This window comes from Paenibacillus antri, assembly GCF_005765165.1.
Taxonomy (GTDB): Bacteria; Bacillota; Bacilli; order Paenibacillales; family YIM-B00363; genus Paenibacillus_AE; species Paenibacillus_AE antri.
In genome coordinates this window covers 1-57,671 of the sequence record NZ_VCIW01000025.1, presented here as the reverse complement: position 1 = coordinate 57,671, position 57,671 = coordinate 1, and the positions used below count along the sequence as shown (strand labels likewise).

Here is a 57,671-nt window from a genome sequence, read left to right as displayed (position 1 = left end):
ATCCGACGATATCGTATAGCGCCGAACGCGTCCGAACGGGCAGCAATGCGCCCGCGTGTACAAGGAACGAGAGCCCGACACGAAGAGGAGCGACGCGCCCGATCGATCCGCGAACGCGATGACTTCGTCTAAGATGCGAGAGGCGAGGCCTTGTCCCCGAGACGCCGGATCGGTGCAGACGGAGCCGATCGAGAACGCCTGAACCCGCGCTTCGCCGACGCGAACGACCCACGGGACGAGACCGAAAAAGGAGACGAGCTTGTCCCCGTCGAACGCACCGTACGATACGCTCCGGATCGCGTTCGAGAAAATATAAGGGAAGGCGTCGGCCATCGAGGATTGGCCCGGTTCCCGGAAGATCCGGTCGGAGAGGGCAGCCGCGTCCGAAAGCTCCCTCCCCCGCAGCATGCGAATATGCATTGCGTTCATCGTCTCCTTGCTAAATATTCTATGTATACGGGAAGCGCCGTCCGGACAACGGCGCGGCGGTTTCCCAATATATTACTTCTTCGTTCCCTTCCGGTTGTCCTGCTTCGCGTAGGCCATAATTCGCCGGTACATGGATCGATCTTTGAGCTTCAGGAACAGGCCGTTATACGGGGTGAAATTCGCTTCGATAATCCACACCCCGCCCTTATCGTCCAAGCCGACGTCCAGTCCGCAAATGCGAACCGGGTAATATCGTTCCAGTTGTTCCGCGGCGGCCACCGCCAAGGCGTCGATGCGCCGCTCCGTCTCGGTCATGGACGCGCCGCGAATATTGGAGCGCCGAAACGCGTCGGGATACGAAATCACCTTCCCGCCGCTGCGCCGGACGTTCGTGATGAGGAAGCCGGCGCCCGCGACCTTCGCCAGCTTGCCGGTTACGACCCACGGCGAGCCTTTCTTCCGCTGGACCATTACGCGAAGATCGAACGGCTTGCCGTTCACGGTCGCCAGCGGGATTCTCTGCTGCACGATGTGGCTTCTCCCCTTGGACAGTTTTCGTAGATATGCATAGGCGGAATCCGTCCCGTCGAACGTCTTCCGAGATTTGCCGCTGCGAACCTCATACCCTCTGTCTCCTTCGGCCGAGACGGATACGACCCCATCCCCGCCCCAGGCGCCGACCGGCTTCACGATGACATGGCGGTGCCGATCCAGCATGGAACGGAACGCCTCGCGTCCGAGCCTGCGCGTCTCCGGCAAACTCGGCGCAAGCGCAGCGGACTTCATCATCGCCCTATGCTTCCAGTATTTGCTACGGCTGTAACGCATCCCAATTCACTTCCCCCGATTCGTCGTACAACGGGTGCTCGACGCATGCGGTGATGCGATTGTTCCGATCCACGAAGACGACCCGCGGCACGAGCCGCTCTACCTCTTTCTCGTCGAACAATCCCAAGCTTAAAATAATGACCATATCGCCGGGTTGAAACAGATGGGCGGGCGGTCCGTTCAAACAAATTTTCCCCGTCCGTTCTCCTCCCGGAAGCGCGTACGTCTTCCAGCGGGTCGCGTTGCGCAGGCTCGTCACTTGAACCATTTCGTACGGCGTAATTTTCGCCGCTTTCATTAATGCGGCATCGATCGTAATGCTGCCGACGTAATCGAGGTTCGCCTCCGTCACTGTCGCCCGATGAATTTTCCCCTTACACATTAACCGTAACATCGCTAGCTCCCTTCCGACGCGCGTTCGTCGCTTACCCACATACCTCAACCTATGATTCGGCGCCGGGACGGACTTGGGCGGAACGGCAAATTGTTTCCCCGTATCGTCAGACACCCTGCCCCATCGCCGCGGATTCTCATAATCTACCGTACGACGGGAAGAAGAATGGGAGGATGACATGGATTTCTGGTTTCGATGTTGCGTCTGCTCGGCGCAAACCCCGTTCGGGCTGCGGGAGACGAAATGCGCATGCGGCGGAACGCTGCTAGTGGAATACGATCTGGAACGAGCGGCCCGCGACATGACGAAGGCCGCCTTGCGTGCGCGGCCCGCTTCGATGTGGAGGTACGCGGAGTTGTTGCCGGTATCGAACCCGGAGTTCATCGTGTCGCTCGGCGAAGGCTGGACGCCGCTCCTTCGTCTGGACGCGGCGGAGCGGGCGCTGCCGCTCGGGAAGCTGTGGGTGAAGCGCGAGGAGCAAAACCCGACCGGCAGCTTCAAAGCGAGAGGGATGTCCGTAGCGCTGTCGGTCGCCCGCGAACACGGCGTCCGCAAGGTCGCCGTCAATTCCAACGGCAACGCGGCATCCGCCCTCGCCGCGTATGCCGCCCGCGCGGGAATGGAAGCTTACGCGTTCCTGCCGAAGGATTGTCCTTGGATGATCGCGGAGGAATGCGTCCATTACGGCGCGCGCACGACGCTGGTGGACGGTTTCATTCACGATGCCGGGAAGATTATTCTGGACGGGAAGGCGGAGCAAGGCTGGCATCACGTCGGCACGCTTCGAGAGCCGGGTCGGGCGGAAGGCAAGAAGACGATGGGACTCGAGCTCGCCGAACAGTTGGGCTGGAAGCTGCCCGACGTCATCGTCTATCCGACCGGGGGCGGTTCCGGCATCATCGGAATGTGGAGCGCCTTCCGGCAATTGCGGGAGCTCGGGTGGATCGACGGGAAGCTGCCGCGGATCGTCGCCGTGCAAGAGACCGGATGCGCCCCGATCGTGCGCGCGATGTCCGGGCGGAGCGGCCCGGAAGCGGCCGTCGATTCTACGCCGACGGGAATGCGCGTGCCGAACCCGCCGGACGGGCAATTGCTCGTGCGGATCCTGCGGGAGACGGGCGGAACGGCCGTCGAGGTCAGCGCGGACGACATCCGCTCCGCTCAAACCGTCATGGGCAAACTCGGGGTGTCGTCTTCCCCGGAGGGCGCAGCCACGTGGGCGGGCCTCGCCGTTTTGCTCGACCGCGGCTGGATCGGTCCCGACGAAGAAGTCGTGTTGTTCAACACGTCGCACGCGATGAAATATTGGCCGAAGGACGGACGGTCGTTGCCCGAAGTCCGATCGTACGAGGATTGGAAAAAAATACAGCCATGACGAAGCCGTCATGGCTGTTGTTCTGCTTGGCTTATTTCAAGGAATAAATCCAATAGTAAAATTCGTTCCACGCCCGCGTCTCGCCGGCCTGCACGTACTCCAGACGAATCGTAATCTCGCTCTTCCCCGACGTGTAAGCGGCCGGAACGTCGAACTCGTCCTCCAGCCACCGCTTGTACGGATTACGATCCGCCGCGTACCAGCTGCGCTCCGTCACGAGCGCGCCGTCGACATAGACGTTCGCCTTCTGCCGGCCGGTCATCTGGTCGGATCTTCTGCGGAGTCTGACCCCGGCATTTTCCGGATGAACGGTCGCCACGAACTCGCTCCAGCCTTCGATCTCGTGGCCCGTATCGCGGATCGACCGGTGATCGTCGTCGCCTTCGTAATACGATTCCAACGTATAATACCCTCGGCTCCCCGACGTTCGATACGAATGAATACCTTCGGACGCCGGATCGCCGATATCGAGTTCGTCGGTGAGCGTCAAACCCGGCTCGTCGACGCCGTAATAAAACAACGCCCCCGAATGCCGGATGTACTGGTTATTGAATTCGCCGGCTTCGATGCCGAAGACGAGCTCGGATTGGAACGGATACCAGTCGCCGCTGCACAACCGGACCATGGACCACGGATTGTCCGGAAGGCCGTCGTACGCGCTCGACGGATTCATCTCCGGCGGCGTCGGGAACCCCCAACCGTAGCACACCCAGCTCTCCGAACCGTCGCTCTCCACCTGCGGCGTCGCGATGCCGTCGATGTGGACGCGCACGTCGCCTTCGCAGCTGATCAGCCCCGGCTTGCGCGTCACCCCGGTCACATGCCCCGCCACGAGATGACCGCGACCGGCAATCCGCCCGATGACGCTGTCCGCCCCATGCGTCGCCTTCGCGCGGTAATACGGCGTCGAACGGAAGTAACCCGTCCGTCCTTCTTCGTACAGCGCATTCCTCGCCGTCGTCGTGCGCGTCTCCCAACGGGCGAACGTTACGGGCTCGCCGCCCTTATTGACGAGTTCGATACGCGCGCTTCGCCAATACGGCATCGGGAAATAATGGTAGAACGTCCCGTCCGGCCGGCGCCCGTGCGACAGCACCCCGACGGGGTGTATCCCAAGCTCGTTCGCGAAAAAGACCCCGATCGGACATTCCACGTCCGCATCCGCATGTTCGTCCCATGTCGCCCGAATCCATACATTCATAAGGTCATCCGGCTTGGCGTGCGCCAGCTCCGCGACGATCGCCTCCACGCTGCCCGGCCCCCGCTCCTCGAGCACGGTCGTCGACTCGCCGGGGCGCAACTCGAGCCGTTCCACCGCGTGCGCGTCGGACGGCGCCGTCGGCTTCGGGTCCGAGCCGACGTTCCGCCACATGTCCAACAGGCGATCGTACGATTCCGTCCCTGTGAACGTGCGGACTTCGTCGGCCGTGTCGTACGCATGGTACACGATATGGCCCCAGCCTCCGTCTCCCTTGTTCGGCCCCTTCAATCGGAGGTCCGTCGTCACCCTGCACGACTTCGCGAACGGCATCGGCACGAAGCTGCGCACGACGCGGATCGGCCCTCGGCCGTTGTCCTCCGGTCCGAGATAGGCGTCCGCGAGCGGCGCGACGAACGGAGCCTTGCTCCCGAACTCCGAAGGCTTGATTTCGAAACGAGGCGCCTCCTCGCCGTCGAAATAAAACCGGAACGTCGGCTCCCGGCTTTCCGGATATCGGTGCTGCACGAAGTTGTAAATGCAGCCCGGACCGTCTACGTCGAAGATGACCCACTCGTCGCGTTCCCGGTACAGCCACCAGTCCCAATCCGCGTTACGCCCTTGCTTGTCGATGCTGCCTTCGTAACGCACCTGCACGCCGTCGCGCAGCACCGGCAGCAGGTCGAACCGTTCCATATTCGTGATCCCTCTAGGCACGGCGACACCCTCCCAAAATAGAAGCGAATGACTTTCTACAAACGATAACCTTTTTATATCGTTTGTTATTATACATTAGCCCTTTGGAGGAATGTCAAGCATTAATCGATATCATTCAACAATCTTACGTCTTTACCTTCGACACGCCTAACGCTAGGTGATCCCACAATATCGACTCGACCTTTTCCGCCTTGGTTTCATCGCAGTCGACCACGAGAATCACCTCGGCATGCTTTCCTTTCAAGAGGCGTTGCTTCGCTTTGATCACTTTAATATAGAAGAGCTTGATGCCCAATCCTATGACGAACCCTGCCGCGCCGCCGATCAAGCCCCAATAGATAGGCCCCCAAGCCAGCACGAAGCCGATGCTGGCGCCGATGACGGAGAAAGCCGTCGCCAGCGCCATGCCGAGATCGATCAACGACACTCCGTCCGATCGATGCAGCGTGTCTACGAGCGTCCGCTCCTCCGTCCGATTGGCGAGCGGGACCGCAAAGATCCGATCCTTGGGAATCCCGAACTTCTCCAGCGACGAGATTGCCAATTCCAAGTACATAGAGTGTTCGAATGTAGAAAACACTTGCATCATTTTCCTAACCCGCTCCTTTGCCTACCCTAAAACTCGGTCGTTGGTACTGACGCTGCAAATATTTCTTCTGTTCGCTGTCGAACAGCTTGTTATTCTCCACCGTATTCACATACGCGTCATAGACGGAGAAGCCCATGACCGACGGAAGAAATAACAGCCACTCCGGCTTCAGAACGGCCGTCGCTTGTTCGACTTGCCCTAAAAACAAGTGACTAACCCCTTCGAGCGCGTGCGAAAGATACAGGAAAGCTACAAACCATATGATGACGAAAGCGGCCGTCGCGACCCTATGAATGTATAACTGCCCCAAGCCGGGCATCACGAGCGACCACAAAACGGACATTTTCGGATTTCGCTTGTCCAAATAATTGATCTCGAGAGGCCCTATCGCGAAAGAGTTAAACTCGTGATTTTCCCGTTCCGCCAAGAGGTACACTTTATTTAAATCCACAGTGGTGCGATAACTGTCCCATATTCCGAAAATGTAAACGGGAATATACGCCAATAACCAGCGCGTGTTCAATACGTCCTTCGCCAAATCGAGCTGCCCTTGGAACGAATACACCATGGCCAAATTTACGTTGGCATTGATATTGACGAGGACTTCCCAAACAAACAATAAATACCCGCGGACGTATTTGGACAACAAAAGATGTCCGAAACCGGGGAAGGCCGCCGACCACCAAGCGACGATCCAGGGGTTTCGCAGATGCAGCTGCGTGGTGCCCAACCCGCTTACGTATGCTTTGAAACGCCTTGCGCTATTGTCGTTCGCGAAGTTTCGCATGGGTTCTCCCTCTGTTCCTCCTTCGGTAGTGCCGGACCGCTCCCTCGCCGATAGCGATTTCATCTCATGCCGCATAGGATACCCGGAAAGATTTAGATTTATTGGATACTCCTGAACGAAAAAGGCCGCCTCCCGGCATGAACCGGAAAGCGGCCTTTGGATTGACTTAGCGATTGGCGGTCAAGATCTCCTACTTTTCCTGCTTCTCCTTCTTCAGCTTCAAGTCGTGCTCCGCGAGCGGAACGTCGACCTGGACGTTCGTCCCGCGATTTTGCTTGATCTCGTTCCCCAACACCGTGATGCGCTCGCCCGCCTCGATCTTCAGCCCGTTCGTATTGCGGCGAATGACGTTCCCGGTCAGCGTCACGTCGACCGGGTCGCCGGCGCCCGCGCCGGTTCCCGCGTTCACGTCGCCGGGATCGCGCGCCAGCAGAATGCCCCAGAAGCCGGGCGCCTCGTTGCCGACGATCACATTGTCTTTGACGATCGTGCCGGGGCCGTTCAGGATTTTGATCCCGGCGGCATTTTCGTAATCCTTCGTGCCCGTAATCAGGTTCGCTTCGATCCGCGTCCCCGGCGAGCCCATGTAAACAAGGATCCCGTCGCGCGTATTGACGACGCTGTTGTGGTGAAGGTAGTTGCCCGGTCCGGAGGCGTCATGATTACTAAGCGGCGGCGTGCCGCCCGTGTTGCCGACCCCGATGCCCCCGCGCGGGACGTTCTCCACGCGGTTGTACGCGACCTCGTTCAAGTATTCGTCTTCGCCGTGCAGGTCGATCGCGTCGAGCTGCGTGTTCAGGAACGTATTGAACGCGACGAGGTTGTTATGCGCGTAATACTGAACCACGACGCCGTGGCGGAGATACGGGCCTTCGAACCGGTTATGCTCGATCAAGACATGGCGCGTATCGGTAGGGAGCCCGAGCGTGTCGACCTTCGGCGTGCCCTGCACCGAAATACCGTATCCGGCGCCGCCTCCGCCTACGTCGGTCGCCTTCCGGAACGTACTGTGACGCACTGTGACGTCGTGACTCTTGGCGATGCGAATGCCCATGCGTTGGAAATGCTCGATCGTCACCCGCTCGATCGTGATGTTGTAAGAGCCTTGATCGCCCGATTGATCGATATAGATGCCGTTGCCGAAGCCGCCGATGCCGGGATTTTGCGAGGTCGGATCCGTTGTATAGCCGCCGTCGTATCGCGCGGTAATCGTCAAGTCGGAAATATAGATGTTATTTTTGTTGAACGCCTTGATCGCTCGGCTGTTGCCCGGCTCGTTCAAATACGACTTCAGCACGGTCCCCGCCTCCGACTCGCCGCGAAGGTTGACGCCGTTCTTCAGCTGGAAGTTCGTCTGGCTGTCGCCCGGCATCGTGCTGATCAGGTTGTACGTTCCGTTCGGGAAGTACACCTCGTCGCCGCTGTCCGCCGCCGCGATCGCCGCGAGGATGGCCGGCGTATCGTCGTTCCCGTTATCCGCGGGGTCGGCGCCGAAATCCGCGACGACGTTCAGCGTCGCGCCCGTCACCGGGTTCGGCGTATGTACCGCGTACGGCGTGCCGTCCGGATTCGTCAATCCCGGCAACGCATAAGGCTCGGCCGGCGGCAGCTCCGGCTCGATGTACGGCGCTTCGACGACCGGCGTCTCCCCGTCCGGATGCGGTGGGTACGCTTGAAACTCCGTAATGCTGTTCCAGCCCCGCGAGTTTAAGTTGTCCGAGTTGTTGCCGTGCCCCACGAACCGGAGATATCGCGTCGTCAGCTCGGAAGCGTGAAGATCGAACGCTTCGATCTGCTGCGAAGCCCCGGAGCTCGCGACATTCGCCGCGACGTCGGTCCAGACCGCGCCGTCGTTCGACGCTTGCAGCGTAAAGAACGACTGCCTGGAATCGCCGCTATAGAACGCGATTCCGACGTATCCGACCGGCTTCGGCTCGCCGAGGTCGAACGTAATGTACTGATCTTGCTCGGCGGTGTTTTGGGCCGACCAGCGAGTGTAGCGGTTGTTGTCCACCGCGTTCGGGGCGATGTTGCCGTCGTCCGCGCTGGACGTGACGTTCGGCGGCGGAATGTCGTAAGGATCGACGACGAAGTCGACCGATTCGACTTTCTGCGGCAGCAGCGTCGGCGCGCGCGGCACGGCCTCCCCGCGTTCGTTCGCGAACGTTCCGGTCTTGTACGAATTATAGATTTGCACGTTGCCGTTCGAGGTTCCGACGACGGCGATCGTCGCTTCCCCGTCGGCGCCGAGCGTCTCAAGGAAGCTCGTTACGTCGATGAGCGATTCGGTGTCGACGCCCTCGATCGTCGTCGCGGTCCCGAGGAACACCGCGGTATCGTCGATCGGCGGCGCGTTATTCCACGTCAGAAGCGGCGACTCCGAAAGGACGAGCGCGCCGTGCTGCAGCTCGTCGGCCGTCCAGCCGTCGTCGGCGAGGCCGTACACTTGGAACGTCAGCGTGCCTTGCGAAGCGTTCGACTTGCCCTTCAAGCTGAAATAGACGCGGTTCGCGTCGTCCGGGACGCGTTCGGCATCCACCCGGAACTTAAAATAGCCGGTGCGCGCCGCCGTATCGTTCGTCTTAATGTTGTATGCGCCGTCCCCGCCTCCGCTGTGCGCCTTCGGCAGATGCGTGTCGGGATTCGCCTGCTCCGCGACGGCGTTCGCCAGGGCGTAGACGGCGGGATAAGCGGTTACCTGCTCCGCGGCTCGGGCGTCGTGCCAGGACAAGCCGGTCGGCAGCGCCAGGGCGACGGCGATAGCGATGCGAATGATGCGTTTCATGAATGTCCCTCCTTAGAATCGGAAAATGAGTTCCTATTCATTGTAGGAGAACGGTTTCGCCCTGCATTGTAATTCCTTTATATCGGATTGTGTTTTTCCCGTTTCCGCAAGAAACTCCCTTGATCTCCTGAGCGGAGAAAAGGGAGTTTCGTGGCGCGAAGCGGCGATGTCTTCGTTAACCCATGAGGCCGATCACTTCCGCATGGCTCGGCATCGCCGGAATGCCGCCGCGCCTCGTCGTCGCGAGCGCCCCCGCCGCATTCCCGAAAGCCGCGATTCGTCGAAGACGGTCCGCGCTCAGCTCGCCGATCGGGGACTCCGCTTCGAGCAGGCCGAACAGCGCGCCGCCGAGGAACGCGTCCCCCGCGCCCGTCGTATCGACCGGCTTCACCGGATACGACGGGACGAAGCCGCGGCGGTCCCCGGCCCGGAAGAAGCAGCCGCTCGCGCCTCTCGTAACGAAAATCAGCGCCGAGGAGAACATCTCGTACAACAGGCTTGAGCCGGACTCCGGATCGGCCGTGCCCGTAAGGAACGCCAGCTCCTCCTCCGACACCTTCACGACGTCCGCGAGCCGCATCGCTTCCAGCATCGCCGCTCGGGCGGCGTCCAAGCTCGGCCATAACGGCGGCCGCAAATTCGGGTCGAACGAGACGAGGGCGCCGCCCGAGCGAGCGAATCGAATCGCCTTCAGGGTCGCGCTTCTCGAAGGCTCGTGCGTCATCGAGATCGATCCGAAATGAACGATGTTCGCATTCGCGATCATATCGAATTCGATCTCGTCCTCCCGCAGCGTCATATCGGCGCCCGGCTTGCGATAAAAGACGAAGGATCGTTCCCCATGCTCGTCCAGCTCGACGAAGGCCAGCGTCGTATGCTCGGTTTCGGAGAACGCCACCCCGCGGGACGATACGCCGTGCCGTTCAAGCACGCCCGCGAGATATTCGCCGAACCGGTCTCGTCCGACCTTCCCGATGAACCCCGTCCGCTTCCCCAGCTTCGCCAATGCGGCCAGCACGTTGGCCGGCGCGCCTCCCGCGTTCTTCTGGAAGCACGCCTCTTCAGCGGCGCCGTACGGCGTAAAGTCGATTAACAGCTCCCCCAACGCGACGACGTCGTATTCCATACATTTCCCTCCTTAGCCCCAGCATCCGATCGGCGAATCGGCGCCGGAACGCGGCTCCGCCGTGCGCCGCGCTCCGCGAGGCCGCAGTGGCCGCATTTCGCTACCAAATCGACTGTAGGCGGTACAACGACAGCGACGCGATGCGAACGCCGCCGTTCTTCGCGTACGCGCGCAGCCCGCGGCTCGACGGGGCCGGGAAGACGAGATCCGTCATCGCGAGCTCGCCGTCGTTCGCGAACGCCTCGATCGACGACCAATCCACGAACACCCGCAGCTTGACCCGGCCGTCGCGAGGAGACAGCGCAGCATCGTGACGACACGGAAAATGTTCATGAAACGCAGTCGCGCCGGACCGCCTGCGGTCGATGAACACGCTGCCGTTCGCGGCGTCGTATCCGATCAGCGTCTCTTCCCCTTCGCCGCAGCGGACGGCGAAACCGAATTCGCTCGCGTCCCGCAGCTCGAACTCCGCTTCGATCTCGAATCGGTCGAGGGCGAATCCTTCGAACGGATTCGCCGCCGTCGGATCGAGCCATCCGCCTTCTAGCCGCAGCGCCGCTTCGCGGAGCGCGCCCAGCTCCCGCACCGGCGTCTGTACGAGCGTCAAGCGCCCTTCCGCTTCGCGCAGCGCGAGCTCGCGCGGCAGCGTCATCGCGCCGCGCCATTCTTCGGTCGGCGTCCGGTCGGCGTACATCCAGTTGCTCATCCAGCCGACGAACAACCGCCGCCCGTCCGTCTCGGGCACGTCCGACCATGTGACGCCTGCATAATTGTCGCGGCCGTGGTCGAGCCAGGACACCGACTCGGGAGGCGCGTCGTTCGCGAACCGTTCTCCGTCGAAGGAACCGACGAAATATTGCGTTCGGGAGCCTTCCGGGCGGTCCGCCTTCGCGCCGATGCTGACGATCAGCACCCACTTCTTCCGCGTCTCGTCCCCGTTCACGGGCAGCTCGAACAAGTCCGGGCATTCCCATACGCCGTCGTGCGAGCCCTCGTTCGCGCCGAATTCGCTGCCGAACGTCCAATCGATCATGTTCGGCGAGTGATAGATCATGATCCGATCGCCGGCCGCGAGCACCATGCCCCACCGGTCTCTCGCCTCGTCGCGGAACACCTTCGGGTCGCGAAAGTCGGCGAAGCGCCGATCCGTAAGCACCGGGTTGCCCGCATACATCGTCCAGGTCCGGCCCTTATCCGCGCTGTACGCAAGGCTCTGCCGCTGCGAAACGGCGCCGTCCGCATCCGTCGCATGATGAGTGAACATCGCGACGAGTCCCGAACCGCCGCCGAAGAAGCCAGTCGTGTCCCGCCGATCTACGACCGCGCTGCCGGAGAAGATCGCGCCGTGCCGGTCGGGCATCAATGCGATCGGATGATGCTCCCAGCGGACCAAGTCGGCGCTCGCCGCATGCCCCCAATGCATCGGCCCCCAGACCGTGCCGTGCGGGTGGTATTGATAAAACAGGTGGTACTCCCCTTCGTAAAACACCATGCCGTTCGGATCGTTCATCCAGGCGGTCGGCGGCGAGTAATGGAACTGCGGCCGGTAGGTTTCTTTGAATGCCGTAGTCGTCGTCATGGCTCAGCTCCCCCTCGTCGGTTGATGGATGTCTGGAAAGGCGGGGGTCATCTCCCATATGTCCACGCTGACGCGATCGATCGGTCCGTCGGCCCATAACCTTACCCCGGTCGCGTCGCTCCGGGACGGATAGGCGCGCGTCGTCAGACTGGCCCGCCCGTTGGCGTAGCATTCGATCAACGATCGGTCGACGTAAACGAGAAGCTCCAACGTCTCCCCCTCCAGCGAGAAGCCGCCGCCTTGAACGCCGCCGATGCGCTCCGCGGGGTCGAGCGTCGATCGCTCTCGATCGACCTCGAGCCGCTCCCCCAGCCGATCGCAGCGGAGCAGCGTCTCTTCCTCCCCGTTCGGGGAGCGTCGAACGCCGATGCCGTATCGATTCGCGCGGGCGTCCTCGAACGCGATTCGGATTTCCAACGCGTCCCCCCGGACGCCGGCCAAAAGGGCATTCACAGCGTCCAATGAACCTTGCGCCTCCATCAGCTTCCTGCCTCGCAGTTCCCTGAGCTCCTCGATCGGCTCGAAGCCGAGCCGTCCGTCCGGACGCAGCGTCAACGACACCGGCAGCCCCGCCCCGTGGGACCAGCCGCAGTCGTAATCGATATGCGGCGTGCGCTCCCCTTGGGCGATCGTGAACAGCAGCGCACGTCCCGTTACCGGGTCCGTCATGCCGCTCGGCCCCGTAAAGTGGAAATCGCCCACGTCCATCAAGCCCGGCTCCTCGTGGTCGGGAACGAACCGGCAAGCGTCTCGATTCCATTCGCCGATCCAGTAATTGACCTCGACCTTGGCGCCTTCGCCCCACGGGCAAATGAGCAAGACGTGCTTCCCCGACGGCCGGTAACCGCCGCCCTCTTCCCGAATCGGCAGCGGCAGCAGCACCGGCAGCTCCCACATGACGCCGAGATACGGAAACTTCGCGTAATCGCTGACGAACAACTCCCCGCGGTACGTCCAATCCAGCAGGTCGCCCGCCGATGTGTAGACGAAGGCCGTCCCGCCGCTCGCGTCTCCGGCGCCCCCGCCGACCAACATATACCACGTTCCGTCTTCCTCCCACACGAACGGGTCTCGGAATTCGCCGTACAAGCCTTGGTCCTCGCGCTGCTCGACGACGGGCGTCGGATGCTTCGTCCAACGCGTCAGATCGCGGTCGCCATCCTCTGGATAGGCGCTCCTCGCCAGCGCGACGGACTGCGTCGGGAAGCGAGAGAAGTCGCCGGCCGTATAGAACAGCGTCGGGACGCCTTTCGCGTCGAGACAGGCGCCGCCCGACCAGATGCCGTCCGGGTCGAGACCCGCCTCGGGCGACAGCGCGGGCGGCAAATCCCGCCAGCGCGCCAGGTCCTCGCTCACCCAATGTCCCCAGTGGATATGGTTCCAGAAAGGCCCTTGCGGATTGTATTGATAGAACAGATGATATTTCCCTTGGAAATAGAGCGGCGCATGCGGCTCGTTCATCCAATGGGCCGGCGCCGTCAAATGATAGACCGGCCGATGCCGGTCGTTCGCCCGCTGCCCGCGGAACCGAACGAGGTCCTCCGGTGGAAGCGCCGGAACCGCGCCGCCATGCGCCGTCAGCCCATGCCGATAGGCGGTCGCGATTTCCGCCGCGGACAACGCGCGGTCGTAAAGCGCGAGTTCATCCAACCATCCGTCGTAATGATTGAGGGAGAACGCCTCCGCCAGAATTACGGCCTTGTTGTTGCGGCCGATCAACAAGTCGCCGACGTACGGCGTAATGGCGGACGCATGCTCCACCTCGCGGCGGGCGACCTCTTCGCCGTTCAAATACAACTTCATCGTCCCGGCGGAGGCGTCGTAGGTCGCCGCGACGAACGACCACGCGTTCGTCGGAATCGGCCGATCGACGCACCACGCCTCGTGCCATGCTCCGCCGCACCCGAGCTGCAGCGACCAACGGCCGTCGCGGCACAACCCGAAGGCGTATCCTTCGGCCGCCTCCCGGTCATGCTGATTGACGATCGGCGCGAGGCGATCCTCCTCGCAGCGGCCGTACGTTCTTGGCGCCGCCCAGGCTAGGATCGTTAACGCGTCCCCGGGCGGGCGGATCGCCGATGCGCTTCTGCGGATATACGTCGAATACCCGTCGAACGACAAGCACGCTCCGACGACGCCCTCGCGGCGCATCGGCTCGACCGGCGCTTGATACTTGCCCGCTCGCAATGCGTACGCGATATCGTCCCGAACGCCGCCGGCGCGATCCTCCGCGTCGAAGCCCGATCGCTCGTCGAAGGGCCAGTAAGCGATGAGCCCCTCTTTTTCTATACCGTATGGCAACGCTTTTCACTCCCGAATCCCGATTTTCTCTATTTCTGCGCTTCGAGGTACCGATCGTACCCGGCCTGGTGAACGGCGAGCAGCTCGTCGATCCCCATTTTCTTCAGCGTCGCTTGGAAATGTTCCCATTCCTGCTCCACGCCGCCTTCCAGCAGCCACTTCGCTCTCGTCTTGTTTACGTAAGCGGAGATGTCCGGCTTGAGGCGTTCGATCGTCTGCAGCTCTTCGTCCAGGAAGAACACGTTCGGGAACCGCTCGTCTTCCATCTGCGGCACGTAGATGTCCGCGCTGTCCTTGATTCGCTGCGCCGCCCGGGGCTCGACGTAATCCACGATGTCCAGATGTTCGTATAAGAGAAGGCCGATGCCGTTCGTGACCGCGGAGCTTTGACGGAATTCGCCCGGATTTTCCACCGTTCTCGGCACGAGCTTGCCGTTCGCGTCCTGATCGTACCAGACGCCGATCGGCCCGAAGCGCGCCTGCGCCGCCGTCTTCGGCTCATAGAACGAATCCAGCCACGCGGCGGTCACTTCCGGATGCTCGTTGTTCTTCGTAATCGTCACGCCGTCGCGTCCGAAGCCGCCGCCGTTGTTCCACTTCACGACCATGCCTTCGAACGGAGGCACGAGCACCCAATGCTCCCCGCGCTCCGGGCCGACGACGTCGTTCTTATCCCACCAAATGAGAGAGCCGATCGTCTCGTCTTCCGTCTTGCCGCGGGCGAAATACGTGTCGTAATCGTGCGTGAACGCATCCAGATCGACGAGCCCTTCCGCGAACCATTGATGAAGGTACACCGCCGCTTTCTTGTAGCCTTCTTGCTGCGGCGCGAACTGCACCTTGCCGTCGACGACGTTCAGATGGTCGATATACGTCGGGTTGTTCGGTCGATACGTCTTATCCGGCACGCCGAAGGCGCCGAACAGGACGCCGATGTCGCCGGTCCAGAAATTATCGATATAGGTGAGCGGAATTTCATCCGCTTTGCCGTTGCCGTTCGGATCCTGCGTCTTGAACGCGCGGAGCGCTTCGGTATATTCGTCGATCGTCTTCGGCACTTGCAGGCCGAGCTTGTCGAGCCACGCCTTATTGATGTACAGGAAGTCCGGGTTCGCGCCGATCTCCTCCTTGCCCGAGCCGAACTCCTCGCCTTGCGGCAGCGAATAAATATGGCCGTCCGGCGCCGTAATTTGAGCTTTGATATCCGGTCTCGCGTCGAGGATCGCCTTCAAATTCGGCATATGCGCTTCGATCAAGCCCTCCAGCGGGATGATCGTGCCTTCCTTGCTGTACCGAACGAGCTCGCTGTCCGAGAAGCGGCCGCTGAAGAAGAAGTCCGGCAGCGAGCCGCTGGCGAGCAGCAGATTCCGCTTCTCCAAATAATCCGTCTCGACGATCGTGTCCCATTGGATTCGAACGTTCGTCTTCGTTTCCAATTGTTGAATGAGCGGCTGAGCGTTGAAGTCGCTCGGCGCGAGCGACGGACGCGGCGCGACCGCCTTCAGCGTCACCTGCTCCTGCAGCGGGAACGCGACAGGCGCGTTCCCGCCTTCGCCCGCTTCTCCGGTCGGCTTCGCCGGTTCCGTTCCGACGCCGCTCGGCTCTTGGTCGCTGCCGCAGGCCGAGAGCGCCAGCGACGCAGCCATGGCGATCGAAAAGCATAAGGCCGTTTGTCTTTTCATCGTTCATAACCTCCCGAAATGATTTACCCCTTCGATGTTTGCTCGCGAATATGGATGTCCGTGCCAGGCGCGCCGTCGACCGGGCGGCATCCCCCCTCTCCTTGCTTTCCGATCAACCCTTGACCGAACCGATGAATACCCCTTGCACGAAATACCGCTGCAAGAACGGATACAGCGCAAGCAGCGGAAGCGCCGCGACGATAATGACGCCGTACTTGATCAAGCCGACGATCCGCTGCTTCTCGAGCGCGGTTTGGATATCGTCCACCAGGTTGCCCGAGGGCTGATTTTCGATCAGGATGTTCCGAAGGATGAGCTGCAGCGGATACTTGTCGCTGTCGTTCAAATAAATCAATGCATCGAAAAATCCGTTCCACTGCCGTACGACCGCGAACAACACCAGCACGGCGATGATCGGCTTCGACAGCGGCAGCACGAAGCTCCGGATATAGCGCATGTTCGTGCAGCCGTCCATGTTGGCGGCTTCCCGGATCTCCTCCGGCAGCCCTTGGAAGAACGTCCGAGCGATAATGATGACGAACGCGTCTACGGCCGAGACGAGCACGACCGCCCACATCGAATTCATAAGGTGGAGGTTCTTCACCAGTAAGTAGGTGGGGATCAAACCGCCGTTGAAAAAAAGCGTAATGGCGAAAAAGATCATAAAGACGTTCCTGCCATAGAAGTCTTTCCGAGCCAACGGGTACGCTGCCATGATGGCGAGCGCGGTTCCGATCAGCGCCGTCAGCGCCGCGTATAGGATCGAATTGCGGTATCCGATCCAGATCGCGCCGTCCGCGAATATTCTTCGATAGCCCTCGAACGTGACGTCCGTCGGCCACAGCCACACGGCGCCGGCGCTGACCCGGTCCGGGTCGCTGAAGGAAGCGATCAGAATGAAATAAAGCGGATACAAAATCAATAACGTAAACCCGAGTAGCAGCGTATAATTCGCGACATCGAACAGAATGTCGCTGCCGGATTTTCTTTTCAGCGTCGGCATCGAGGTTCCTCTCCTTAGAACAAGCTGTTGCCGTTCATCTTCTTGACGGTCTGGTTTACGACGACGAGCAGGATCAGGTTAATGACGGCGTTGAACAACCCGATCGCCGCCGAGAAGCTGTACTGGGCGCGTTGAATGCCGATCTTGTACACGTAAGTCGGGATAATTTCCGAGGTGTCGACGTTGACGTCCGTCTGCATTAAGAACGCCTTTTCGAACCCGATGTTCATTAAGTTGCCGATCGCGAGAATGAACATGACGAGAATCGTCGGCGCGATGCCCGGCAAGTCGATATGGCGGACCCGCTGCCACTTGCTTGCGCCGTCCACGACCGCCGCCTCGTGCAGATGCGGGTCGATGCCGGCGAGCGCGGCCAAGTAGATGATAGAGGCGAAGCCGGTGTTCTGCCAGACGTCGGTGAATACGTAGATCGGCCGGAACCACTCCGCCTTCGCCATAAATAGGATCGGCTCCCCGCCCAACGCGACGATCAAGTGATTGACGATGCCGCTGTTCGGGGACAAGAACACGTACACCATGCCGATCAGCACGACGGTAGAGATGAAGTACGGCGCGTAGATCGACGTCTGGATGAACCGCTTCAGCCGCCGATGCGCCACCTGATTGAGCATGAGCGCCGCAAGGATCGGAATCGGGAACGCGATCAGCAGTAGTAGGACGCTAAGGAACACCGTGTTCCTTAGGATTTGTTCGAAATTATATGATTCGAAAAAAGTTCGGAAGTGGTCGAAGCCGGTCCAAGGACTGCCCCAGATGCCGAGCGCCGGGGAGAAATCCTTGAAAGCGATCGTAACGCCGTACATCGGAATGTACCGGAACACAATAAAGTAGGCGACCGGAAAGGCAATCAGCGCGTAAAGCTCCCAATTCGCCATGATGCTTTTGGCCGCGCGGCGGCTCTGTTGCATGTCGTCATCCCCCGACGTTGAAGGTTTTTGGAATTTGAAACGTTTCAAAAATAATTGAAAAAAAATTTATGTCGTCTCGCCGGGGCGAAACCGGACAGGAATGCGGTACGTCTCCTGCTCCACGGCTTCTCCTTCAATTTTTTTCAACAGCAGCGTGACCGCCGTGCGAGCCATCTCTTCCACCGGCTGCCGGATCGTCGACAAGACCGGATGAAAATAAGGATGGTCTTGAATGCCGTCGTACCCGATCACCTTCACGTCCGCCGGCACCCGCTTCCCGAACGACTTCGCCGTCTCTATATATTTCGCGGCCGCCATGTCGGTGATGGCGAACAAACCGTCCGCCTCCGGGAATCGTTCCAGGAACGTCCGGTAGAAGCCTTCGTCGTCGAGGCAAGGATCCGGCCCTTCGTAGACGATCGGCTCGATCCGGTGAAGCACCGCTTCGTGAAGGAACCCTTCCTTGCGCCGCAGCGTCTCGCTGTATACCTCCGGCCGGCTGCCCAGAAACGCCGGCTTCTTGGCGCCCGCCTTCAGCAGCTCCCGGAACGCGATCCGCCCGCCGTCGAAATTGTCCGAGGTTACGCATGTAATCGCTTTCGCGAAATGTCTGTCGATGCTGACGATCGGAATGTCCGCGCTTACGTTATTTTCGATATGGTTGTAGGTGATGCCGACGACGCCGGCGACTTTATTTTGCAGCAGCATATCCAGGTAATAGAGCTCTTTCTCCGGCTTGCCCCCGCTGTTGCACAACATTAACTTGAACCCGTATCGATCCAATTCGTCTTCGATATAATACGCCAGCTCGGAAAAGAAAGGATGCCAGATGCTCGGGAGCAACAGCGCGACCATCTTGGACTTCTGCATCTTGAAGTTTCGCGCCACCTCGTTCGGCACGTAATTCAACTGCTCGATCGCCGCAAGCACCTTATCGCGGGTATGCGGCTTTACCGATCCGATGTTATTGATGACTCTGGACACGGTGCCGACCGCGACGCCGGCCAAACTCGCTACGTCTTTAATGCTTGACATGAAGAACCCTCCGCAAACAGAAACGCTTATCTTTATGAATTGGATTATAGCACCATGTTGGAAACGTTTCAATATGTTTTTGAAACGTTTCCAAATAATTATGTTCTCGCCTCTGGAAAGCAAAGTCCCCCGACGCCGAATCCATGGCAGCAGGGGACTTCTTTCTTTTTAAGCGTCCGAGCGACGTATGAACAGGAAATAACTGAGCAGCGCTCCGCAGAAGCAGGCTGCGATGACTGCGCCGATCGGCAGTACCGTCTCGCCTCCGCCTAGGCCGGTCAGCGGCGAAATCAAAGCGCCGGCCGACATGCCGATCAAGCCGAGCAAGCCGGCTGCGCTGCCCGCGGCCTGCTTATGCTTCTGCAGCGCGAGCGACGTGCACGTCGTGCCGATGACGCCCATGCAGCAGACGACGAGGAACAGCGCGGGCACGACGAAAGGCAGGCCGGCCTCAAGAATCAGCGCCGCGAGCAAATAGAGTCCGGAAGCCGCCGCAACGATCAGGCCCGTGAACAGCAGCGTGCGCTCGGAGTATTTCCCGACCAGCCGCGCCGTGCCTTGAGAGCCCACGATGAACGCGGAGCCGCACAGCGCGAACAGCAAGCTGAACGTCTGCGGCGACACGCCGTAATGATCCTGCATCAGGAACGACGAGCTGGAGATGTACGAAAATAGTCCGGCTTGCGCCAAGCCTTGGGTCAACGCGAAGCCGATCAATTCCCGGTTCTTGAGCAGCCCGAGCATCGAACGCGTCGAATTCCCGATCCCCCCGGCGATGCGGCGCTCTCGCGGCAGACTCTCCGGAATCGCCATAAAGAGGGAAACCCATAAGAACAAGCCGAACGCGGCCAAGAACACGAACACGCCGTGCCAAGACGTGAGCAGCAACAGCTGTCCGCCGATAATCGGCGCGACGATCGGCCCCGCTCCGCCGATCAGGGTGAGCAATGCGAAAAACTTCGTCAGTTCCACGCCCTCGAACCGGTCCCTGGCGATCGCCCGCGCGATCACGACCCCCGAAGCGCCCGCCAGCCCTTGCAGCAGCCTAAGCGCCGCCAGCCATTCGATCGTCGGCGCGACCGCGCATAAGAGCGAAGCGACGATATATACGCATAGTCCGATGAAGAGCGGTCTTCTGCGCCCCCAAGCGTCGCTGATCGGTCCCGCGACGATCTGACCGATCGCCATGCCGAGCAGGAACATCGTCAGCGTCACCTGCGTCCAGGCCGCGTTCGTTGCGTACTCCGCCGCCATATCCGGCAGCGCCGGCAAGTACATATCGATCGAAAACGGCCCGATCGCCGTAGCCGTTCCTAACACGACGCCCGTCAGCAGCCGCCCCTTCGAGCGACCGCCTTCCGCCTTCGCCGTTTCCATGTTTGGCGCTTGATTCATGATGGATCTCATCTCCGTTTCTATCTATGCCACTGTATAGAATACCAGAAAACGAAGAGGACCGGGCGAAATAACAGGGCCGCCCCCGCCACGAGGACGTCCGAGACAGTCGCTGGCCAGAGGACGGGGACGTTCCGCGGCTCCTTGTCCTCGGCTTCCCTTCGCTCAGCTGTGCGCGGCGTGGGGGGGGCGGGGATGTTCCGCAATTACATGCTCTCGGTTCCCTAGACCGGCTCCAGCTGACTCAAGGGAAACCGAGGATAAGGAGCGGAAAAGGACAATCCCCCTTCGAGGCGGGGGAAAGCGGCGCGCCGAACCCGGCGATCCGTTCGCGATTGTTGACCGGTGGCCAACGGTTTCTTGCGATTCGGGGTACGGTGGTATATGATCTTGTCACCTGCAAAAAATTAGGTAAACCCGAACAACCGAAGGAGACGATTATGGAACCGACCGCATCGCCCCCCGCCCGTCCGCCGTACGGCTTGCTCGCCGTATTGATGATCGGCGCATTCATTACTTTTCTTAACAATACGCTGTTGAATATCGCCCTTCCCTCGATCATGAACGACCTCGCGATCGACCCGTCGACGGTGCAGTGGCTCTCCACCGGCTTCATGCTGGTGAACGGCATCTTGATCCCGACGACGGCGTTCCTGATTCAGAAATATTCGGTCCGCCACTTGTTTTTGGGGGCCATGGGTTTGTTCTTGCTAGGCACGGTGTTGGCCGGCTATGCGCACGCGTTCCCGCTGCTGCTGACCGGACGGATGGTGCAGGCCTCCGGTTCGGCGATCATGATGCCGGTCTTGATGAACGTCATGCTGGTCAGCTTTCCCGTAGAAAAACGCGGCGCGGCGATGGGCGTCTTCGGACTCGTCTTAATGGGCGCGCCGGCGATCGGTCCGACGCTGTCGGGCTGGATCGTCGAACACTACGATTGGAGAATGCTGTTCCACTTCGTCACGCCGATCGCGGCGGTCGTGCTCTTGCTCGGCTTCTTCCTCTTGAAAGACAAGAAGGAACGGTCGAACGTCCGCCTCGATTTCTTCTCGCTCGTCTTGTCGAGCATCGGCTTCGGCGGTCTGCTGTACGGCTTCAGCTCCGCCGGCTCGAAGGGCTGGGAGCACCCGACCGTCTATCTGACCATCATCGCCGGGGTAGCCGCTCTGACGTGGTTCATCCTGCGTCAATCGCAGATGGAGCGGCCGATGTTGAACTTCGGCATCTTCCGCTTTCCCGCGTATTCGTTATCGGCGGCCATCTCGATGGTTTTGACGATGGCCATGTTCTCCGGCATGCTGCTGCTGCCGCTGTACGTGCAGAGCATCCGCGGCATCTCCCCGATCGACGCGGGGCTGATGATGCTGCCGGGCGCGCTCCTCATGGCGCTCATGTCCCCGGTCACCGGCAGGCTGTTCGACCGATTCGGCGGACGCGCTCTCGCCGTCATCGGCTTGACCGTTATGACGATTACGACGTACTTGCTGAGCGATCTGACGATGGAGACGACCTATACCGAGCTGACGGTCATTCATACGATTCGAATGTTCGGAATGTCCATGGTCATGATGCCCGTCTCCACGAACGGCTTGAACCAGCTTCCTCCTCGCTTCTACCCGCACGGCACGGCGATGAACAACACGCTGCAGCAGGTGTCCGGCGCGATCGGCACGGCGTTCCTCGTGACGATCATGTCCACCCGGCAGGAAGCGTACGCCGCGGACGCGATCAGCCGGCTGACGGCGGTGCCGACGGACGAGACGAAGCTCGCCATCGGCATGGAAGCGATGCTCGGCGGCATTAACGATGCGTTCTTCGTCGCCACGATCATCTCCGCGGTCTCGCTCGTCATGGCGTTGTTTATTAAGCGGGCCAAGCCGGCGGAGGATCCGGACGAAGGCAAGAAGCCTAAGCTCTCGGCGGAATCGGAATAAGATGGATTAGGGCTGCCCCGAAAGTCTAGACGACTTGGGGCAGCCCTTCTTTTTCAAGATAACGCGCTTAGATCCGCCACGAACACTCTACGAGTGCCATTCACATATCCGTTGAAGGCAACGCGCTTATATTGGGAATCCCACGCCGGGTGGGGATCTACGCGAAGCGCGGTATTCGCCGAAGTCGCCGGATTGCCTACGTTGATGCGCACGATCGTCTTCTCCGAACCTGCCTTCGCGTCGATCCATCGCAACGGCACGGTGCCGTCTCCGAACGACACCTTCTCGTTCTCGTACGCATCGGTCAAGATGTGGACGCCGTCCGGGTGCACCGTCGGATGACCGGAGCCCGGAACGCCGTCGACGATCTTCCTCAGGCCCGTTCCGTCCGCGTTCACCTGGACGAGAGACAGCTCCTCGTCCCCCTCCGAACGGAGGTTCATGGACAACCGCTCACCGTCGGGGAACCAATTGATGTGGTGCCCTCCTTGCCTCCACAGCTCGGGTCCGACCGCCACGGCGATGTCGCTGCCGTCCGGTCTCATCGTGACGACCCAATAATCCAGCCCCTTGGGAAGCATATTCCACGGCTGGTCCTCTTCCGTTAAATACCATCGCATGGTGAACAGCAGCCGATCGCCTTGGGGATTGAATTTGCAATGGAAGCCGTAGCATTCGCCTTGCTCGTATCGCGAGCGCGGGATGCGCGGATGCGCGCGATCGAATACGTCGCGGATCGACGCCAAGAGCTTCCGCTTCCCCGTGGCGACGTCGGTCGCGTACAATCCATCGTCCTCGCGAAGCCCGAAGTTGCGGGGCACGCGATCATCCGGCAGCACGACGCCGTACCCGTCCTGCGTGCGGCGCATCCGCTCGAGGGACGCCGAAACGATCGTTCGCCCGTCGGGGGAAATTCGGTAGATCCCCCCCTCGAGCCGCCGCTTCTCCCCCGTGAGGAAGTTCAGCTTGACGCAGAACGGTTCCCAGGTTTCGAGGTCCACGTCGTTATAAAACAACGCCGAATCTTCGCTTCCCCAGTTCAGATTCGCGCCCAACTGCGCTTCCCATCCGGAAGTCGACGCGACGACGCGCTCTTCGCCCGTCTCCAGATCGACGACGACGATATCCGCCGACTCTCCCGGCAAGTTCAGCCTATCCTCCCGCGGCAGACGCAATACGGCCAAATACTTGCCGGAAGGACTGAAGGGGGACGTATCGAAGAAGCGGTGAATACAGCCGCCCTTCCCGGGGGTAACGCACCATACCGGAACGAGCGGATCGAAATCCCGATACCGAGGGAACGCTTTCGGGTTAAGCATAAGCGATATCCCATCGGGCGATCGTCTCGTCGATCAACCGGCGAAGCTTGCCGTCCATCGGGTTGCGGAGGACAGTGCTGCCCTTGAAGGTGATCGACAGCGAGTCGTCGAGCATCGGTTTATAATTTTCGAAAATGTCTGCAATGCGCTGCCGGACGTCCGCATGCCGATCCCCGATGCGGGACAACGCCGTCAACGCGAACGACACGTATTGAAATCTCAATTCCTGCGCGTCCGACAGAAACTCCTTGTCTCGCTCGGTCCACGGGAACGCATCCCGCTGCTCGAGGACGCCGCGCAGCTCCGGAATCGCATCCTTGTCGGCCAGCTTGCCCAGCAGGTACGCGGCGGCGTATCCGCGGGATTGATTATACTTCACGCTCGTGGACGGGAAGAACGGATCGCGCTCCCGCAAGATGTCCCGCAAGACCGGCGCCGCAGCCGGGTCCTGCAGCAGCGCCAGCGCGATCGCGCTGTGCTTGCGCAGATGCTCGGACGCCTCGTCGCGCATCCACTCCAGCAGCCGCGGACGAACGGCGTCTCCCAACCGTCTCGCCGACCAGATCGCCACGCCGGGCTTGACGCCGGAGAGGCCTGCCTTCAATTCGCCATGGTCCTCGATCCATCGGATGAGCGGGTTCGACTTGTCGCCTTCCGCAAGCCGCTGCTCGAAATAGACTTCATGGCGTTCCGGCAAGCAGTCCGTCTCGCGAAGCAGCTTCGCCAGCTCGGGGTACGGCACGTCCCGCAGCGGCACGCCCTTCTCGATCGATAGAAACGCGGCGTAGGCGGCGGCTTCCCCGCACTTCTGCATATCCCGCTTCATCCGGACGCAAGCGGCCAAATCATGGTCGACGGCGAGACAGCGCCCTGCGACGATCAGCCCGTCGGTTCCTCTCGGGATCAACGCGCCGAGCGGAATCGGCACCGCGAACCGGAGACCCCACAGACTCGCCGCGACCGACCAGTCCCGCTGCAGCTCGCTCTCGAAAGCAAGGTCCTTGCTATGATTATCCAAGTTCGAATACGCCATGAACACAGGCTGTCGGGTGTAACGGTCATGCAGGAAATCGTCCAACGTCACGTTCTCCTCGCCGACGATGAACCGACTCTCCCGGACGCCGAGCTGCGGAGCGACGCGGATCAGCCGCGGCTCCTCCTCGAACCGATCCTTCAGATGCGTCGACAGCAGCGCGGAATCGACGATCGCCCGGGATAAGCTCTCGGGGTCCTCGGGGAACACATAACCGGAATCGGTGTAAGCGGCTTGGACCCGATTGTCCTTCATACGGAACCATACGTTGGAAAAGGGCTGCGCCTGCCCGTCGAACGCCCGCCCGCCGCGCAGCTCGCAGCCGGCCAGCCGGCAGACGTCCGCATTGCCCGTACCGTCGACGACGACGGAACAAGCGACCTCGTACCGCCCGGCGTCCGGAGAGAAGCATTCGACGCCGCGGACGGCGGTTCCTTCCCGGCGCACGGCGGTTACGGTCGTATCGTAACGGATCGTCGCGCCGGCTTCGACCGCCTCCCGCTCCAGCACATACTGCTTCCCTTCGGCGTTCACGCCGAAGGATGGCGTGAACACCCGCCGTTCCGTATCGGGGATTTGGCGATCGATCCGTTCGTACAAGCCTCCGCGCGTACCGAGATAATACCCGATGACGCCGCCGGCCGTTCCGACGCCTCCCATGCACGTGTGCCGTTCGACGCCCAGCACGCGAAGGCCTAGGCGGGCGGCGGCGATCGCCGCGATCGCTCCCGCCGTGCCGAGTCCGACGACGACGACGTCATAATGCGGCTTCATCGCGAACCCCTCCCTCGTATGTCAGATGAGCGTACCCCGCGTCGATCGCTTCCATCGGATGATCGTACGCTTCGGAAGGAAGCCAGGTCCATCCTTCCTTCAGCCGCCGGGGCCCGCGGCGAACGATCGATTCGAAGCCACCGGCGACCGCCGCGATCGTCCACGGCGCCCAAGCCTCCGGTCTCGCTTCCCAATACCGGTACAGCCATTGCTTCGCTTGCAGCCAATTCAGCTTCGGCGGAACGCATACCCGCAAGACGACCTCGGAAGGAAACCTTCCCCAAGCGATCGACATCGCGTCGTCGATCGGTTCGGGCAGCGGGACCGCGCCGATGTCGGGATGATGCAAATAAGCGTTCAATCGCTTATGCACCGGCACGAACGGATTTCCCGGCTCGGTAAGCCGCTGCGTCGACGTATCCAGGATTTCGTCCGTCGTCACTCGATGCAGGCCGGCGGCGTCGAACAGCGTTACGACGTAACGTCCGCCGGCGTCTTCGACTTCGACGATCTCCGTGAGAAAACGGACATTCATCCCATATTGCTTCATCCGAAGACATAAGACGGGATGCAGCGCCGGGAGATGCAGGAGCCCCGCTTCGGTCATGACGTTGCGATTCGCCGCTTCGTCCCGGAACCTTCGACCGAAATCCGTCTTCGGCGTCCCCGTCCCCCGTCCCGGGTTCAAGGCGTCGATAAATTCGCGTCCGACCAAAGCCGTGCGCTCGACGACGACGACGCTCCGATTCGCTTCCGTCGCGGCCGCCGCCGCGCCGATGCCGGCGAAGGTCGCGCCGGCGACGAGTAACGCATACTCGGTCTGCTTCATGGGTTTGAACCTCCTTTTTCTCCCTATCCCTGATCTGTTTAGGTCACGCCTTCCTTAATACGGCGACATATCCTCCATTCGGCTCCAAGACGATGTCCACTGCGTCCCGCGAAGCGACGCGCATGCCTTCCTTGCGCGCCATGCTTCCGGGTCCGCGGTCGACGATTTCGACCGCGTCGTACGCCGCCCCGTCGTCCAGGAAAGAGAGCGGCAGCCGAACCGTCGTACGCTCCGCCTTGCCGTTCAGGACGCCGAGAAACCACGCCTCCCCGGACCTCCGGGCGAGAACGGCGAGCTCGCCGATCGCGCTGGGCGGCAGCGCTCGCGTCTCGTCCCATACGGACGGGATCGACTTCAGGACGTCCAACGCCGGCCGCGCCGCCGCCTCCTCGAGCAGGAAGGCCGGGTTTTCGGCGACGACCTGCAGCGGGGACGTGAAGGCGACCATCGTCGCCAGCTGATGCGCATACGTCGTCTCCCCCGGGTTCGAGAAGCCGACGGGCGTATAATCCCCGTGCCCCGCAACGAAGCGGGTGAAGGGCAGCGCGGCGTTGTGCCAAGCCGGAATCGGCCCTTCCTTCATCTTGTTGAGCTCGAGGCCGCGTATACCTTCCCGCGAAATTTCGTTCGGATACGTCCGCGATTCGCCGGTCGGCTTCGAGATGCCGTGGAAGTTGATCATCAGCCGCCGCTCCGCCGCCAGCCGCAGCGCCGCGATCTCGAAGTCGATCGCGGCCTTCGACTCGTTGTCGATGAAGTCGATCTTGAGGCCGACGGCGCCGGCGTCCTTCGCCTTATCGAAAAACTCGCGCATCGTCCGCCACCCCTCCCGCGGATCGTCGATCTCCTTCGACCGTTTCCACACGAAGACGCCGACGTGCTTTCCCTTCGCGTAATCGGTCAAGCGACGCAGGTCCGCCCACGGCTCCGGCCACGCCTCCCAGCCTTCGTCGACCGTCGTGTACTCGAAGCCGAGCGCCGCCGCCCGGTCGACCGTCTCCCGCTCCTGCTCCGGCGTCCCGGTGCCGAGGCTCCACCAACGCCACGCGGAGCGTCCCGGACGAATGTAGCTTGTGTCGGAGAACAGCGCCGCGGACGGAGCCGGATTCAGGTTCGTAATCAAATCGCTGTTCACGAGACCGTCCAAGTCCGGCGCGGCCATCGCGACGCGCCACGGCGTCAGGACGGCGCCTTCCACGGCGAAACCGGCGTCCCCTTCGGTGAAATTCGCGCGAACGGCGCGACGTCCGATCGCTTCCAGTCGCATGCCGCTATAGTTGTACAGTGCGGCTTCCGCGATCGCCGCGTACCCGCGCCCGTCCGGCAGCTCCGCGACGAGCGGAGTGCCCTGCACGGGACCTTGACCGGATACCGTATGGAGCTCCTCCGCGTCGGCGGAAATCCATTCGCCCGCATAGCTCTTCAGCTTCCAGCCGTTGTTCCGCTCGAACAGCCATACGCGGCTGCCGGCCGGAAGCGTCCAACTCGACGCTTCCCCTTGTACGGTCGTGGTTCCTTCCCGCGGTAGCGCGTACCGGAACGCGAAGCCGTCGTCGTACGCTCGCGCTTGCAGCTCGTACGCTTCTCCGCTCGCGGCGTGCCGGAGCGAGAAGCGATACGCGTTGCAGTGATTCAGGGCGTCCGAATGTCCGCCGAATACCTTGTACGTCTCGTAGATCGTCTCTTGACGAATGTCTTCGAAGGCGACGCCGTCGCCCAGATCGACGCCGTCCGCCGTGATGCCGATGTCGCCGTCTTCCACGACGACCGCGTCGCCGCGCTTCACCTGATATCGAAGTCTCTTCTCGCGCGTCAGACGCAGCGTTGCCGTCAAGACGCCGCTTGGGCTTCGCAATACGAACCCGCTCTCGTCGATCATGTTCCCTTCTCCTTCGCGATCGTGATGGTATGGCGGCCGGCCTCGCAATGCCGGCCGGCGATTCGGCCGGAATACCCAGGCGGAATCGAGACGGCAAGGCTCCAGCTTTCCGCGTCGATGCGCTCGAGGCTCATGTCGATCTCGCCTTCGGCGACGGGGAGCGTCGCGCGGACGTCGTCCAAATTGCAAGGGTCGGGGTCCATCGCGAACCGGCGAAATCCGCCCTCGAGCGGCGTCAAGCCGAAGATGCCTTCATAAATAAAGACGATCGGGGAAGCCCCCCAGGCGTGGCTCGCGCTCGAATAAGAGACGCTCCCGTCACTGCCTTCGTGGAACAGCGTCCACCGCTCCCACGTCGTGTCGGAGCCGGCGTCGAGGAACGCGCCGTAGCGCTCCCGGATCAGCTCGAGCGCCCGCGCCGCCCAGCCCAGCTTCACGAGCGCCCGGCCGATGACGAGCATGAAGTACGGGCTGCCCGCCGCGACCGCGCCGCCGGCGGCCGAACCGGAGAAGACGCGCCGGCCGATCCGCCGCGCGCGCTCCTCCCCCGCCTCGTGCAGCAGCAAGATCGCGAGGGCGTTGGTCGGCTCGCTGACGCTCTCGCTTGCGGCCCCGTCGACGAGACAGTCGACGTAGGCGCCTTGCCGATCGTCCCAGAGAACCGCTCGGATCGCCGTTCGGACTCGCGCGGCTTCCCTCGCGTAATGCGCTTCCGCCTCCTCGTCCCCGAGCCGGCTCGCGTACCCGGCCGCCGCCCCGAGCGCTTCCGCGTACTGCAAGTTCAAGGCGGTCACGACGCCGCCCCGCTGGTCGTCCGGGACGGGCCCTTCCGGCCCTTCGCCCCAATCGATGAACGGCCAATACGGGACGTCCTCGAGCAAGCCGTCTTCGTTCGCGTAGGCGGAAAACCACCGCAGCGCGTGCACCACGTTCGGCCACCAGGCGGGCAGCAGGCTGCCGTCCCCCGAATACAGCTCGTATTCGCCGAACGAACTGATCCACGCGAGGCAGAACGACGGGATCGGCGGGTAGTTATGATGTCCGTCCGGGTACCTCGCCTTCGTCATGCCCGAGGGATCCTGCGACTGGCCGATCTGTTCGAGCAGCTTTCGGTGCAATCGCGCATCGCCGGAGTAATGGTAGTTGATCACCGCTTGCCAGCGCCCGTCGCCCATCCACTGCTGCTGCTCCCGGCTCGAAGAGTCGAGGAAGCCGTCCTGCATGCACAGACGCAGCGTATGCGCGGAGATGTCCCAAATCCGGCGCAGCCGCTCGTCGCTGCAATGGAATTCGGCCGTCCGCTCCAGCGGATATGTTCTCGTTCGGAGGCCGACCCGATGAATGGTCACGGGGCCGCCGGGGTTGCGCACGATGAGCTGCACGTACCGGCACGCCCGCCAAGCGAAGGCGGTTTCCAGCTCCTGCGCCGTCGTTCCGTTCAGAATAAACCGGTCGATCGGACGATTGCTCGTCAGCGAAAGCGGCGCCTTGCCGCACCATAGCCGCTCTGCGTACACCGCGTCCACGATATCGCCTTCGGCGCCGGTCGCCCGAAGCCGCAGGTAACCGGGCTCCGTCGAGCCGAGATCGAAGGTGACGACGGTCGCCGTCCCGCGCCGCGACGCTTCGACGACGACGCCGTCCCCGATCGGCTCCGACGTCTCCGCCATCTCGGCGTCGACGGACTCCTCCATGATTTGATGATGAAGCCGACTTGGCGGACCGGGACGTTCCGAGAGCGTCCCTCTCCAAGCGACGACCTTCGCGGCCGCCTCGCCTTCCTCCAGCGGCGGAATCTCGCGTTTCGTCCAATTCCAGAACGGAGACAGCTTCGTTCCTCGCCCTTTGGCGGCCGCCCAACCGCTATCGTCGAACTCGGGCCGTTCCCACCCGGGAAGCTCCGCCCTGGAATCGAAGATTTCGATCGGGCCCTGGCAGCCGTTCACGCGAGGCGCCGACCGGTCATAGGCGGCGGCCGGCCGGCACTTCCAGCTTTCGTCGCTCGGGATGACGAGACGCTCGCCGTCCGCCGTCGTCAGCTCCACCTCGACGACCAACGCGGGAATGCGGTGAATCGACTGTCCCGTTCCGTATCCGTAATGCAGCGCGAGCACGGAGACGACGTTGATCCCCGGCCGAATATACGCGGCGGCGTCGAGCTCGTCGACGACCTGCCGCCTCGGATCGCTTCGGCAAGGGCCGCGTCCGACGTACGTTCCGTTGATCGACAGCCGGTACCGGGAATCCGCGAACGCCCTGACGCGCGCCGCGGACACCCCCGCCGGCGCCTCGAACGTCTTGCGAAACAGGCAGAACGCGTTCTTCGGCTGCTCGAAGTGCGTCTCCACCTCGTCCGGGAACCAAATGATCTTCGTTCCGTTCGACCATACGGCAGACGCGTCGCGCGCGGGCGGCGCCGTGAACCTGCTATTCATTTTGTTCTCCCCCCGAACGAAACCGACCGGCTCGCGCCGGCCGGCTTCCTTTATCGACTTACGTCCCCGTCATCAGCGAATCCGCCGCTTGAAGCAAGAGCGCTGCCGTCTCCGGCATCAGCCGGCCTTCCTGCTCCAAAGACGATACATGTTGCTGGAACGCATGATACTGCTCGCGCAGCGCTTGCTTCTCCAAAGAGTTGGCGATGCCTTGGTTGCCGAGCCACCCTTGATCCTGTAAAAATGTCAGCAGCCGCTGCAGCCCCGAGGCGTCGTCGATCTGCGCCACGAATACGGTCCATGTGTCGGTCGCGCCGTTCTCCGCCCGTACGACGTAATCGACCGGATCTGTATGGTCGGCCGTCCCCGCCGGAGACAGCAGCGCCGCCCCTTCGGACAAGACGACCGTCGGCGCCAAGGCGCTCGTATCCGTCCCGTATACGATCGAAACGACCGTCCGGGCTTCCCGCGCGATGAACGCGTTCCCGATTTGACCGCCGCCCGCTTGGAAGGCGATAATGTCCGTCCCCGCCGCGTAAGGGGCAAGCCGCTTCTGGGACGAGGTGCGCACCGTACCGTCCTTGCCGTGCACGTCGAAGTAGAAATCGAACGGCGCGTCGCCCGTCACCTTCACCGTAAATTCATACGGGTACGCCGCCTTCTCCTCCGCCTGCCATTCGCCTTCGCCGACGCGGTAGCGGAGCGTCACGCGAGCCGTCGTCTCCGGCATATCCGTAACGTACGCATACGCATGGTAGAACGACGGATTCGTCTGCAGCACCGCGCCTGCGCCGAAGTCCGCGCCGCCGGTCGCATGCGCGACCGTCTCGCCGAGCGGACGGGCCAGCGCGGTCGAATCGTCGATCGCCGCGAAGGCCGGCGCCTGCACCTCCGGATGATCCATGACGATCGCGATCAAGCCGCGAGCCGGAACGGTCACCGTCACCGCTCCGCCGGAAACGGTCACTGCGGAGGCGTTGCCGGCCGCGTCGTACAGCGTCGCCGCGCCCGAGAGCATCGCGCCGCCCAGTTCCTCGCCGAACGTCACCGTCGTCGCGATCGGCGCCGCATCCTCGTTCATCAGCGCGAGGCCGAGCTTGCCGTCCTTCCGCGCCGCCAGCCAATCAACTTGGATGCTGTCCGTCGCGACCAGCCCGCGCTTCAGCCACGGCCACATGTCCGTTTCGCCGAAGAACGTGCCGGGCTCGCCCCCGAACTTCCGGTTATTGAAATAGGCATACCCTTGCTGGCGCAGGAACGGGAAGTCGATGCGTCCGTCGGACCAGTTCCATGCCTGGGCGAACAAGTAGTCCGTCAGCAGCCCGTAGTACACCGGGATATGATGATAATAAATGCTCGTGAGGTCCGGTCCCGCGTACGGGAAGTCCGCCGTCTTCTGATGCATCATGTATTGGTTCTGGTAATACCCCGGATAGTTCGCGCCGCGTCCGAGCACCGCGTTGCGGGCGTACGTCTCGAACGTCTCGTCGCCGGTCAGCTTCGCGAGGCGCATCAGGTCGGGCGCCCAGTTCGACATCGTGATGAAGCCGGAATCGGTGCCCATGAACGTGCTCGCTTGTTCGACGCCGAGGCCGACGGGCGAAGGCATCCACGCCGGGACCGTCATATCCTGCAGGTCCGCCAATCGCTCCGGATGACCTAAGCGATCCGAATATTCGCCCTTCCACCAGAAGTGCGCGCCGTCCAGGAAGCCTCTCTCCCGAATCGCATCGGCGCTGATCGTCGTCTCCCCTTCCGGTACGGGGAACGTGCGCAGCGTCGTCATCAGCACGCGGGCCGCCGCCGCCGCTCCGTCCAAATATCGCTGTTCGCCGCTGATTTCATACAAATCGAGCAGCGCGTTCAGGTTCGGATAATAGCTGATGTAGATGAAGCTGCCGAAGTCGGGCAGCGCGCTCGGCGCCGCGTACACGACCGACTCCAAATATTGATCGGCCGCCGCCTTCGCCTGCTCCAAGTACGCCGTATTGCCCGTATACCGGTACATCCAGACGTGATCGGACCAGGAAGGCGCGTTGCCCGCGGTCTGCTTGACGCCGTTGTCGACGCCGACCTCCCGGAACGCCGGGGACAGCCCCTGCGTCATGTCGAACAATCCGCCGAACACGCTCGTGCCGTAGCCGGCCGTCGGCGAGCCGATCGGCAGCGGGTTCGGGAACGTGATCGCAGGATGCGCGGTCGTGTTGCCCTTCGAAGAGAAATGCTGATTTTTCCGCGTCAGCATCGACGCGAGCGTCGGGACGACCCGGCGTTCGTACAGCTCGTCGTCTTCCGACAGCAGGTACGCCTGCATCGCGGCGAGCGGACTGGCGGTCGTGCCGACGTTCTGCCCTTCCATGTTATAGTGCGCTTTCATTTCGACGTCCCAGCCGCCGAAGTTATCGTTCAGCATCAAGTCCTGCACGTTGAAGATCGTATCCGTCAAGGACGACTCGATGTTTTTGCGATAATCCGTAAGGCCCATAATGGATTGGGTCACATGCCGGTACGTGTCGTACCAGCCCGCGAGCCGCGTGACCGGACGGTACGTGAACGTGTACGCGTCGCCCGGTTCCATCCGCGAGCCCGGCATGCCGATCAGCGGCGCGAACAACGAAGGCAATACGCCGCGGTCGCGTCCCATAATGCCGAGACCGAACTCCGACGATTCCGCGTACGCCCATCGATCCTTCATGGACGAAGGATCCGCGACGACCGCGTACGTCACCTCGCGGCCGCCCGCGATGTCGGGCTTGCCGGACAACGTCACGGAGCTCGCCGCGTTCGACGACGTCTGCTCCGTATTCAGCACCGGCTCCTCCGGCAGCCGCTTGCCGTGGTAGCGGAACGGATTGAGCAAATAGTCGATCTCCTCGACGTCCCGCTCCGTTCCGTTGAACATGCCGACGCTGAATGCGCCCGCTTGCTTCGGGAGCAGCCGGATCACGACGACCGGCTCCGTCGCGCCGTCCGGCAGGCTCCATTCGGCTTCCAGACGAGCGACCTCGTTCTCCGAGACCAACAAGGCGGCGTCCTCGCCCTGGAGCGAGACCGACGACGGAATCATCCAATACGGCAGTCCGGCTTCGAACGCGTTCACCGTGACCAAGCGGATGTCTTGGCCTTCCGCATTCACCTGCGTCGAGAAGATCGGCGATTGTTGGGCGATGCCGGCCGGCTCGCTCTCCTCGCCATACAGCATCAGGTAGCCGAATTCGTCCGTTCGCGACTCGACCGGCACGAAGCTTCCGTTCGATTTCAGGTACGTGCGCTTCTGCACGACGTTGCCTTGCGCCGTCGGTACCTCGGAAAACTCGATGCGCACGTTATCGTTTTCCAGCGTATGCACTTGCGTCGGCGCGGCGCTCGTCTTCGCCCATGCCGGATAGTCGAGACGATCCTGGAACACGTACGTCGGCTTCGCGATCTTCAGCAGCTCCGTATAGGAGCTCGGAGGCGTGAAGTTCAAATCGTTCGTTAGGAAAATGCCGTCCGTCCGGGCGTAATACCCCGACGTGTCATGCAGCTTCAAGACGTTCGTGCCCGGCGTCAGCTCGACCGTGCCGCCGTCCTCCCACGCCCAGCCGTTGATGCCGTGCTTCCCGAACGTCTTGGCGAGGCGCTCGCCGTTCACCTCGACGTTGAAAAATCTCGTCCCCTGCCGCGCGGAGAAGTCTCGGGAGCGGACCCATACCTTATAGGTGCCCGAGATCGGCGCCTCGAATCGGGCGACGGCGGGCTCCGCCGCGGACGGATCGAATACCGCGTCGTCCGCCGACATGATGCCGATCAGATTGACCGTGCCGAAGGCGGATTCGTAGCCTTGCAAGTTCCAAGTGCCGAACTCCTCGAAGCTGCCGGTCCGGAGGAACACGACGTCCGACGGCGGCGGCCCCTCCGAAACGGGGCGGGTGACCGCGAGCTCCGCTTTCAATTCCGCGTAATCCGCGCTCGGCACGAATTCGGGATCCGCCGTGAACAGCAGAGCCGCTACCCGGGGACTCGCTCCCGACGCGTCGCGCAGCGACAGCGCCGCGGCGCCCGCCTTCAGATTCACCCGGCCGCCGCGTTCCCAAGCCCATCCGACGGTACCGTGATCGCCGAGCGGCTCCGCCAGCTCGAAGCCGTCCACGGCGAGCGAGAAGCCGCCGCTCCCCGTTCCATCGTCTTCGGTATATGCCCAGACGGTGTAGATGCCCGACGCGTCGACCGGAATCGCGGCTTCCGCCGGAACCGCCGACGCCGGCTGTCCGTCGTCCTTGCCCTGCAGCAGCACGCCGCGAAGCGACTCCGCTCCCGCGCCGACCGTCCACGTGCCGGGCGCCGCTTCGAACTGCTCCGGCACGACGAAATAGCTGGCGAAGTAACCCGGCATATTGTAGATATACGGAACATTCTCGTACGGCGACAGCGGCGTCTTCGCCTGCTGCGCCTCCAACTGCGCCTTCAACGCCGTATAGTTGGGATCCGGCACGAAGCTCGGATCCGTCGTCAGCACGATGCCGTCCACGCGCGGGTAATACGCCGAGATATCCTGCAGCGCTACGACCGCTTCTCCGGCGTTCAGCGTTACGCGTCCACCCCGTTCCCATTGCCAGCCGTGGGTGGCGTGCGCGCCGAACGTATGCGGCAGCGTGTATCCGTCGAAGCTCAGCTTGAACTGCCGCGTTCCCGTGAACGTGTTGAAGTCGCGCGTCCGCGCCCAGACGTAATACACGTCCGTCGACGCCACCTCGATCGTCGCGTTGGCCGGCCTCGTCGCGTTGACGTTGCGGTCGGTTCGGCCGACCAGCGTCCGGCCGCGCAGCGTACCGTCGTTCGCTTGGATCAACCATGTGCCGAGATCGTTCTGGAAATGCTCCGGTACGAGAAAGTACCGTTGGTGATTGCCTTCCACATTCGTAATGACCGGCATATTCGGGAACGCCGGCGTCGTCTCCGCTTGCGCGGAAGAGAACGGTACGAGCAAGGAGATCAGCAAGCTGCAGATTACCGCCAAAACTAGCGACCTTTTCATCATGTCCCTCCTAATATAAGTTTCCCGAGGCGGGAGACGGACGGCCGCTTTCGATCCGACCGCCCCCAATCTCAGGTGCCTAGCCTATTCCTGATGATGCGGAACGCGTACTTCCGTCGTTACCGTCGTTGCATTCCCCGCTTCATCCTCGATCGCGTATACGATCGTGTATATTCTTCCGTCGCCGGTTCCGAGCCTCGTCGCTCTCAGCTGGAACTCCCGGTCGTCGGTGCCGAAATTCGCATCCTGAACGTCCGTCGTTCCTTCTTCGGCCGGTTCGTTGCTTTCGATCGATACCAAGGACACCGACGCGACCCCGGATCCGGCGTCGGACGCTTCCACCGTCGCTTGCACCTGCACCATCTTGCCGTTCGGCGGCCAGATCGTCCCGGGATCGGCCGACAGCGTCGCCTCGGGCGCCGTCATATCGATGCGGAAGCTTACCGCCTTCGCGCCTTCGACGTTGCCGGCGGCGTCCGCGCTGTAATATTCCACCGTATACGTTCCGTCATCGGCGATAACGAACGGACCGGCGTAGACGGCCCATGCGCCTTCGTTCACGCGGTAGACGGATTCCGTCACCGACGATCCCCCGTCCGCCGCGGCGATGGCGACTTGTACGGGGGCGGCGTACCAACCGCCGGCTCCGCCTTCGCCGACCGGTGCAACCGCGGCCGTCGATTCCGGCGCCGTCCGGTCGATGCGGAACGCCGCCGTCTTCGCGGATTCCGAATTCCCGGCGTTATCCGTACTGTAATACTCCAGCATGAAGTCCCCGTCATCGGCGATCGAGAACGGTCCGACGTATGCGGTCCACTCGCCGCCGTTCAGGCGGTATACCGTATCCTTCACGCCCGATACGTCGTCCGTCGCGTGCAAGGATACGTTCACCGGACTCTTATACCACCCGTTGACTTCGGCTTCGCCGGTCGTCGGCGCAAGCTCGACGTTCGTCGTCGGCGCCGTCAGGTCGATCGGGTGAATCGTCAGATCGATGTTGTAGTCGCGATAATCCTTTAGCGGCACCTCCGCCGTAGGCAGCACCACCAAGACGGTCGTACCGTCCGGACGCACCTCGTTCCTTACGATCCTGCTGTCCAATGCGAGCGGCGAGCCGTCCGCCTTATGCGTGAGCGTTCCCGTAATGCGTAGGTCCTTTAAGTAATTTTCCGTAACCGGGAACGGGAACGGCGCGACGGGGACGACGAGGCGGATGACGCCTTCCGACGGATTCATGCCCGGGAAGTTCACCCGGACGTCGAAGGGATCGAATGCGCCCAGCGGCGCCGGCGGATGAACGGTCAGCGTAACGTTATAATCGCTGTAGTTCCGAACGGGAACCGTCGCGGTCGGATAAAGCACCAACACGGTCGTCCCGTTCGTGCGAACTTCATTGCGCTTGATGACGCTGTCGAACGGCAGTACGGAACCGTTCGTCTTGTGCTTGAACTCGCTCGTGACGCGAAGACCGATCAACAGGTTCTCCGTCACCTCGAACGGGAAGTCCGCGACCGGGACGACGAAGCGGATGACGCCTTCTGTCGCGTTATCGCCTTTCGTCGTCACGGTCGTGTCGAACGCTTCGAAGTCGTACACGGTCTCCGGGAACTCGATGCCCCCGTCCGCGAAGTCGTTCGGCGCAAGCGTCCCGCCGCCGAGACTTTCGATTTGCCCGTTCGTCTTCGTCGCTTGCAGCGAATACGTGAATTTCTTCGTCGGATCGTCGACCTTAATCAAAAACTCATAGGGATATCCGACATTTTCCACGGTCTGAGACGGTCCGTCGCCGATCCGGTACGTCATCTGCAGCTTGCTCGTCGCGTCGTCCTTATCGGAGATATAGACGTAAGCGTGATAGCTCTCCGGCGAAATCTGAATGACATGCCCTTTGCCTCTCGTGTGCTGCGATACGGTTTCTCCCGCCTTGTTGGAATACTCGTAATCCGGATTCGCGTACGCCGGCGCTTCCACGCCGGGAAGCCGCAGCAGGACCGACCGGATGCCCTTCGCGGGAATCGAGATCGTGAAGCTACCGTCGACGACGGCGATCTGAGACGCCGCTCCGTTCGCTTCGTACACGGTCGCCGTGCCGACGTACCCTTCGCCGCCGACGACCTTCTCCCCTAGCGCGATCGTGCTTGTCACGGTCTCGTTGCCCTCGTTCATCAACGCCAGGCCGAGAACGCCGTCCTTCCGGGCCGCAATATAATCGATCTCCACGGTGTCCGGTTCTATAATGCCTCTGTCGAGCCACAGCCACATGTCTTCTTCGTCGTAGAACCGTCCCGGCGCATGGCCGAACTGATTCGAGGCGAAGTAGGCATAGCCGGACTGGTAGATCGACGGGAAGGAGATGTTCCGGTCGGACTTCGCCCATGCGCTGTTGATCAAGAAATCCTCAAGCATGGAGATGAAGACCGGGATATGGTGCCAATAAATCGACGTGAAATCCGGTCCGACGTACGGATAATCCGCCTTCATCTGATGCAGGATCGGCCGGTCTTGATAATAACCGGGGTAATTGCCGAATCGGCCGATCATCGCGTTGCGCGCCATCGTCTCGAAATACGGATCCCCGGTATACTCCGACAGCTTCACCAGCATCCCTGCCCAGTTGTTCATCGTGATGACGTTGCCGTGTCCGGGCGTCCGCGGATGCTCGGTACCCATGCCCGCTTTGGCGATGATCCAGCCCGGCGCGGTCTCCTCCTGCAGCGGCGGTCCGGCTTCCTGCGGCGGCAGCGCGAGCCCGTCGGGATTGCCGAGCCGCCATTGCTGATCGCCGTGCCACCAGAACGTGAAGCGGTCCGCGACGAGCGGCCGTTCCGCCGTGGCGACCGGGTCCACCGTATAGTCGGACTCGGCAAAGCCGTTGTGATACCCCGTCGTCCACAAGCCGGTGACGAGCAGCCGCGCGCTCTCCTCCGCCGCGTTCAGATATTTCTGTTCCCCGGTAGCCTCGTAGGCGGCCAAAAACGTCGTCACCATCGGAATGTAATCGCCGTAAATAAAGCCGCTGACGAACCGCGATTCCCGGTTCGTCGGCGAATTCGGATAATTCGCCAAATATTGATCCGCGGACGCCTTCGCCTTGGCGACGTAAGCCGGGTCTCCGGTATATTTGTACAGCGCCGCCTGGTCGGCGACGCCGGCCAAGTTGCCGGTTTCCTTCGCGGAGCCGATCGCCGTATCCATCAGGAACGGCATGCGTCCTTGCGTCATCTCGTACAAGCCGCCGTAGACGCTGGCCGAATAGTTCGCGACCGGCCCGCCCATCGGCGACGGCGGGTTCGCGACGTAGTTGCCCCCACCTGGGCTGTTCGTAATCTTAAAGTGATAGTTCAGACGGCTGAGCAGGAACGCGAGCGTGGGGACGGCGCGTTCGTCCAAGATCGCTTCGTTTTCCGTCAGCAAGTATCGCTGCACCGCCGTCATAGCGTTGGACGTTGTGGACAGATGCCGCTCTTCCATGTTGTAGTGCGCCATGTTGACGGGATCCCAACCGCCGTAGTCGTCGTCCATCATTAAGTCCGTAGCGTTGTAGATCGCTTCGTTCAGCGAATGGAAGTAGTTCGTCCGCAAGTCTCTAAGGTTGAACATCTCTTCCGACACATGCGTCAGCGTGTCGTACCATGAATTCAGATGGTTTACGATCCGGTAAGATACCTGGTAGCTGTCGCCGCTGTCGAAGCGGCTGTGCTCCGTACCGAACAGCGGGGCGATCAGCTGCGGCCGGACGTTCCGCGCTTGATCCCTCAACACCAAGCCGAAGTGAGAGGTGTCCGGATATACGTAGCCTTGCGGCACGCTGGTCGGGTCCATGACGACCCCGGAGGTCAGCTGCTTCCCTGGGACCTTCGATTGATGTTCTTTGAAGTGCAAGGTAGCCATCGGCGTAAACAAATAGCTTTCCGGGATCATGCTGGAGCTCTGCGGCACGGCCTTCTTCACGTACAGCAACGGGGCGGTCACCGTATCGTAATCCGCATAATCGACGCCGTCGCCGCTGAACAGCATGAACGAATATGCGCCCTGCTGCGGGAATACGGCGTTCAGCGTCACTTTCGGATCGTCCGTAAGCGCATCCAACTCGAACGTTACCGTCAGATCCGCTTCCGTGTTCGGGAAGGTCAGCTCGATCTTATTGTCCGCGACCTTCTCGAAGTCGGACGGGATGAACCAGACCGGCACGCCGGTCGTGAAGAAGTCCTCCGCGACGGCGGTCACCTCCCGTCCGTTGATTATGACGGTCTGCTCGACGAGCGTGAACTGCTCGTTCTCGCCGGCGAATTCGCTGTTCAGCGCGGACATCATCAGGAAGCCGAGCTCCTCCGTCTTTCCCTTCACCGAAACCCATTGCCCGGCGTCCTTCACGAAGATCTCGTTCTGCACGAGATCGCCCTGCGCGCCGGCGCCCCGATGGAACACGACCTTCACGGAATCGTTCTCGATCGACTCGGACTCGACCGGGGTCACGTCCTCCCTCGCCCAAGCCGGGAAGTCGGCGGGCGGCAGCGATTCGAACGGACTCATGGGCTTGACGATCTTCATCAGCTCTTCCTTATTCTCGGGCGGAACCAAGCTTACGTCTTCGGATAGGAAGAACCCTTCGCTTCTGGCGAAGAAACCGGAGGTATCTACGAGCGCCAGCTCGTGAACGCCTTCCTCCAGAAAATAAACCCCGACCTCGGACCACCGGAAGCCCTCCATGCCATGGTCGCCGAACCGTTCGGCGGCCATGACGCCGTCGACCGCGACGTGGAACGTTCGGGTGCCCGGCTGGTTCGTCGCATAGTCGCGATCGCGGACCCACAGCCTGTAATTGGCCGCTTTCGTAATGTTGACCTCGGCGATGGCAGGCTCTCCTCCTTCGCCGTTGGCTTCTCCGGGAATCGAAGCCGTCGCCCGGCCGGTCACCCAGTCGCCTGACAACGTCCAAGTGCCGAACGACTTGAAGGCGTAAGGCGTAATCCAATAGTGCCGGGTCTCTCCCGCCGGCTCTTCCGCGGCGCGCGCGGGCGAAGCCGGGAAGGCCGGAATGACAAGACAGATCGTGAGCAGCAACGCGAGCAGCTTCCTCATCATCTTCCTCCTCGAACGATGTCGTTATATAGGCCTTATAAGTCCGCTTGCCGCCCTGTGGAAGCGGCGGCAAGCGGATTCTCGGATGAAATTACTGTTGCGAGCTCTTGATGTACTCGTTCATTTGCTCGACGTACTTCTGGCCGCCCTTCTCGTACCATTGCGCCAGCAGGTTGTCGAATTCGTCGACCGGCAGCTCGCCGATCATGATTTTCGTAATCGTCTCGTCCCAGATCAGCTTGAAATCCATGTAATCCGGTTCCCTCGACGCCGGCGGGACGTATCCTTGATCCAAAGAGAACGCGACGGTCTCGATCGAACGGTCGACCCACTTCTTCACGATCTGTCTTTCTTCTTCGGGCAGCTTTGGGTCGATGAAGAAGTCGCCGTCGCCCGCTCTGCGCACGATCGCTTTGCGCCAAGGCGCCGTGACCTCGGGGATGTATTGCTTTTGTCCGTCCACCACATTGTACTCGACGCCTTCGACGCCGTATTTCACCATATCGAAGCCTTCGTCCGAAAGCAGCCAATCGAGCACCTGCAGCGCGCGTTCCGGGTGCTTCGCCTTGTTCGTGACGCCCCATACGCCGAAAATCGCCGTACCGTAGGCGACGCCTTTCAGCTCGCCTTGCTTATCCTGAATGAAGATATACGAAATTTCCGTCTCCGGATTGAGTTCTTTCCCAGCTTTCTCGGCGCCCGGCGCATTCCCGGAGAATTCGTAGCGAATGCCCGTAATGCCGCGCTTGAACCGGTCGATCGACGCGCTCCGGTCGACGACGGCCGAATCCGGGTCGACGAGCCCTTCCTTGAACGCCATCTGCGTATAAGCGAGCACGTCCTTATATACCGTCGAGTTTTTGTCGTACATCGGCGTCATATATTCGAATTCCCCGCCGGACGACTTCTGCCAGCCTAAGTTGCCGAATTGGGACGATAGAATCGGATCGATCAATTTCGTCGTATTGAGATAGCCCGCAAAGCCGTACGTGTCGTTCTTGCCGTTCCCGTCCGGATCGTCGAACGTAAACTTGCGCAGAATGTCGGTGAATTGATCGATCGTCACTTCGCGGCTCTCCGGCACCTGAATGCCGAGATTGTCGAGCCAATCCTGACGGATGATGAAACCGTCGTTCCGGGCGACCGACGTGCGCGGAATGCCGTAAATATTGCCGTCGCGCAGCGTCTCGAGCGCTTCCCAAGAGACGTCGTACGTGTATTGCTTAATATTCGGCAGCAGGTCCAGGAACGGATTCACCGGGATGACGATGCCCTCGTTGACGGCGTTCAGGAACGTCTCGTCCGTCTCGGCCGGGAACATGACCATGTCCGGATAATCCCCGGAGACGAGCGACAGCTGAAGCTGCTCCTTGTATCCCGTCGACGGCGGGACGATCCATTCCAAATCGACGTTCAGCGCCGCTTCGACCTTGTCGAACAACGCTTGGTCCGCCGGCGCGACGTCCGCCGGGTTGAAGTTGGCCATAATCTTGATCGTGACCCGCTCCGACGTATCGATCCCGGTCGGCGCGGCCGGCGTTTCGGTCTTCGGCGTTTCCGCGGTCGCGCCTCCGGCAGGCGGCGTCTCGGTCGTGCTCGAACCGCTCGGCTCCTCTCCGCCGGAGCCGTTGCCGGAGCAGGCGGCTAACACGAGCATCGTCGTGACGATCCCGAAGCTGAGCATACTTTTAAAAGGTCGCTTCATGGTAAAACTCCCCTCATATAATTTGTTATTTATAATAAAGGCTTGTGCCTCTACTACCGATCGTCAGCCTTTCACGGAACCGAGCATGATGCCTTTGACGAAATATTTTTGCAGGAACGGATATACGCAGAGAATCGGGATCATGACGATCATCAGCGTGGCGTACTGAAGGGTGACGGGCGTGATGTTCAGGTTCGAAGTCTCCGCCGCGTTATCCCCGCCGCCGCCCATGATCGAGTTCAGCTTCGAGCCCTCGATAATTTCGCGCAGGAACAGCATGAGCGGCCACTTATCCACATCGCGGATATACACGATCGCATTATAGAAGTTGTTCCAGTACCCTACGGCCGAAAACAAACAGAGCGTCGCGATAATCGGTCCCGACAGCGGAGCGACGATGCGGAACAAAATGTAAGGGTCGGACGCGCCGTCGATGCGAGCCGCTTCTTCCAACTCCTCCGGAATATGTTCCATGAACGTCTTCATCAAAATCAGATTGAAGCCGGTAATGAGCGCCGGCAGCACGAGAGCGGCCAGCGTATTGATCAGTCCGAGCTCGCGCATCAAATAATAGTTCGGGATGAGTCCCCCGTTGAACAGCATCGTGAACACGATGGCGACCATGATCAGCCCGCGGCCTCTAAGGTGCTTCTTGGACAACGGGTATGCCGTCACGAGATAGAGGAAGATGCCGATCAATACGCCGGAGACGGTGACGATAATCGTATTCAAGTAGCTGGACCACAGCACCGGATGCTTCATGATTTCCTGATACGCTTTGAACGAGATGTCCTTCGGCCAGATCCGCATCGGATTTTCCACGTAGGCGGAGTATTCGCTGATGGATACGGCGAACACGTTCAAGAACGGGAAAAGCATCAATAGCGTGACGAGCGCGACAAGCGTATTGTTGACAGCATCGAAAAGGCTGAATTTGAGGCGCATTCTCTTCCCTCCTACCAAATGGATTTCCCGCTGATTTTACGGGCCGCGTAGTTCGCCGAAATGATTAAGATAAATCCGACCACGCTCTTGAATAACCCGACCGCCGTTGCGTAGGACAGTCGTCCGTCTTGCAGGCCGATGCGGTACGTATACGTCTCGAAAATATCGCCCGTCTCGTACGTCACCGGGTTATATAACAGGAACACCTGCTCGAAGCCGTTGTCCAGAATGTTCCCGAGACTCAGAAGAAGCATGATGACGACCGTCGTCGCGATCCCGGGAATCGTAATGTATAATATCCGCTGCATCCGCGAGGCGCCGTCGATCTTGGCCGACTCGTACAACGTCGGATCGATGCCCGTCATCGCAGCCAAATAGATTATGGTTCCCCAGCCGATGCCTTTCCAAATTTCGGCGCTGACGATAATCGTTCTGAAATATTGCGGTTCCTGCAAAAACTTGATCGGCTCGCCGCCGAAGGCCGTTACGATTTGATTCGCGATGCCGTCCGTCGGAGAGAGGAAGTTGATGACGATGCCGGCCAATACGACCCATGAAATAAAATGAGGCAAATACAGAATCGTCTGCGATATCCGCTTGAACGCCATCTGCCTAACCTCGTTCAGCATTAGCGCCAGGATGATCGGCGCCGGGAAGCCGAAAACAATCTGGTACACGCTGAGCAAGATCGAGTTCCTTAGAACCCTAATGAAGTGCGCGGAAGAAAACAACGTCTCGAAGTTGGCGAGGCCGATCCATTCGCTGCCCCAGATCCCTTTCGCCAAGCTCAATTGTTTGAACGCGATGACGATGCCGAACATCGGCGCGTATTTAAAAATGAGAAAATACAACAACCCGGGAATCAAAAAGATGTACAGCCACTTATTTTTGATAAAGTATTTCAGGAAGCTTTCTTTTTTCGCCGCAACGATTCGAATAGGCTGAACGGAGCCTTCGATGTCGGGATTGGATTGCGCCACGTCGATGTCTCTCCTCTCCATCTTGGGACTTACCGGACTTTCCTGACTTCAGTATAAAACCCTCCTCCCGATATAAAAATTCCCCTCAATCTACAAATAGTGAGGGGATGTAAACGCTTTATTGTTATCGCTTTCATCGTGGTGGGGCGCCGTTGACATTTGGTGCGGCGGGAACCACTTACGTCCGTTTCGGTATCCGCATCTCGACGATCGTCCCTTCCCTTTCCTTGCCGTAAATGCGAACGCCGTACGCTTCTCCGAAGACGAGCCGAATTCTTTGGTTTACGTTGCTGAGCCCGATATGGGCGTCTTCCTTGATTTCGTCGGATTGGATATCTAGGTTTAGCTTATCCGCCGCCGCTTGGCTGAGTCCGACCCCGTTGTCTTTGATTTTCAGCACGACGGACTCCCTCTCCTCGTAGCCGATAATGCTGATGACGCCAGGCCGGCCGGAAGGCTTAATCCCATGATAGATGGCGTTCTCGATAATCGGCTGCAGCGTAAGCTTCACCGTCGGAAAGTCGAGAATGCTTCCGTTAATTTTCCAAATAACTTCCAATTGATCCTTATAGTGAAGCTGCTGCACCTCCACATACAATCTGGCGTGCTCCATCTCCGCCCGGAGCGGAATAATGTTGTCCCCGGTCGACAAGCTGAGCCGCAGCAGTCTAGACAGCGTGTGGATCATGACGGACGCCTCGTTCTTGCCGTTCGTCAGCCGCATAACCTTCCAATTGATCGCTTCCAGCGTGTTGTACAGCATGTGAGGATTGATTTGCGCCTGCAGCGCGATGCCTTGCGCTTTGCTCATCATCTCGTACCTGCGCCGCAGCTCCTGCTCCATCTCCTTCTTCTGTTCCGAGGATTCCAGAATCGTAGCCGCGATGTATTTGATTTCGTTGTTTTCGACGCCGGACGCCCTGCTCTTGAAGTCTCTCATCGGCGGATGACTGCTCTCCAGCAAGTTTAAGATCCCCCGAATCGGTTGGTACGTCTGGACGGAAATGAGAAACGCGATCAAGAAGCTGGAGCCGATCCCGAGCGCGAACAGCAGAAAAATGAAGGAACGGAGCTGGCTTTGCCTCGATTCGTAATGCTCCAGCGGAACGATGGAAAGATACGTCCATTCGCCGCGGGAGGACGGTACCGCCGAGACGATCCGATCCATGCCTTCGTACCGAATAATGTCGGAGAACGGCGTTCCCGACAATAACGGAAACGGCAATTGCGGATGATGGGACTCGATGGGTTTAGTTATTAAGCCCTGTTCCTGCGTGTAGACGATGTTCCCTTGCCGATCTAATATGTAGATTTCCTGTTCCGGCGTAATCTCCTTCAGCAGCGGTCTCAGCTGTTCGGCGCTGATCGTGACGGTCAGCAGGCCTTCTTTGTTCGCGCCGCCCATCGGAAGCTTGCGGAATATGACCAAGCTGTATTCCGTCGTATCGAGCGTCGGCTTCCGGAGCGCGCTGACCCAGAAGTTCCGTTCGTCCTTCTTGGCCAAGTATTCGTCGTACCACCACCGGTGTTCGTACTTGTCCAACGCTCCTCCGCTCGTCGAGGAAAGCAAATAATCGTTGTTCTCGTTTTTTGCGTAAATTTGGATCGAGTCCACGTAAGGATTCGTTACCATCGAGGTGCCGAGGATTTCTTGAATCCTCCGAATTCTTGAAATCATGGAGTAACCGAGGGGATATTCGATGTTTTTTTCCGATAGAAACAGTTCGACGTCCGGATCGGCGCCGAGTCGGATGCCGAGGCTTTCCGCCTCCGCCATGATGATGTCCACCGTGTCGCGGATCCGGGTCAGCTCACTGGCGCTCGCGCGGCTGACTTCCTCCCGCATCGTCGAATCGTTATATAGAAATACAAGATAATGCAGGCATACCAAGGGGACCATCAGCAGAAACAGGACGATCATGAAGTTTTTAATGAAGATGCTCTTGAATTTGTAATTTCGGATATACGTCCACAACGATGCTCTTTCCTTCATGTCGTCCCCCCAAGGTAACCTTCTTCCGCGCGAAAATTAAATCACGAGTTGTTTCAATGCGGCGTAATCCGGTTCGACGCCCAACCCGGGGCCATGCGGAATCGCGAGCGCTCCTCCCTTGCACGTCAGCGGCTGGAGCAGCAGCCGATTCGCCGATTCGAAGACGTTCGGCTTCCACTCCAGCATGTACAAGTTCGGTGCGGCCGCGCTTGCATGAATCGATGCGGCGATGCACACCCCTAAGCCCGAGCTGGAGTGAGGCGCGATTCGACGATGGAACGCTTCGCCCAGCTCGGCGATCGCCTGAAACTCGCTAATGCCCGTGCGTCCGACGTCCGGCTGAAGGAAGTCGGCGGCTTCTCGCACTAGCAGCTCCTTGAATTGGTATCTCGTTCGCTCCGCCTCGCCCAGCGCGACCGGAACGGACGTCTTCTTCCTAAGCGTTCTATGGTCGTCGATGGCTTCCGGTGCGAGCGGACATTCGAAGAAGGCGACCTGCAGCTCGCGCAATCGGTCGGAGAAGGCGATCGCCTCGTCCAACGTAAATCGCCAGAGGGCGTCATAAAGCAGCACGGCATCCGGTCCGACGGCGTCTCGGAACGCTTCGGTCAGCGGTACGCCCTTAAACGCGGAAAAGCCGGCCTCCATGTAGGCCAGCGCCGACTCCGTCTTCTGTCCTTCGTTCGCGCCCGAGAGTCCCGAGACGTATACGGGAATCTCGTCGCGAACCTTGCCTCCCAGCAAGCTCCAGACGGGGACGCCCAGACTCTTCCCCTTCAAGTCCCACATGGCGATATCCAAAGCCGCGATCGCGTCCAAGAATACGCCCGTCGTATTGCCCCTTACACGCATGGAATCGTACATCTCCCGCCAGAGCGCCCTGGGATTCCGCGGGTCCTTGCCGATCAGCAGCTCCTTCAGAAACTTCTCGATCCATGCGCCGGTCGCTTCCGGGGCGACGGGAGCGAGCGCCTCTCCCCAACCGATCGTTCCTTCGTCGGTCTCGACTCTGACGAACAACGCTTCGGGCCGGTTCGCGTACGCGGTTCCGTTCGCGCGCGACGTCCGGTAGCGTTCCGTCTCGTTCGAAGGGGCTGCGGCGTCGTACGCGGGCAGTCGAATCGGCAGCGCTTCGACGTTCGCGATGCGCATTCGGAATCCTCCTCTCTTCTTCGGGCCCTAACGCGAGATCACTCGGCGCGTTCCCGATATTCGCTGGGCGAGAAGCCCGCATACCGCTTAAACAGCTTGTAAAAGTGTCTGACGTCCTTGTAGCCGGCCTTCTCGCATATTTCGTAAATTTTCAAATTCGTATCCCGCAGCAGTTGAGCGGCTAAATTCATCCGAACCTCCGTGACGTAATCCGAGAAGCCGCTCCCGGTTTCCAGCTTGAAGAGTCGGCTCAGATATACCGGATTCAAATAGACGAAATCCGCTACTTCGGATAAGGTAAGGTCCTTCCCGAGATTTTCCCGGATGTATTGCTTCGCCTTCGAGATGACCCTCCGCTCGGTCTCGGCGTTCATCCCCGCTTCTTCTTCCCGCCGGCTCAATCCTTGCAGGAGCGATTCGCTGATCCGCTCGATCTCTTTCAAGTCTTCGGATTTGCACAGCTGCATGAGCCGGGCGCTGCCGCTTTCCGCCGCGTACACCGCGCTCAAGCTGCCGAACAGCTGAATGAGGATCGACTTGACGTCGTCGATCCTCTCCCCGCCGTACGTCGCGAGATATAACTTCAGCAGCCGGCCCGCCTCCTCGTATTTCCCCGCCTCCAAACATTCGATCCAACGGCGCTTGTCTTCCTTCCACTGCCGCGGCCGCCCGTCCGTCGTCGGTTCCGTTCGCAGGCGGAGGGAGCGCTGCTCCTCCAAGAAATCGATCAATCGGCCGTATACGGTTTCTACCCGCCATTCGATCGTCAGCCCGATCAAGGAACGCAGTCGGGACGACGCCTGGCGGAAGATCCGTTCGATCTCCTCCGTCAGCTCGCCCTTCTCCGGATCGACTCCGACCGCCAGCATCGTCAACGGGCGGTCGATCGGACCGTACGGCAGCAGCGTGACGGTCGACGCGTTCTCGATCAGGCCGCCCAGCAGCGCGCGCTGCACCGTATCCGCCGGGGAAGCGGGGGTCCAATCGATTCGAACGGGAGCGCAGGCGCACGTACTCGGGTCGATGTTCAGACCGATCATCTCGAACTGCCGCATGATTTCTTCCTCGTCGGCGGTCGTATCGAGCAGCAGATGGGGGAGGTAGCGTTCCCTTAAATACCGCACCATCTGCTCGCGCATCTCCTTTTCCATCGCCAGCCGATTCCGGTCGAGCCGCTCCTGATCGAGCTGCTCCTTCAAGCCGCGGAACACCTTGTAAACCTCGTCCAGATCCGTCGGCTTCAATAAATAATCCTGCACGTTATACCGGAGCGCTTCCTTCGCCAGCTCGAACTCCTGGTATCCGCTGATCAGAACGACCTTCGCCGGGATCCGATGTTCGTAAATATGCTTCGCGAGGTGTAAGCCCGACACGAACGTCATTCGAATGTCCGAGAGGACGACATCGACGCGGGCGTCCTGCAGGTAACGAATCGCTTCCTCGCCGTCCTTCAGCACGGCCGCCACCTGAAAGCCGCAGCTCTTCCAATCCACGATCTCCGCCAGGCCGTTCCTGACTTCTTCGTCGTCGTCCACGATTAAAATTCGATAGGCCGCATCCTTCATCTCAGACCTCCGATGTTAAGATGGGTTTCCCCGGTGCCGATGATCTTACGCTTTGACTTCGAAATACTCCGTGACCGCCCCTCGCATCGCCTGCTCGTCGATGTCTACGCCGAGGCCCGGGTCGTTCGGCACGACGATCTCTCCCCGCTCCAACCGGAAGGAAGCGTTCGAGTAATCCGCGCTTCGCTTCAGGGCGCTCGGTTGGTATTCGTAGATGAGGAAATTCGAGATCGCCGCGGACACATGAATCGACGCGGCGTGACCGACGGCTTGATGCGCGCTCAAATGCGGCGCGAACGGGACGTGGAACGCTTCCGCCAAATGAGCGATCCGCATCATCTCCGTGATGCCGTTCCGCCCCATGTCCGGCTGCACCACTTCCGCGGCGCCGGAGGCGATCCAATCCTTGAACGTATAAATCGTGCGAAGCGGCTCCCCTACGGCGACGGCGGTGTCGATCGCCTCCGCCAGCTTGCGATGGCCTTCCCGGTCCTCGAACGTGAGCGGCGCCTCGAAGAACATCGCGTCCATCTCGCTTAACGCCCGGCCTAACGTATACGCCTCCGTGTGCGTGCACTTGCCGTGCGCGTCGAACATGAGGTCCATCTCGGTCGCGTCGTACTTGGCGCGGATCGCTTCGAGCAGCTCCAGATCGAGCTTCTTCCCTCTGCCGAACGTGTGAATCTTCACGGCGTCGAAGCCTTCTTCCTTCAACCGATCTACATTCTCGAGCCGCTCCTTGACGTCCGCTCCCGGCACGCTGGAGCAATAGCAACGCAGCTTGTCGCGGTAGGGTCCGCCGAGAAGCGCATAGACCGGCTGGCCGAGCGCCTTCCCCTTAATGTCCCAGAAGGCAATGTCGAGGCCCGCCATCGCGTCGACCAAGTACCCGCCAGTATACCCGCGTTCGCGGAGCGTGTCGAGCATTTTGTCCCATAAATACTGGTTTCTCATCGGGTCTTCGCCGAGCGCCATCGGCGCCAAGTGGTGCTTTAGGATCGTCGCTACGACCTCCGGGTTCGTCGGCGCCAAAATTTCGCCCCAGCCGACGATGCCTTCGTCCGTCGTCACCTTCACGAATACCGTCTCCGCGTTCACGGAATAGACGCAGGAGCGGCGGTTGCTGTCGGCGACGAAATAATCGTCCGTAATGAACCGCTTGCCGCCCTTCTGCACCGTCCCCGTCGGCCGGAGCTTCACGATATATACTTCTACATTCGTAACCTTCATGTTCATATCCTCCTTAAGCGGATGCGCCGTTGTCGACCGCGATGCGCCATCCGAATCGTCTCTCTTCTCCGGGCGCCAGCTCCAGCGCGCCGGTATCTAGCGCATCCAACGGCAGGTTATAAGCGTCCGGTATGCATGTATGCGGTTCCAAAGAAACCGACTCCCCCCACGGAGGAAGAAACAAGACCGTCACGGCGAACAAGCCGTCCGTCTCGTAACGAATGGTTCGATCGAGGCCTCGATCCTCCAGCCGGCATTCGTACGCATCGGTTCCCCTTGGATCCATGGCGAACTCGCGGCATTGGAGATAATGCAGGTTTCCTTCGATCCGGGATAGTTCCAGCCCTTCCCGAAGCGAGTCGGCTAGGCTCGACGCCTTCGGCGGGGCGCCCGCTCCGCCGTCCTCGTTCATCGTCCACTGCGCATAGGCCGGGATGCGGAGCGTCGTGCGGCCTCGGTCGCAGGCGAAGTACGGATGATACCCGAGCGCGAGGGGGGCATGCCTGCTCCCCTCGTTCCGCACGCTGCCTTCAAGGGACAGCTCTCCTTCCTTCAGCCGGTATGTTACGGCGAAGCGCAGGTCGGCCGGATAAGCGGCGAAGCGGACCGGATCGTCCCGGTACGCGTACTCGGCTTGCAGGAACGCTCCCTGCTCCGCGTCCGCCCCCTGCCGCCCGATCCGCCAAGGCGCGATGCCGATTTCTCCGTGCATATTGTGCTTCCCGGACTTGACCGGCAGCGCGTACCGGACGCCTCGATGCTCGAACGCGCCTCCGCTCGTTCGCCCCGGCGGGGCGAGCGCCGGGATGCCGTAACGGAACGGCGTCTCCCGCAGCGCCGCGAAGGAAGGCGGCTGCAGCAGAACGTCCCTCCCCTGAGAGACGTAGCGGACGACGTTCATGCCGAAGCCGGGAAGGAGGTGCGCTTCGGCTTCCTCCTGCGCGTCGATCAACCGGCAGATCGATTCGCCGTCCCGTTCAAGCCATTCATAGCGATAACGGCTCATGGGCGACTACTCCTCCGACTCCAGCATATATCTCCCCGTCTTCCACCGCTGCCGCAAGTCCGGCCGGACGAGGCCGCTCGTCGCAAGAAGCGTCATGCCGCCGTCGACGACCAGATTGACGCCGTTCACGAACGCGGAGAGGTCGGAAGCGAGGAATAAGGCGGCGTTCGCCACGTCGGACGGAAAGCCGAGACGTCCTAACGGATAGCAATCCCGGTCGATCTCGAAGACCGGATCGCCCGAGCGCTTCGCTTGCTCTTCCTCGGTCATCGTTCGGCCGGGCGAGATGCAATTCGCGCGAATGCGATGCGCGGCGCCTTCGATCGCCAGCTGTTCGGTGAACGCCAGAATGCCGCTCTTCGCCGCGGAGTACGCCGCGAGTCCCGGGTTCGACCGGATGGCGTTGATCGACGACATATTGACGATCGCCGGCGCCGGCGACCGTTGCAGCAGCGGCAGCGCGTATTTGCTGCAGAGAAACATCGACGTAAGGTTCACTTGAATCGTATCGTTCCATTCCTGCAGCGTCGACTCTTGCACGGAACGTCCGCGCGTAACGCCCGCGTTGTTGACCAGAATGTCCAGCTCGGGGATCGCCGCGAACGTCCGCCGCACCGCGTCCTCGTCCGTCACGTCAAGCGGAACGGCTTCCGCTTGAAGTCCTTGCGCCCGTAAACGTTCCGCCGCGGCCTCCGCGTTCCGGACGTTCACGTCCGAGAGCAGCACGGCGCAGCCTTCCGACGCGAATCGTTCGGCGATGGCCCCTCCGAGCCTTCCGCCCGCCCCAGTAATGAAAGCCTTCCTGCCCGAGAGTAACAAGTTTAGTTCCCCCATAATAGCGGTTTTCTTACCTCTTCCAATTCAACACGAGCGGGTCGAGTCCCTTCAACGTTTCGAACGCTTCGCTGCGCAAGATATCGTCGATCGGAGCGTTCGGATTGCGCACGTATGCGGATCGAATGACGCCGCCCGCCTTCAGCACTTCCTTATGGACGGCCATGGCGAATCCGGCGATCGTTCCGATGCGGATGAAAGGCAGATATCGGTAGAATAGCGCTCTGGCCGCATCCTTGTCCCCGGAAACGAACAACTGATAAATCTGCACGCACACGTCCGGGAACTCGCAAGCCGGCATCGTGCCGACCGCGCCGCGGCATAGCTCTTCGTAATAGTACATGCCGTTCAACCCGCCGAACACCGTAAGGCGTCCTTCCGATTGCTCGATGACCTCCGTGATCTTCACCGTCGTCGGCGGCGCCTCCACCTTCACGTAAGCGATGTTCTCGTATTCCTTCGCCAGCTTCGCCATCGCGGGGACCGGAATGCTCACGCCGCTAGCGATCGGAGCGTCCTGCAACATGATCGGCACGTCGACCGCCTTCGCGATCGCGCCGAAATATTCGATCATCCGCTTCCCGTCCGGCTTCACCATATAAGGCGGCAGCACCATCAGCGCGTCCGCGCCCGCCTTCTGCGCCCACTTGCTCAGCTGCACCGCGCCTTCGAGTCCCGTGTGGCCGCTGCCGAAGACGAGGGGCACCCGTCCTTTCACTTCGTCGACGACGATGCCGGCGATCAACTCCCGCTCCCGCTCCAGCAGCGTGTACATCTCGCTGGCGTTGCCGAACAGGGCGATGCCGTCCACCTTCGCCGCCAGCTGGAAGCGAACGAGCTCGCGCAAGCTTTGCTCATCCACCTCTCCCGTTTCGGTAAACGGGGTGGCCAAAATCGGGTAAACGCCTTTCAAGGATGCTTGATTCGTTGACATGTTCGCATTCTCTCCTCGCGCTCTTATGTAAAATTCGTCTCGCGGCGTTACCGCTTCATCCAGCTTCTAAGCTTCTCTTCGTCCAGCTCCACGCCGAGCCCCGGCCCTTCCGGCAGCTCGTAGAAGCCCCCCTCGCATGCGATCGGATCCTTCAGCAGCTTATTCGCCACGGGGAGCACGGACGGTTGGTACTCCAAGATGTGAAAATTCGGAATCGCCGCGCTCAGGTGCAAGGTCGCCGCCGTGCAAACGCCCAGCCCTACGCTCAGGTGAGGCGCGACCTTGATATTGAACGCCTCCGCCATATTGGCGATCTTCCGCGTCTCGCCGATGCCCGCCCGGCCTACGTCCGGCTGCAATAGATCCGCTGCGCGTTTCACGAGCCGCTCCTTGAACTGATACCGCGTCCGCTTCGCTTCGCCGATCGCCACCGCCATGTCCAGCGCTCGGCAAATCTCGACGTGGCCGTCGATATCCTCGGGCAGTGTAGGCGCTTCCAAGAACTCGACTCCAAGCGCTTCCAACCGGCGTCCCAACCGGATGGCGTCGGGCACGCTGTATTTCCAATGCGCGTCGATCATGAGCCGGAAGTCGTCTCCGAGCGCTTCGCGCATCTCCGCCGCGATGCTCGCGTCCTCCCGTACGCCGTAGCCGAGGTGCAGCTTGATCGCCTCGAAGCCGCGCGCCTTCCACTCCAGAGCGAGCTGGACACGCTCTTCCTTGGTCTGTCTAGGGATGCCCGAGACGTACGCCGGGATCCGCTTCCGATGCGCGCCGCCGAGCAGCCGATAGACGGGGAGTCCGACCGACTTTCCGAGGAGGTCCCATAGGGCGATATCGACCGCCGTAATGGCGTCGACCATAAACCCGGAGAAGTAGCCTCGTTCTCTCATGGAGTCGTACAGCTTGTTCCAGATCACGTCGATATCCCTCGGATCCTCGCCGATCAGGAACGGCGATAAGAGCCGCTCGACGATCTCCCCGGTTACCTCGGGGCCGACGGGCGCCAACGCTTCGCCCCACCCGTGCGATCCGTCGTCCGCTTCGATCTTCACCAGCAGCGTCTCGAGATTGCGGGAATAGATGGAGCGATACTCCGGTCGGATGTAGTAATCGCGCGCCGGGTCCAGCCCCCGGGAATCTCCCAAATACACCGGTTCGTTGCGGATTTTCAAGGGAAAAACTTCGATTGCGGTAATGTTCACGGCGTGCCCCCTCTGCTGTATTCCGTAAAGCAACCTTCTAAGTCGAATAACAATTGCCAATTACACAACCATATTCTATAATGCGAATGAACATATTACAATACAATATTTCACTTCGGAAATTTGGAGGGGATACGATCTTGAAACTATTCGTCATCGATTCCGGCACGACCTCGAGCCGCGTGCGACTATACGACGGTGAGAGCGTCGTCGGCAGCGCCGTTCGGCAGGCGGGGGCTAAGGACGTCGCGATCCGCGGGGACAAGAGCGTCGTGACGGACGCCCTTCGCGATTGCATCGCGGAACTGTTGGAAGCGCATTCGTGCGCGCTCGACGAGATCGACGCCATCGTGGCGTCCGGCATGATCACCTCGGGCGTCGGCTTGCTCGAGATTCCGCACCGCGAAGCGCCCGCCGGCCTCGACGACATCGCTTCCGGGCTCGTGGCGAGGACGTTCCCGGACATCGCGGACCGGCCGATCTATTTCATTCCCGGCGTGAAGACGGGGTTCGGGGCGGACTCGGACATCGCGGAGAAGGATATGATGCGGGGCGAGGAGGCCGAGATCTTCGGGTATTTAGAAGGAGTGGAACCCGATCTAGGGTGGGGCGATCTCTTATTTATGCATTACGGCTCGCATCATAAATGCATTCTGCTCAGGCAGGGACGCATCGAGGGATGCCGGACGTCCATCACCGGGGAATTGATGATGACGATTATGCAGCAGACGATTTTGAAAAGCAGCCTGCAGTCCCTCTCCGAATTCGAGCCGGACGAGGCTTGGGTGCGGAAAGGGCTGGAGACGGCCGAACGGGCGGGCTTCGGCAGAGCCCTGTTCTCCGTGCGGGTCGCGGAGACGATGGAGGCGGCAGGCAAGGGGCGGGCGACGAGCTTCTACCTCGGCGCCTTGCTCTCGCTCGACTTCGCCCTGCTGCGGGAGATGATCACGCCGCGGACGCCGCGCCTCGTGCTATACGGCAAATCGTTGTATCCGTCGATCTTCGGGCCGCTGGTTCGGGAGCGGTATCCGGAGCTCGACGTCGTCGTCGTGTCCGAGGAGGAATCGGACCGTTTGAGCGCGCGAGGCGCGATGAGAATTTTCGAACGATATCAGGTACAATGAATGCATCATACTCTTACGAGGGATGGATCCCCATGAAGACGGAACAAGCGAATCCGATGATTACCCAGAGCGTGACCCGGGCGTTGGCCATATTATCCTGCTTCTCCGACGAACAGCCGGAGCTGCGCGTGATCGACTTTTCGAAGAAGCTGAACTTGACGCAGAGCAACGTCTCCCGGCTGCTCGCGACGATGGTCAGCTTGGGCTATGTGGAGAAGGACGAATTCAGCGGGTTTTACCGGCTGGGGCATCAGATCATTACGCTCGGCGGCATCGCGCTGAACAATTCCGAAATCCGGAAGCTGGCGCTGCCCGAGCTGTTCGACCTGGAGCGGCGGCTCGGCCTCGGCGCGAACGTGGCCGTGCTGAAGGCGCAATCCATGTTTTATTTGGCGCATGTGGACAGCCATCGGTCCCCGCGAATGTACACCTTGCTCGGACGGAGCAACCCGCTGTACAACACGGGCATCGGCAAAGTGCTGCTCGCGCACCTCGGCCGCGAGGAGGCGGCGGCGCTGCTGGACCGGATCGAACTGACCGCATACACGGATCGAACGATTACCGATTTAGCGGCGCTGCAGGAGGAACTGGAACAGGTACGTTCGAGCGGCTACGCGATGGAGCTTGAAGAGCTGGCGCTCGGAAGGGCCTGCATCGCGGCGCCTCTGCGGGGACGAAGCGGCAAGGTCGTGGCGGGGATCAGCTTGTCCGGCCCGCTCTCGGACATCCGCTTGCCGGAGCGGGAGCGCGAGCTGGCGGGCGTCTTGATCGAAGTCGCCGACCGCATCTCGACCAAGATGGGATATGTGACGGCGAGGATGTAGAATTGAAAGACGGCGGTCGGGGCGTTTGCGCCCTGTCCGCCGTCTTTCGTTTCGTTGATTAGGATAAGTACGCCAGCTCTTCCTCCGTAAACCGCGTCTCGTCCGCCGTTAGGCAGTCCAGGAGCTGCTCTTCCGTGTGGCAGCCGACGATCGGGATCGCCGGGAACGGCTGCGACGTCAAATACGCCAACGCGATTTGCGTGAAGGAGAGCGACTTGTTCTCCGCGATCGTCCGGATGCGTTCCAGCTTCCTCCGGTTGTCCTCCGTTCGATAGTGAGGCGCGACTCCTTCCGCATCGCCGTCGAGAGAGAGCCGCCCGTCCTGAAGCTTCGCGAACAAGCCTTGCGCCTGGGACGAATACGGAATCGCCGTTAGGCCGGACGTTCGGTGAAGGCGGTGCATCTTCTCGTCCATCGCAACGAGCGTAGGATCCTGGAACTTCGCCGCGTCGACGGCGGCGACGCTCCACATCGGCTGATTCGCCGAGAAGCCTTGCACGCCGTGCTCGGCCGCGTATCGCTGCGCCTCCCCGATCCGTTCCGCCGTCCAGTTCGAGCAGCCGAAATAACGGATGTTCCCCGCCCGGACTTGCTCGTTCAACGTCTCGAGGATGTCCCCCACGGGTCTGTCGCGGTCGTCGCGGTGCAGCCAATACAGATCGATTGTGTCCACCTGCAGCCGCTTCAAGCTGTCTTCGATGTCTCGGGCGATCTCCTGCGGCGACATTCTCGCGATATGCATCGTCGGGATGCGCGGGTGCGCCCCCTTGGTCGTGACGATCAGCGCGTTGCGGTTGTTCCTCGCCTTCATCCAAGCGCCGATCGTCTTCTCGCTTACGCTCGTCTCGCCGGGCAGCCAATTGGCGTACACTTCGGCCGTGTCGATCATGTTGCCGCCCGCGTCGACGTAGCGGTCCATCAACGCGAAGGACGCCTCCCGATCCAGCCGGCTGCCGAGCGGAACTCCGCCGAGCGCCAGCGACGAGCCGACCAAGTCCGTTCCTGCGATTCGCACGCGTTTCATCGTCATCGCCCTCCGATTCGTGAATGTTTTGTATATTTTACCATCCGGCGGGCGGGCTGTAACGGCATTTTTGCGCCGGCTCCTCCGTCATGCGCATCGGCGCTACGCTCGGCGGAGAGGCGGGGGGGGGGGGGGGGGGGGGGGGGGGGGGGGCACCGCCTAGCAAGCGCGAATCCGCGCTTAGACCGGCGGTTTTGGCGGAGGTTTCCGCTTTTAAGCGCGAATCCGCGCTTGGACCGGCGGTTTTGGCGGAGGTTTCCGCTTCTAAGCGCGAATCCGCGCTTGGACCGGCGGTTTTGACGGAAGCTTCGCTTGTAAGCGCGAATCCGCGCTTATACCGGCGGTTTAGACGGAAGCTTCCGCTTGTAAGCGCGAATCCGCGCTTGGACCGGCGGTTTTGACGGAAGCTTCGCTTGTAAGCGCGAATCCGCGCTTATACCGGCGGTTTAGACGGAGGTATCCGCAAGTAAGCGCGAATCCGCGCTTGGACCGGCGGTTTAGACGGAAGCTTCCGCTTTTAAGCGCGAATCCGCGCTTATACCGGCGGTTTAGACGGAAGCTTCCGCTTGTAAGCGCGAATCCGCGCTTGGACCGGCGGTTTTGGACTTCTGTCAAGAAAGTGGACACAAGTCTATGAAGCCTGGAGTTGCTTATGGTATTCCTTTTCGAACCGATGAGGGGGTAGATACCCAAGGG

38 protein-coding genes (1 of these 38 running past the window's edge) are annotated in these 57,671 nt (G+C 61.0%); 4 read left to right on the top strand and 34 right to left on the bottom strand.

Annotation, left to right across the window (positions count from 1 at the left end; genetic code table 11):
* The 3 genes from FE782_RS27535 to panD form a co-directional block, all read right to left on the bottom strand.
* On the bottom strand, positions 1-420 hold the 5' end (the start) of the coding sequence (locus tag FE782_RS27535; protein WP_158299585.1) for a GNAT family N-acetyltransferase. Its footprint begins 648 nt before the window's first position; the window shows 420 of its 1,068 coding nt (coding positions 1-420); its start codon is at positions 418-420; its stop codon lies beyond the left edge, outside the window.
* Between the two features lie 81 nt (positions 421-501).
* A complete protein-coding gene (locus tag FE782_RS27530) occupies positions 502-1,257 on the bottom strand; it encodes a YheC/YheD family protein (protein WP_138197565.1) in 756 nt (251 codons plus the stop codon).
* On the bottom strand, positions 1,241-1,651 hold the full coding sequence (gene panD / locus FE782_RS27525; protein ID WP_138197564.1) for an aspartate 1-decarboxylase: 411 nt from the start codon (positions 1,649-1,651) through the stop codon (positions 1,241-1,243). The genes FE782_RS27530 and panD overlap by 17 nt, the downstream gene beginning before the upstream one ends.
* A 178-nt stretch (positions 1,652-1,829) precedes the next feature.
* On the opposite strand from panD, the gene FE782_RS27520 reads away from it, so the two are divergent.
* Positions 1,830-3,026: a threonine synthase gene (locus FE782_RS27520; protein ID WP_138197563.1), complete on the top strand. Its 1,197-nt coding sequence runs from the start codon at positions 1,830-1,832 to the stop codon at positions 3,024-3,026.
* 31 nt (positions 3,027-3,057) lie between these two features.
* Here FE782_RS27520 and FE782_RS27515 read toward each other — a convergent pair whose 3' ends face one another.
* The 12 genes from FE782_RS27515 to FE782_RS27460 all read right to left on the bottom strand — a co-directional run bounded on the left by FE782_RS27515 (position 3,058) and on the right by FE782_RS27460 (position 20,152).
* A complete protein-coding gene (locus FE782_RS27515) occupies positions 3,058-4,941 on the bottom strand; it encodes a DUF2961 domain-containing protein (RefSeq protein WP_138197562.1) in 1,884 nt (627 codons plus the stop codon).
* 124 nt (positions 4,942-5,065) lie between these two features.
* A complete protein-coding gene (locus FE782_RS27510; RefSeq protein WP_138197600.1) occupies positions 5,066-5,527 on the bottom strand; it encodes a hypothetical protein in 462 nt (153 codons plus the stop codon).
* A gap of 7 nt (positions 5,528-5,534) precedes the next feature.
* Positions 5,535-6,317, bottom strand: coding sequence for a hypothetical protein (locus FE782_RS27505; RefSeq protein WP_138197561.1), 783 nt, complete (start codon positions 6,315-6,317; stop codon positions 5,535-5,537).
* Between the two features lie 190 nt (positions 6,318-6,507).
* Positions 6,508-9,102: a right-handed parallel beta-helix repeat-containing protein gene (locus FE782_RS27500; protein ID WP_138197560.1), complete on the bottom strand. Its 2,595-nt coding sequence runs from the start codon at positions 9,100-9,102 to the stop codon at positions 6,508-6,510.
* A 175-nt stretch (positions 9,103-9,277) separates the two neighbouring features.
* The gene (locus FE782_RS27495; RefSeq protein ID WP_138197559.1) at positions 9,278-10,228 is read right to left on the bottom strand and encodes a PfkB family carbohydrate kinase; all 951 of its coding nucleotides are present in this window, start codon (positions 10,226-10,228) and stop codon (positions 9,278-9,280) included.
* Positions 10,229-10,328: 100 nt separating this feature from the next.
* A complete protein-coding gene (locus FE782_RS27490; protein ID WP_138197558.1) occupies positions 10,329-11,807 on the bottom strand; it encodes a glycoside hydrolase family 32 protein in 1,479 nt (492 codons plus the stop codon).
* Positions 11,808-11,810: 3 nt separating this feature from the next.
* Positions 11,811-14,108, bottom strand: a complete 2,298-nt coding sequence (locus FE782_RS27485; protein WP_138197557.1) for a LamG-like jellyroll fold domain-containing protein — start codon at positions 14,106-14,108, stop codon at positions 11,811-11,813.
* Positions 14,109-14,137: 29 nt separating this feature from the next.
* A complete protein-coding gene (locus tag FE782_RS27480; RefSeq protein WP_138197556.1) occupies positions 14,138-15,790 on the bottom strand; it encodes a type 2 periplasmic-binding domain-containing protein in 1,653 nt (550 codons plus the stop codon).
* Between the two features lie 112 nt (positions 15,791-15,902).
* The gene (locus tag FE782_RS27475; RefSeq protein ID WP_138197555.1) at positions 15,903-16,793 is read right to left on the bottom strand and encodes a carbohydrate ABC transporter permease; all 891 of its coding nucleotides are present in this window, start codon (positions 16,791-16,793) and stop codon (positions 15,903-15,905) included.
* Positions 16,794-16,807: 14 nt separating this feature from the next.
* Positions 16,808-17,722 (bottom strand): ABC transporter permease, encoded by a 915-nt coding sequence (locus FE782_RS27470; RefSeq protein ID WP_138197554.1) that lies wholly within the window; start codon positions 17,720-17,722, stop codon positions 16,808-16,810.
* Between the two features lie 66 nt (positions 17,723-17,788).
* On the bottom strand, positions 17,789-18,757 hold the full coding sequence (locus FE782_RS27465) for a LacI family DNA-binding transcriptional regulator (RefSeq protein ID WP_138197553.1): 969 nt from the start codon (positions 18,755-18,757) through the stop codon (positions 17,789-17,791).
* A 168-nt stretch (positions 18,758-18,925) separates the two neighbouring features.
* Complete coding sequence (locus FE782_RS27460; RefSeq protein ID WP_238392681.1) at positions 18,926-20,152, bottom strand: multidrug effflux MFS transporter; 1,227 nt, start codon at positions 20,150-20,152, stop codon at positions 18,926-18,928.
* Positions 20,153-20,592: 440 nt separating this feature from the next.
* Here FE782_RS27460 and FE782_RS27455 point away from each other — a divergent pair, with 440 nt between their 5' ends.
* Positions 20,593-22,086 carry a DHA2 family efflux MFS transporter permease subunit gene (locus FE782_RS27455; RefSeq protein ID WP_138197552.1) on the top strand — a complete coding sequence of 498 codons (1,494 nt, stop codon included), beginning with the start codon at positions 20,593-20,595 and terminating at the stop codon, positions 22,084-22,086.
* Positions 22,087-22,139: 53 nt separating this feature from the next.
* On the opposite strand, the gene FE782_RS27450 is transcribed toward FE782_RS27455, so the two are convergent.
* The 18 genes from FE782_RS27450 to FE782_RS27365 form a co-directional block, all read right to left on the bottom strand.
* Entirely contained in the window at positions 22,140-23,405 is a 1,266-nt protein-coding gene (locus tag FE782_RS27450) for a TolB-like translocation protein (RefSeq protein ID WP_138197551.1), read from the bottom strand.
* Positions 23,398-25,212 carry an FAD-dependent oxidoreductase gene (locus FE782_RS27445; RefSeq protein WP_138197550.1) on the bottom strand — a complete coding sequence of 605 codons (1,815 nt, stop codon included), beginning with the start codon at positions 25,210-25,212 and terminating at the stop codon, positions 23,398-23,400. Before FE782_RS27445 ends, FE782_RS27450 begins: the two co-directional genes overlap by 8 nt.
* Positions 25,196-26,041 carry a hypothetical protein gene (locus FE782_RS27440; protein ID WP_138197549.1) on the bottom strand — a complete coding sequence of 282 codons (846 nt, stop codon included), beginning with the start codon at positions 26,039-26,041 and terminating at the stop codon, positions 25,196-25,198. The genes FE782_RS27445 and FE782_RS27440 overlap by 17 nt, the downstream gene beginning before the upstream one ends.
* Positions 26,042-26,084: 43 nt before the next feature.
* The gene (locus FE782_RS27435; RefSeq protein WP_138197548.1) at positions 26,085-27,920 is read right to left on the bottom strand and encodes a glycoside hydrolase family 97 protein; all 1,836 of its coding nucleotides are present in this window, start codon (positions 27,918-27,920) and stop codon (positions 26,085-26,087) included.
* Complete coding sequence (locus FE782_RS27430; RefSeq protein ID WP_138197547.1) at positions 27,917-30,355, bottom strand: family 78 glycoside hydrolase catalytic domain; 2,439 nt, start codon at positions 30,353-30,355, stop codon at positions 27,917-27,919. Before FE782_RS27430 ends, FE782_RS27435 begins: the two co-directional genes overlap by 4 nt.
* Before the next feature lie 58 nt (positions 30,356-30,413).
* Entirely contained in the window at positions 30,414-35,372 is a 4,959-nt protein-coding gene (locus FE782_RS27425) for an SGBP N-terminal domain-containing protein (protein WP_138197546.1), read from the bottom strand.
* A gap of 84 nt (positions 35,373-35,456) precedes the next feature.
* Positions 35,457-40,454: an OmpL47-type beta-barrel domain-containing protein gene (locus FE782_RS27420; RefSeq protein WP_138197545.1), complete on the bottom strand. Its 4,998-nt coding sequence runs from the start codon at positions 40,452-40,454 to the stop codon at positions 35,457-35,459.
* Between the two features lie 91 nt (positions 40,455-40,545).
* The gene (locus FE782_RS27415) at positions 40,546-42,159 is read right to left on the bottom strand and encodes an extracellular solute-binding protein (RefSeq protein WP_138197544.1); all 1,614 of its coding nucleotides are present in this window, start codon (positions 42,157-42,159) and stop codon (positions 40,546-40,548) included.
* 63 nt (positions 42,160-42,222) lie between these two features.
* The gene (locus FE782_RS27410) at positions 42,223-43,104 is read right to left on the bottom strand and encodes a carbohydrate ABC transporter permease (protein WP_138197543.1); all 882 of its coding nucleotides are present in this window, start codon (positions 43,102-43,104) and stop codon (positions 42,223-42,225) included.
* A gap of 11 nt (positions 43,105-43,115) precedes the next feature.
* The gene (locus FE782_RS27405; RefSeq protein ID WP_238392680.1) at positions 43,116-44,084 is read right to left on the bottom strand and encodes an ABC transporter permease; all 969 of its coding nucleotides are present in this window, start codon (positions 44,082-44,084) and stop codon (positions 43,116-43,118) included.
* 178 nt (positions 44,085-44,262) lie between these two features.
* Positions 44,263-46,077 carry a cache domain-containing sensor histidine kinase gene (locus FE782_RS27400; RefSeq protein WP_138197541.1) on the bottom strand — a complete coding sequence of 605 codons (1,815 nt, stop codon included), beginning with the start codon at positions 46,075-46,077 and terminating at the stop codon, positions 44,263-44,265.
* Between the two features lie 36 nt (positions 46,078-46,113).
* Positions 46,114-47,229, bottom strand: coding sequence for a mandelate racemase/muconate lactonizing enzyme family protein (locus tag FE782_RS27395; RefSeq protein WP_138197540.1), 1,116 nt, complete (start codon positions 47,227-47,229; stop codon positions 46,114-46,116).
* A 38-nt stretch (positions 47,230-47,267) separates the two neighbouring features.
* Complete coding sequence (locus FE782_RS27390; protein WP_138197539.1) at positions 47,268-48,794, bottom strand: response regulator transcription factor; 1,527 nt, start codon at positions 48,792-48,794, stop codon at positions 47,268-47,270.
* Positions 48,795-48,839: 45 nt separating this feature from the next.
* Positions 48,840-50,024 (bottom strand): mandelate racemase/muconate lactonizing enzyme family protein, encoded by a 1,185-nt coding sequence (locus FE782_RS27385; RefSeq protein ID WP_158299583.1) that lies wholly within the window; start codon positions 50,022-50,024, stop codon positions 48,840-48,842.
* A 13-nt stretch (positions 50,025-50,037) separates the two neighbouring features.
* A complete protein-coding gene (locus FE782_RS27380; protein ID WP_138197537.1) occupies positions 50,038-51,030 on the bottom strand; it encodes an aldose 1-epimerase in 993 nt (330 codons plus the stop codon).
* Between the two features lie 6 nt (positions 51,031-51,036).
* Positions 51,037-51,849, bottom strand: coding sequence for an SDR family NAD(P)-dependent oxidoreductase (locus FE782_RS27375; RefSeq protein ID WP_158299582.1), 813 nt, complete (start codon positions 51,847-51,849; stop codon positions 51,037-51,039).
* A gap of 28 nt (positions 51,850-51,877) precedes the next feature.
* Positions 51,878-52,798 (bottom strand): dihydrodipicolinate synthase family protein, encoded by a 921-nt coding sequence (locus tag FE782_RS27370; RefSeq protein WP_138197535.1) that lies wholly within the window; start codon positions 52,796-52,798, stop codon positions 51,878-51,880.
* 47 nt (positions 52,799-52,845) lie between these two features.
* Entirely contained in the window at positions 52,846-54,003 is a 1,158-nt protein-coding gene (locus FE782_RS27365; protein WP_138197534.1) for a mandelate racemase/muconate lactonizing enzyme family protein, read from the bottom strand.
* Between the two features lie 140 nt (positions 54,004-54,143).
* Between FE782_RS27365 and FE782_RS27360 the strand changes: the two genes are divergently transcribed.
* Together FE782_RS27360 and FE782_RS27355 are read left to right on the top strand one after the other, a co-directional pair.
* Positions 54,144-55,127: a 2-dehydro-3-deoxygalactonokinase gene (locus FE782_RS27360; RefSeq protein WP_158299581.1), complete on the top strand. Its 984-nt coding sequence runs from the start codon at positions 54,144-54,146 to the stop codon at positions 55,125-55,127.
* Positions 55,128-55,159: 32 nt separating this feature from the next.
* On the top strand, positions 55,160-55,951 hold the full coding sequence (locus FE782_RS27355) for an IclR family transcriptional regulator (RefSeq protein WP_158299580.1): 792 nt from the start codon (positions 55,160-55,162) through the stop codon (positions 55,949-55,951).
* 58 nt (positions 55,952-56,009) lie between these two features.
* Here FE782_RS27355 and FE782_RS27350 read toward each other — a convergent pair whose 3' ends face one another.
* Positions 56,010-56,975 (bottom strand): aldo/keto reductase, encoded by a 966-nt coding sequence (locus tag FE782_RS27350; protein ID WP_158299579.1) that lies wholly within the window; start codon positions 56,973-56,975, stop codon positions 56,010-56,012.
* Positions 56,976-57,671 lie beyond the last annotated feature (696 nt).

What these genes read in the sequence shown, in the direction of transcription:
- FE782_RS27530 (WP_138197565.1), bottom strand. Translation starts at nt 1,257, where the DNA reads ATGCGTTACAGCCGTAGCAAATACTGGAAGCATAGGGCGATGATGAAG.
- panD (WP_138197564.1), bottom strand. Translation starts at nt 1,651, where the DNA reads ATGTTACGGTTAATGTGTAAGGGGAAAATTCATCGGGCGACAGTGACG.
- FE782_RS27520 (WP_138197563.1), top strand. Translation starts at nt 1,830, where the DNA reads ATGGATTTCTGGTTTCGATGTTGCGTCTGCTCGGCGCAAACCCCGTTC.
- FE782_RS27510 (WP_138197600.1), bottom strand. Translation starts at nt 5,527, where the DNA reads ATGCAAGTGTTTTCTACATTCGAACACTCTATGTACTTGGAATTGGCA.
- FE782_RS27505 (WP_138197561.1), bottom strand. Translation starts at nt 6,317, where the DNA reads ATGCGAAACTTCGCGAACGACAATAGCGCAAGGCGTTTCAAAGCATAC.
- FE782_RS27500 (WP_138197560.1), bottom strand. Translation starts at nt 9,102, where the DNA reads ATGAAACGCATCATTCGCATCGCTATCGCCGTCGCCCTGGCGCTGCCG.
- FE782_RS27495 (WP_138197559.1), bottom strand. Translation starts at nt 10,228, where the DNA reads ATGGAATACGACGTCGTCGCGTTGGGGGAGCTGTTAATCGACTTTACG.
- FE782_RS27490 (WP_138197558.1), bottom strand. Translation starts at nt 11,807, where the DNA reads ATGACGACGACTACGGCATTCAAAGAAACCTACCGGCCGCAGTTCCAT.
- FE782_RS27480 (WP_138197556.1), bottom strand. Translation starts at nt 15,790, where the DNA reads ATGAAAAGACAAACGGCCTTATGCTTTTCGATCGCCATGGCTGCGTCG.
- FE782_RS27475 (WP_138197555.1), bottom strand. Translation starts at nt 16,793, where the DNA reads ATGCCGACGCTGAAAAGAAAATCCGGCAGCGACATTCTGTTCGATGTC.
- FE782_RS27470 (WP_138197554.1), bottom strand. Translation starts at nt 17,722, where the DNA reads ATGCAACAGAGCCGCCGCGCGGCCAAAAGCATCATGGCGAATTGGGAG.
- FE782_RS27465 (WP_138197553.1), bottom strand. Translation starts at nt 18,757, where the DNA reads ATGTCAAGCATTAAAGACGTAGCGAGTTTGGCCGGCGTCGCGGTCGGC.
- FE782_RS27460 (WP_238392681.1), bottom strand. Translation starts at nt 20,152, where the DNA reads ATGAATCAAGCGCCAAACATGGAAACGGCGAAGGCGGAAGGCGGTCGC.
- FE782_RS27455 (WP_138197552.1), top strand. Translation starts at nt 20,593, where the DNA reads ATGGAACCGACCGCATCGCCCCCCGCCCGTCCGCCGTACGGCTTGCTC.
- FE782_RS27450 (WP_138197551.1), bottom strand. Translation starts at nt 23,405, where the DNA reads ATGCTTAACCCGAAAGCGTTCCCTCGGTATCGGGATTTCGATCCGCTC.
- FE782_RS27445 (WP_138197550.1), bottom strand. Translation starts at nt 25,212, where the DNA reads ATGAAGCCGCATTATGACGTCGTCGTCGTCGGACTCGGCACGGCGGGA.
- FE782_RS27440 (WP_138197549.1), bottom strand. Translation starts at nt 26,041, where the DNA reads ATGAAGCAGACCGAGTATGCGTTACTCGTCGCCGGCGCGACCTTCGCC.
- FE782_RS27435 (WP_138197548.1), bottom strand. Translation starts at nt 27,920, where the DNA reads ATGATCGACGAGAGCGGGTTCGTATTGCGAAGCCCAAGCGGCGTCTTG.
- FE782_RS27430 (WP_138197547.1), bottom strand. Translation starts at nt 30,355, where the DNA reads ATGAATAGCAGGTTCACGGCGCCGCCCGCGCGCGACGCGTCTGCCGTA.
- FE782_RS27425 (WP_138197546.1), bottom strand. Translation starts at nt 35,372, where the DNA reads ATGAAAAGGTCGCTAGTTTTGGCGGTAATCTGCAGCTTGCTGATCTCC.
- FE782_RS27420 (WP_138197545.1), bottom strand. Translation starts at nt 40,454, where the DNA reads ATGAGGAAGCTGCTCGCGTTGCTGCTCACGATCTGTCTTGTCATTCCG.
- FE782_RS27415 (WP_138197544.1), bottom strand. Translation starts at nt 42,159, where the DNA reads ATGAAGCGACCTTTTAAAAGTATGCTCAGCTTCGGGATCGTCACGACG.
- FE782_RS27410 (WP_138197543.1), bottom strand. Translation starts at nt 43,104, where the DNA reads ATGCGCCTCAAATTCAGCCTTTTCGATGCTGTCAACAATACGCTTGTC.
- FE782_RS27400 (WP_138197541.1), bottom strand. Translation starts at nt 46,077, where the DNA reads ATGAAGGAAAGAGCATCGTTGTGGACGTATATCCGAAATTACAAATTC.
- FE782_RS27395 (WP_138197540.1), bottom strand. Translation starts at nt 47,229, where the DNA reads ATGCGCATCGCGAACGTCGAAGCGCTGCCGATTCGACTGCCCGCGTAC.
- FE782_RS27390 (WP_138197539.1), bottom strand. Translation starts at nt 48,794, where the DNA reads ATGAAGGATGCGGCCTATCGAATTTTAATCGTGGACGACGACGAAGAA.
- FE782_RS27385 (WP_158299583.1), bottom strand. Translation starts at nt 50,024, where the DNA reads ATGAAGGTTACGAATGTAGAAGTATATATCGTGAAGCTCCGGCCGACG.
- FE782_RS27380 (WP_138197537.1), bottom strand. Translation starts at nt 51,030, where the DNA reads ATGAGCCGTTATCGCTATGAATGGCTTGAACGGGACGGCGAATCGATC.
- FE782_RS27370 (WP_138197535.1), bottom strand. Translation starts at nt 52,798, where the DNA reads ATGTCAACGAATCAAGCATCCTTGAAAGGCGTTTACCCGATTTTGGCC.
- FE782_RS27355 (WP_158299580.1), top strand. Translation starts at nt 55,160, where the DNA reads ATGAAGACGGAACAAGCGAATCCGATGATTACCCAGAGCGTGACCCGG.
- FE782_RS27350 (WP_158299579.1), bottom strand. Translation starts at nt 56,975, where the DNA reads ATGAAACGCGTGCGAATCGCAGGAACGGACTTGGTCGGCTCGTCGCTG.